50 protein-coding genes and 1 other RNA gene (1 of these 51 only partly in view) are annotated in these 56,981 nt (G+C 61.5%); 31 read left to right on the plus strand and 20 right to left on the minus strand.

Annotated elements, in window-relative coordinates:
• The first annotated feature begins 55 nt into the window (after window positions 1–55).
• Window positions 56–799 carry an SIMPL domain-containing protein gene (locus E9677_RS22850; RefSeq protein ID WP_136560367.1) on the plus strand — a complete coding sequence of 248 codons (744 nt, stop codon included), beginning with the start codon at window positions 56–58 and terminating at the stop codon, window positions 797–799.
• A gap of 74 nt (window positions 800–873) precedes the next feature.
• Here E9677_RS22850 and E9677_RS22855 read toward each other — a convergent pair whose 3' ends face one another.
• Entirely contained in the window at window positions 874–2,130 is a 1,257-nt protein-coding gene (locus tag E9677_RS22855) for an AGE family epimerase/isomerase (protein ID WP_136560368.1), read from the minus strand.
• 156 nt (window positions 2,131–2,286) lie between these two features.
• Here E9677_RS22855 and metH point away from each other — a divergent pair, with 156 nt between their 5' ends.
• Window positions 2,287–6,042, plus strand: coding sequence for a methionine synthase (gene metH, locus E9677_RS22860; protein ID WP_136560369.1), 3,756 nt, complete (start codon window positions 2,287–2,289; stop codon window positions 6,040–6,042).
• A gap of 213 nt (window positions 6,043–6,255) precedes the next feature.
• Here the strand turns inward: metH and E9677_RS22865 are convergent, their stop codons facing one another.
• The 8 genes from E9677_RS22865 to E9677_RS22900 form a co-directional block, all read right to left on the minus strand.
• A complete protein-coding gene (locus tag E9677_RS22865; RefSeq protein ID WP_136560370.1) occupies window positions 6,256–7,125 on the minus strand; it encodes a protein phosphatase 2C domain-containing protein in 870 nt (289 codons plus the stop codon).
• A 73-nt stretch (window positions 7,126–7,198) separates the two neighbouring features.
• A complete protein-coding gene (locus E9677_RS22870) occupies window positions 7,199–8,356 on the minus strand; it encodes an ABC transporter substrate-binding protein (protein ID WP_136560371.1) in 1,158 nt (385 codons plus the stop codon).
• Between the two features lie 100 nt (window positions 8,357–8,456).
• Entirely contained in the window at window positions 8,457–9,500 is a 1,044-nt protein-coding gene (locus tag E9677_RS22875; RefSeq protein ID WP_136560372.1) for a zinc-dependent alcohol dehydrogenase family protein, read from the minus strand.
• A 74-nt stretch (window positions 9,501–9,574) separates the two neighbouring features.
• Complete coding sequence (locus E9677_RS22880; protein WP_136560373.1) at window positions 9,575–10,627, minus strand: ABC transporter ATP-binding protein; 1,053 nt, start codon at window positions 10,625–10,627, stop codon at window positions 9,575–9,577.
• Between the two features lie 12 nt (window positions 10,628–10,639).
• Window positions 10,640–11,422 carry an ABC transporter permease gene (locus tag E9677_RS22885; RefSeq protein ID WP_136560374.1) on the minus strand — a complete coding sequence of 261 codons (783 nt, stop codon included), beginning with the start codon at window positions 11,420–11,422 and terminating at the stop codon, window positions 10,640–10,642.
• The gene (locus E9677_RS22890) at window positions 11,419–12,309 is read right to left on the minus strand and encodes an ABC transporter permease (RefSeq protein WP_168801318.1); all 891 of its coding nucleotides are present in this window, start codon (window positions 12,307–12,309) and stop codon (window positions 11,419–11,421) included. The genes E9677_RS22885 and E9677_RS22890 overlap by 4 nt, the downstream gene beginning before the upstream one ends.
• A 98-nt stretch (window positions 12,310–12,407) precedes the next feature.
• Window positions 12,408–13,484, minus strand: coding sequence for an ABC transporter substrate-binding protein (locus E9677_RS22895; protein ID WP_136560492.1), 1,077 nt, complete (start codon window positions 13,482–13,484; stop codon window positions 12,408–12,410).
• A 174-nt stretch (window positions 13,485–13,658) separates the two neighbouring features.
• Window positions 13,659–14,528, minus strand: coding sequence for a MurR/RpiR family transcriptional regulator (locus tag E9677_RS22900; protein ID WP_408014773.1), 870 nt, complete (start codon window positions 14,526–14,528; stop codon window positions 13,659–13,661).
• Window positions 14,529–14,711: 183 nt separating this feature from the next.
• On the opposite strand from E9677_RS22900, the gene E9677_RS22905 reads away from it, so the two are divergent.
• The 9 genes from E9677_RS22905 to E9677_RS22945 all read left to right on the plus strand — a co-directional run bounded on the left by E9677_RS22905 (window position 14,712) and on the right by E9677_RS22945 (window position 24,087).
• Window positions 14,712–15,482 (plus strand): N-formylglutamate amidohydrolase, encoded by a 771-nt coding sequence (locus E9677_RS22905; protein WP_136560377.1) that lies wholly within the window; start codon window positions 14,712–14,714, stop codon window positions 15,480–15,482.
• 105 nt (window positions 15,483–15,587) lie between these two features.
• Window positions 15,588–16,097, plus strand: a complete 510-nt coding sequence (locus tag E9677_RS22910; protein ID WP_136560378.1) for a TRAP transporter small permease subunit — start codon at window positions 15,588–15,590, stop codon at window positions 16,095–16,097.
• Entirely contained in the window at window positions 16,094–17,443 is a 1,350-nt protein-coding gene (locus E9677_RS22915; protein WP_136560379.1) for a TRAP transporter large permease, read from the plus strand. The genes E9677_RS22910 and E9677_RS22915 overlap by 4 nt, the downstream gene beginning before the upstream one ends.
• Before the next feature lie 105 nt (window positions 17,444–17,548).
• Window positions 17,549–18,589, plus strand: a complete 1,041-nt coding sequence (locus tag E9677_RS22920; protein WP_136560380.1) for a TRAP transporter substrate-binding protein — start codon at window positions 17,549–17,551, stop codon at window positions 18,587–18,589.
• An 86-nt stretch (window positions 18,590–18,675) separates the two neighbouring features.
• Window positions 18,676–20,043, plus strand: coding sequence for a glutamine synthetase family protein (locus E9677_RS22925; RefSeq protein WP_136560381.1), 1,368 nt, complete (start codon window positions 18,676–18,678; stop codon window positions 20,041–20,043).
• A gap of 104 nt (window positions 20,044–20,147) precedes the next feature.
• The gene (locus E9677_RS22930) at window positions 20,148–21,533 is read left to right on the plus strand and encodes an aldehyde dehydrogenase family protein (protein WP_136560382.1); all 1,386 of its coding nucleotides are present in this window, start codon (window positions 20,148–20,150) and stop codon (window positions 21,531–21,533) included.
• Complete coding sequence (locus tag E9677_RS22935) at window positions 21,530–22,675, plus strand: iron-containing alcohol dehydrogenase (protein ID WP_136560383.1); 1,146 nt, start codon at window positions 21,530–21,532, stop codon at window positions 22,673–22,675. The genes E9677_RS22930 and E9677_RS22935 overlap by 4 nt, the downstream gene beginning before the upstream one ends.
• Window positions 22,676–22,774: 99 nt before the next feature.
• Entirely contained in the window at window positions 22,775–23,167 is a 393-nt protein-coding gene (locus E9677_RS22940) for a hypothetical protein (RefSeq protein WP_136560384.1), read from the plus strand.
• A 200-nt stretch (window positions 23,168–23,367) separates the two neighbouring features.
• The gene (locus E9677_RS22945; protein WP_136560385.1) at window positions 23,368–24,087 is read left to right on the plus strand and encodes a ParA family protein; all 720 of its coding nucleotides are present in this window, start codon (window positions 23,368–23,370) and stop codon (window positions 24,085–24,087) included.
• Between the two features lie 109 nt (window positions 24,088–24,196).
• Here E9677_RS22945 and E9677_RS22950 read toward each other — a convergent pair whose 3' ends face one another.
• Complete coding sequence (locus E9677_RS22950; RefSeq protein ID WP_136560386.1) at window positions 24,197–25,552, minus strand: L,D-transpeptidase; 1,356 nt, start codon at window positions 25,550–25,552, stop codon at window positions 24,197–24,199.
• Between the two features lie 188 nt (window positions 25,553–25,740).
• Here E9677_RS22950 and E9677_RS22955 point away from each other — a divergent pair, with 188 nt between their 5' ends.
• The 4 genes from E9677_RS22955 to E9677_RS22970 all read left to right on the plus strand — a co-directional run bounded on the left by E9677_RS22955 (window position 25,741) and on the right by E9677_RS22970 (window position 27,863).
• Window positions 25,741–26,193, plus strand: coding sequence for a MarR family winged helix-turn-helix transcriptional regulator (locus E9677_RS22955; RefSeq protein WP_235883083.1), 453 nt, complete (start codon window positions 25,741–25,743; stop codon window positions 26,191–26,193).
• On the plus strand, window positions 26,190–27,017 hold the full coding sequence (locus E9677_RS22960) for a DUF4432 family protein (protein WP_136560387.1): 828 nt from the start codon (window positions 26,190–26,192) through the stop codon (window positions 27,015–27,017). Before E9677_RS22955 ends, E9677_RS22960 begins: the two co-directional genes overlap by 4 nt.
• A gap of 83 nt (window positions 27,018–27,100) precedes the next feature.
• A complete protein-coding gene (locus E9677_RS22965; protein ID WP_136560388.1) occupies window positions 27,101–27,439 on the plus strand; it encodes a TIGR01244 family sulfur transferase in 339 nt (112 codons plus the stop codon).
• Window positions 27,440–27,521: 82 nt separating this feature from the next.
• Window positions 27,522–27,863 carry a RidA family protein gene (locus E9677_RS22970; protein ID WP_136560389.1) on the plus strand — a complete coding sequence of 114 codons (342 nt, stop codon included), beginning with the start codon at window positions 27,522–27,524 and terminating at the stop codon, window positions 27,861–27,863.
• Window positions 27,864–27,939: 76 nt separating this feature from the next.
• Here the strand turns inward: E9677_RS22970 and E9677_RS22975 are convergent, their stop codons facing one another.
• The 3 genes from E9677_RS22975 to E9677_RS22985 all read right to left on the minus strand — a co-directional run bounded on the left by E9677_RS22975 (window position 27,940) and on the right by E9677_RS22985 (window position 31,874).
• Complete coding sequence (locus tag E9677_RS22975; protein ID WP_136560390.1) at window positions 27,940–29,592, minus strand: thiamine pyrophosphate-binding protein; 1,653 nt, start codon at window positions 29,590–29,592, stop codon at window positions 27,940–27,942.
• Window positions 29,589–30,788, minus strand: coding sequence for a CaiB/BaiF CoA transferase family protein (locus E9677_RS22980; protein ID WP_136560391.1), 1,200 nt, complete (start codon window positions 30,786–30,788; stop codon window positions 29,589–29,591). The genes E9677_RS22975 and E9677_RS22980 overlap by 4 nt, the downstream gene beginning before the upstream one ends.
• 159 nt (window positions 30,789–30,947) lie before the next feature.
• Complete coding sequence (locus E9677_RS22985) at window positions 30,948–31,874, minus strand: alpha/beta hydrolase (RefSeq protein WP_136560392.1); 927 nt, start codon at window positions 31,872–31,874, stop codon at window positions 30,948–30,950.
• Window positions 31,875–32,015: 141 nt separating this feature from the next.
• Between E9677_RS22985 and E9677_RS22990 the strand changes: the two genes are divergently transcribed.
• The 4 genes from E9677_RS22990 (at window position 32,016) to metF (ending at window position 37,655) form a co-directional block, all read left to right on the plus strand.
• Window positions 32,016–33,827: a hypothetical protein gene (locus tag E9677_RS22990; protein ID WP_136560393.1), complete on the plus strand. Its 1,812-nt coding sequence runs from the start codon at window positions 32,016–32,018 to the stop codon at window positions 33,825–33,827.
• Between the two features lie 113 nt (window positions 33,828–33,940).
• Window positions 33,941–35,590: an energy-dependent translational throttle protein EttA gene (ettA, locus tag E9677_RS22995; protein WP_136560394.1), complete on the plus strand. Its 1,650-nt coding sequence runs from the start codon at window positions 33,941–33,943 to the stop codon at window positions 35,588–35,590.
• Between the two features lie 148 nt (window positions 35,591–35,738).
• Window positions 35,739–36,746 carry an ArsR/SmtB family transcription factor gene (locus E9677_RS23000; protein WP_136560395.1) on the plus strand — a complete coding sequence of 336 codons (1,008 nt, stop codon included), beginning with the start codon at window positions 35,739–35,741 and terminating at the stop codon, window positions 36,744–36,746.
• Window positions 36,747–37,655 (plus strand): methylenetetrahydrofolate reductase [NAD(P)H], encoded by a 909-nt coding sequence (metF, locus tag E9677_RS23005; RefSeq protein WP_136560396.1) that lies wholly within the window; start codon window positions 36,747–36,749, stop codon window positions 37,653–37,655.
• 510 nt (window positions 37,656–38,165) lie between these two features.
• On the opposite strand, the gene E9677_RS23010 is transcribed toward metF, so the two are convergent.
• The 4 genes from E9677_RS23010 to E9677_RS23025 form a co-directional block, all read right to left on the minus strand.
• Window positions 38,166–39,353, minus strand: a complete 1,188-nt coding sequence (locus tag E9677_RS23010; RefSeq protein WP_136560397.1) for a lytic murein transglycosylase — start codon at window positions 39,351–39,353, stop codon at window positions 38,166–38,168.
• Window positions 39,354–39,457: 104 nt separating this feature from the next.
• Entirely contained in the window at window positions 39,458–40,237 is a 780-nt protein-coding gene (locus E9677_RS23015) for a glycoside hydrolase family 25 protein (RefSeq protein ID WP_136560398.1), read from the minus strand.
• A 137-nt stretch (window positions 40,238–40,374) separates the two neighbouring features.
• Window positions 40,375–41,043 carry a class I SAM-dependent methyltransferase gene (locus E9677_RS23020; protein WP_168801319.1) on the minus strand — a complete coding sequence of 223 codons (669 nt, stop codon included), beginning with the start codon at window positions 41,041–41,043 and terminating at the stop codon, window positions 40,375–40,377.
• Window positions 41,040–42,290 (minus strand): DUF3419 family protein, encoded by a 1,251-nt coding sequence (locus E9677_RS23025; RefSeq protein WP_136560399.1) that lies wholly within the window; start codon window positions 42,288–42,290, stop codon window positions 41,040–41,042. Before E9677_RS23025 ends, E9677_RS23020 begins: the two co-directional genes overlap by 4 nt.
• Before the next feature lie 139 nt (window positions 42,291–42,429).
• Between E9677_RS23025 and E9677_RS23030 the strand changes: the two genes are divergently transcribed.
• Window positions 42,430–43,980 (plus strand): putative bifunctional diguanylate cyclase/phosphodiesterase, encoded by a 1,551-nt coding sequence (locus tag E9677_RS23030; protein ID WP_136560400.1) that lies wholly within the window; start codon window positions 42,430–42,432, stop codon window positions 43,978–43,980.
• 118 nt (window positions 43,981–44,098) lie between these two features.
• Window positions 44,099–45,454: a serine hydrolase domain-containing protein gene (locus E9677_RS23035; protein WP_136560401.1), complete on the plus strand. Its 1,356-nt coding sequence runs from the start codon at window positions 44,099–44,101 to the stop codon at window positions 45,452–45,454.
• Window positions 45,455–45,469: 15 nt separating this feature from the next.
• Here the strand turns inward: E9677_RS23035 and E9677_RS23040 are convergent, their stop codons facing one another.
• From E9677_RS23040 to E9677_RS23050, 3 genes are all read right to left on the minus strand, one after another.
• On the minus strand, window positions 45,470–46,405 hold the full coding sequence (locus E9677_RS23040) for a lytic transglycosylase domain-containing protein (RefSeq protein ID WP_136560402.1): 936 nt from the start codon (window positions 46,403–46,405) through the stop codon (window positions 45,470–45,472).
• A 131-nt stretch (window positions 46,406–46,536) separates the two neighbouring features.
• Complete coding sequence (locus tag E9677_RS23045; protein ID WP_136560403.1) at window positions 46,537–47,172, minus strand: LysE family translocator; 636 nt, start codon at window positions 47,170–47,172, stop codon at window positions 46,537–46,539.
• A 46-nt stretch (window positions 47,173–47,218) separates the two neighbouring features.
• Complete coding sequence (locus E9677_RS23050) at window positions 47,219–48,433, minus strand: pyrophosphate--fructose-6-phosphate 1-phosphotransferase (protein ID WP_136560404.1); 1,215 nt, start codon at window positions 48,431–48,433, stop codon at window positions 47,219–47,221.
• Window positions 48,434–48,750: 317 nt separating this feature from the next.
• On the opposite strand from E9677_RS23050, the gene E9677_RS23055 reads away from it, so the two are divergent.
• The 10 genes from E9677_RS23055 to E9677_RS23100 all read left to right on the plus strand — a co-directional run.
• Window positions 48,751–49,488 carry a J domain-containing protein gene (locus E9677_RS23055; protein ID WP_136560495.1) on the plus strand — a complete coding sequence of 246 codons (738 nt, stop codon included), beginning with the start codon at window positions 48,751–48,753 and terminating at the stop codon, window positions 49,486–49,488.
• A complete protein-coding gene (locus E9677_RS23060) occupies window positions 49,485–50,246 on the plus strand; it encodes an N-acetylmuramoyl-L-alanine amidase (RefSeq protein WP_136560405.1) in 762 nt (253 codons plus the stop codon). Before E9677_RS23055 ends, E9677_RS23060 begins: the two co-directional genes overlap by 4 nt.
• A gap of 257 nt (window positions 50,247–50,503) precedes the next feature.
• Window positions 50,504–51,028 (plus strand): lytic transglycosylase domain-containing protein, encoded by a 525-nt coding sequence (locus E9677_RS23065; protein WP_136560406.1) that lies wholly within the window; start codon window positions 50,504–50,506, stop codon window positions 51,026–51,028.
• Between the two features lie 83 nt (window positions 51,029–51,111).
• Window positions 51,112–52,302, plus strand: coding sequence for an NAD(P)/FAD-dependent oxidoreductase (locus tag E9677_RS23070; protein ID WP_136560407.1), 1,191 nt, complete (start codon window positions 51,112–51,114; stop codon window positions 52,300–52,302).
• Between the two features lie 79 nt (window positions 52,303–52,381).
• An RNA gene (gene rnpB / locus E9677_RS23075) (RNase P RNA component class A) lies at window positions 52,382–52,780 on the plus strand.
• 384 nt (window positions 52,781–53,164) lie between these two features.
• Entirely contained in the window at window positions 53,165–53,602 is a 438-nt protein-coding gene (mraZ, locus tag E9677_RS23080) for a division/cell wall cluster transcriptional repressor MraZ (RefSeq protein ID WP_136560408.1), read from the plus strand.
• Between the two features lie 17 nt (window positions 53,603–53,619).
• On the plus strand, window positions 53,620–54,645 hold the full coding sequence (gene rsmH, locus E9677_RS23085; protein WP_136560409.1) for a 16S rRNA (cytosine(1402)-N(4))-methyltransferase RsmH: 1,026 nt from the start codon (window positions 53,620–53,622) through the stop codon (window positions 54,643–54,645).
• A gap of 26 nt (window positions 54,646–54,671) precedes the next feature.
• A complete protein-coding gene (gene ftsL, locus E9677_RS23090) occupies window positions 54,672–55,034 on the plus strand; it encodes a cell division protein FtsL (RefSeq protein ID WP_408014776.1) in 363 nt (120 codons plus the stop codon).
• Window positions 55,034–56,779 (plus strand): peptidoglycan D,D-transpeptidase FtsI family protein, encoded by a 1,746-nt coding sequence (locus E9677_RS23095; protein WP_136560411.1) that lies wholly within the window; start codon window positions 55,034–55,036, stop codon window positions 56,777–56,779. Before ftsL ends, E9677_RS23095 begins: the two co-directional genes overlap by 1 nt.
• A gap of 58 nt (window positions 56,780–56,837) precedes the next feature.
• Window positions 56,838–56,981: the start of a UDP-N-acetylmuramoyl-L-alanyl-D-glutamate--2,6-diaminopimelate ligase gene (locus E9677_RS23100; protein ID WP_136560412.1), read on the plus strand. It continues 1,311 nt past the right edge of the window; only the first 144 of its 1,455 coding nucleotides appear in the window; it begins with the start codon at window positions 56,838–56,840; the stop codon falls past the right edge of the window.

Raw genomic sequence — 56,981 nt, forward strand, 5'->3', positions numbered from 1 at the left:
TCGTGCCGGGTGAGACGAAAAGGTCCGCTGGCACCGAGGGACAAAGGAATATTACATGCTGAAATTCACACGCAGCCTCGTCATTGCAACGGCGCTGTCGGGCTCTGTTCTGTCGGCCGGCTTCGTTGCGCCGGTGCTCGCCGCCGAGACGGAGCGTCGCGAAGCGACGATCATGGTGTCGGGCGAGGGCGAGGCGACCATCGCGCCCGATATGGCGGTCATTTCGCTCGTCGTCGTGCGCGACGCCGAGACGGCGGGTGAGGCATTGTCTGCCAACAGCGCGGCGATGACCGAAGTGCTGGCGGATCTCAAGGGGCAGGGTATTGCGGACAAGGATCTGCAAACAACCGACTTCTCGATCCAGCCGAAATATCGGCAGGAGAACAAGCCTGACGGAACCTATGAGGCGCCTGTGATCGTCGGTTATACCGTCAGCAATGGTCTGACGGTTCGCGTGCGCGATCTGGCGCAGCTCGGGACGATCATCGATCGGTCGGTCAAGCTCGGCGTCAATCAGGGTGGCGGGATCAGCTTCACCAATGACGATCCGCAACAGACCGTCGAAGCAGCGCGCAAGCAGGCGGTCGAGAAGGCTGCCGCCAAGGCGAAGACACTGACGGAAGCGGCCGGTGTGAAGCTCGGCCGTGTCGTCGAGATTTCGGAGAATTTCGCCCAGCCCATGCCGCAGATGTATGCGGCGGCCCCGATGGCCAAGCGCATGGACGAATCGGTGCCGATCGCGTCTGGCGAGAACCGCTACACGGTGACCGTCAACATCACCTATGCGATCGAGCAGTAACCGCTCGACCGATCAATGGAACGAGAAAGGGCCGGTTTTCCGGCCCTTTCGCATGCCACGTTCCAAGTTGTCGATCAGATGTCGAGCGGATGCTCCGATATCATCTTCGTCAGGCTGCCTTCGGCTGGGAAGAGGGGGATGAGGCAGGCCTGGAGGGCGTGGTAGATATCGCCCTTGCCGGGGAAAAGACTGTGCGAGGGCTTTCCGTCCTCGGTCAGCTCCTCGTGCCAGCCGCCAAAATCCCGGTCGAGGCTGTTGCCCGCGATATAGTTCCAGATCTTGCGGTAGCTCTCTTCGTGGAAATCGCTTTCCTGGTGCTGGTTGAGGAAGTGGGCGGCGGCGGCTCCTTCGCAGAGCGGCCACCAGAGCTTGGATCGCTTGTCGGGCGCGTTTTCCCAGTCGAGCGTGTAGAAGAACCCCCCCTTGGCTTTGTCCCAGCCGAGCGCCATGGACTGGAAAAAGAGGCCGCGGGCGGCCTCCGGCATCCAGGCGTGTGTTTTACCACCGAGCACCCAGAGCTGCAGCAGCAGCCTTGCCCATTCGAGCCAGTGGCCGGGCGTGGTGCCCGCAGGACGGAACATTTCGTTCGGGTGATAGTAGCTGCGGTCGACGGTCCAGTTTTCATCGAAATGTTCGGCAACACGGAAGCCCTCTTCGCGGGCAAGCCGGTTGATGACGAGGTCGGCGATTCTTTCCGCCTTGTCGAGATAATGTCGCTCGCCGGTGGCCTCGAAAGCGGCCATCAGGCTTTCGGTCAGGTGCATGTTGGAGTTCTGGCCGCGATAGCCGGGGACCGGCTGCCAGTCGGCGGAGAATTCCTCGGCGATGGCGCCGTGCTCCTTCTCCCAGAATTTCTCCTCGATCACCTCGGTGATGTCGGTCAGCATGGCATCTGCCAGCGGATGGCCGGCGCATTTCGCCGAAGATGCCGCGAGCAGGACGAAGGCGTGACCGTAACCCTGCTTCGAGTCGTCGGCAGCGCCGGTGTCGTTGGCCTGCCAGAAATAGCCGCCATTGGTCTGATCGCGGTGGCGCTCCCAGAGGTATCGCATGCCGTGGTCGACGATATCGCTCGAGCCTGGACGACCGAGCAGGTGGCCGATGGCAAAACAATGGACCATGCGGGCGCTGGCATGGATGCCGCGGGCGGGATTGTCGGTCGCCAGCGGCTTGCCGTCGCGCGACAGGTCGTAGAAGCCGCCCTTCGGGTTGATGGCCGGGCCTTGGAAGAAATCGAACAGGCCGTCTGCCTGCGCCAGCAGCCATTTGCGATGATAGGGGCGGGCGCTCCAGGGGGGGGGTGGCAGCAGCTGTGATTGATTTTCCGACATTTCTTCCTCCCGAGAGCATCGTTGTAGCTTCTATAGCCGATCACCGACGCCGCTTCCACCGCCTGACCTTCGTCACGCACAAGCGGATCAAATGTTGACATAAAGATATCTTTATGTGATCTGCTCATGTCGCATACGCAATAGGAGAGTTCGCAGATGCTCGATCAACTGTTCGGCCGCGAGGGCGCAAACCGTGACGGCGCGGAGATCCTGAAGGCGCTGCAAGAAGCGGCGCGCGAACGCATCCTTATCCTCGACGGCGCCATGGGCACAGAGATCCAGGGGCTTGGGCTGACGGAGGACGACTTTCGCGGCGAACGTTTCCTCGGCTGCGCCTGCCACCAGCAGGGCAACAACGACCTGTTAATCCTGACCCAGCCAAACGCCATCGAGGACATCCACTTCCGCTATGCGATGGCGGGTGCCGACATCCTCGAAACCAACACCTTCTCCTCGACCCGGATTGCCCAGGCGGACTACGAAATGGAGGGGGCGGTCTATGACCTCAACCGGCATGGCGCGGAGCTCGTGCGGCGGGCGGCCTTTCGGGCCGAGCGCGAGGACGGCAAGCGGCGTTTCGTGGCCGGTGCCATCGGGCCGACCAACCGCACGGCGTCGATATCCCCTGACGTCAACAATCCCGGTTACCGCGCCGTCTCCTTCGACGATCTTCGTGCGGCTTACGGCGAGCAGATCGACGGGCTGATCGACGGTGGTGCCGATCTCATCCTGATCGAGACGATCTTCGATACGCTGAATGCCAAGGCGGCGATCTTTGCCTGCGAGGAGCGTTTTCTCGCGAAAGGCATCCGCCTGCCGGTGATGATCTCGGGCACGATTACCGATCTTTCGGGCCGCACGCTGTCAGGCCAGACGCCGACGGCGTTTTGGAATTCGGTTCGCCATGCGCGGCCTTTCGCCGTCGGCCTCAATTGTGCGCTCGGGGCAGACGCCATGCGGCCGCATCTGCAGGAGCTTTCCGGCGTCGCCGATACCTTCATCTCGGCCTATCCGAATGCTGGCTTGCCGAACGAATTCGGCCAGTATGACCAGAGCCCGGAAGAGATGGCGGATCTCGTCGCTGGTTTTGCCGAAGAGGGCATCGTCAACGTGGTCGGCGGCTGCTGCGGCTCGACGCCCGCCCATATCGCCGCCATTGCGGACGCCGTGAAGGGCAGGGTGCCGCGGGCGCCTGCCGAACACCGGCCCTTCATGTCGCTGTCGGGGCTCGAACCCTTCGAGCTGACCAAGGACATTCCCTTCGTCAATGTCGGCGAGCGGACCAATGTCACGGGCTCGGCCAAGTTCCGCAAGCTGATCACCGCTGGCGATTTTGCCGCTGCTTTGGTGGTTGCGCGCGACCAGGTGGAGAACGGCGCGCAGATCATCGACATCAACATGGACGAGGGGCTGATCGATTCGCAGCAGGCGATGGTCGAGTTTCTCAACCTGATTGCCGCCGAGCCTGACATCGCCCGCGTGCCTGTGATGATCGATAGCTCCAAGTTTCCGATCATCGAAGCCGGCCTCAAGTGTGTGCAGGGCAAGGCGGTGGTAAATTCCATCTCGCTTAAGGAGGGCGAGGAGAATTTCATCGCCCAGGGCAAGCTGATCCGCAACTACGGTGCTGCCGTCGTCGTCATGGCATTTGACGAGAAGGGGCAGGCGGATACCTACGACCGCAAGGTCGAGATCTGCCGGCGTGCCTACAAGATCCTCACCGAAGAGGCAGGTTTTGCGCCTGAAGACATCATCTTCGACCCTAACGTCTTTGCGGTCGCGACCGGCATCGAGGAGCACGACAATTACGGTGTCGACTTCATCGAGGCGACGCGCACGATCCGGCTGGAGATGCCACTGGTGCATATCTCGGGCGGGGTCTCGAACTTGTCCTTCTCCTTCCGCGGCAATGAGCCGGTGCGCGAGGCGATGCATGCGGTCTTCCTCTACCATGCCATCCAGGCGGGCATGGACATGGGCATCGTCAATGCCGGCCAGCTCGCGGTCTATGAGAGCATCGACAAGGATCTGCGCGAGGCCTGTGAGGACGTCGTGCTGAACCGTCGCAAGGACGGGACCGAGCGGTTGCTGGAGATTGCCGAGCGCTATCGCGGGACAGGTGAGGCCAAGGTCCGCACGCAGGACATGAGCTGGCGCGAATGGCCGGTAGAAAAGCGTCTGGAGCATGCGCTTGTCAATGGCATCACCGAATTCATCGAGACCGACACGGAAGAAGCAAGGCTGAGGGCGGATCGCCCACTGCATGTCATCGAGGGGCCGCTGATGGCGGGCATGAACGTCGTCGGCGATCTCTTCGGGGCGGGAAAAATGTTCCTGCCGCAGGTCGTGAAATCGGCGCGCGTGATGAAGCAGGCGGTGGCCGTGCTGCTTCCCTATATGGAAGAAGAGAAGCGGCTGAACGGCGGGACCGGCGAGCGCCAGGCGGCGGGCAAGGTGCTGATGGCGACCGTCAAGGGCGACGTGCACGACATCGGCAAGAATATCGTCGGCGTCGTTCTCGCCTGCAACAATTACGAGATCATCGATCTTGGCGTCATGGTGCCTGCGACCAAGATCCTCGAAGTGGCGAAAGCTGAGAATGTCGATGTGATTGGCCTTTCCGGGCTGATCACGCCGTCACTCGACGAGATGGTGCATGTGGCTGCCGAAATGCAGCGGCAGGGCTTTTCCGTGCCGCTCCTGATCGGAGGGGCGACGACGAGCCGGGTGCATACGGCGGTGAAGATCAATCCGCAGTACAAGGCCGGACAGGCTGTCTACGTTACCGATGCCAGCCGCGCCGTCGGCGTCGTTTCGGCCCTGCTATCCGAGGATGGCAACGAGACCTATGTCGAAGGCATCAGGGGCGAATACGCCAAGGTGGCGGAGGCCCATGCTCGGGCGGAAGCCGAAAAGCAGCGGCAGCCGTTGGCGTCTGCGCGAGAGAATGCCGTCAAGATCGACTGGAACTCGTACAGGCCGACGAAGCCGAGCTTTACCGGCACGAAGGTGTTCGAGACCTATGACCTCGCCGAACTCGCGCGCTATATCGATTGGACGCCGTTTTTCCAGACCTGGGAGCTGAAGGGGCGCTATCCGGCCATTCTTCAGGACGAGAAGCAGGGCGAGGCGGCACGGCAGCTGTTTGCCGATGCGCAGGCGATGCTGGCAAAGATCATTGCGGAAAGCTGGTTCCGGCCGCGCGCCGTCATCGGCTTCTGGCCTGCCAATGCCGTGGGCGATGATATCCGGTTGTTCAAGGATGACAACCGTGCCGAGGAACTGGCGACCTTCTTCACGCTGCGTCAGCAGATCGCCAAACGCGAGGGACGGGCGAATGTCGCGCTCAGCGATTTCGTAGCACCTTTGGAGACCGGCGTTCCGGATTATGTCGGCGGATTCGTGGTGACCGCCGGCATCGAGGAAGTGGCGATCGCCGAGCGCTTCGAGCGGGCGAATGACGATTATTCCTCGATCCTGGTCAAGGCACTCGCCGATCGCTTTGCCGAGGCCTTTGCCGAGCGCATGCATGAACAGGTACGCCGCGAATTCTGGGGCTATGCGCCGGACGAGGCCTTCACGCCCCAGGATCTGATCTCGGAGAGCTATGCAGGCATCCGGCCGGCGCCCGGTTACCCGGCGCAGCCGGATCATACGGAAAAGGTGACTCTGTTCTCGCTCCTGGATGCGACCGAGGCGACCGGCGTGACGCTGACGGAGAGCTATGCCATGTGGCCTGGTTCATCTGTGTCCGGCCTCTATATCGGCCATCCCGACAGCTATTATTTCGGCGTTGCCAAGGTCGAGCGTGACCAGGTCGAGGATTATGCCGCCCGTAAGGGCATGGAGGTACGTGAAGTCGAGCGCTGGCTGGGGCCGGTGCTGAACTATGTGCCGAAGGCTCAGGGGTAGTCGGCCGACTGCGCAGGCGCCCCTCATCCCCCTGCCGGGATCTTCTCCCCGTAAACGGGGAGAAGGGGGAGACGGCGGCCGCACCGGCCTTCTCCCCGCGTGCGGGGAGAAGGTGCCCGAAGGGCGGATGAGGGGCTGATAGATCGCGTGAACTTGCTCGCAATCCGATTCAAAATTTGGCGACAAGTTATTGAGGCAGATTCCTAAATGCCTTTACGCCTCCAGCCTCAGCAGGATTGCAGTCGTGTCGTCGCTCTGCTTGTAGCGCGGGTATTTCAACCCATCCGGATCGACCTCTCGCTCCATATGCCGAAGTTCCGTCACCAGGGACTTCAGCCCAGCCGTCGCCGCGCGCTGGATCAGTGTGGCGGGGTCGTAGAGCTTGTAGAGGGCAACCAGATCAGCCAAGCCATCTGAGCAGAGCAGGGCCTTCGCGCCGCTGCCATGGACAGGTACGTCGACCATAGCCAAGTGATCGGCCGCTTCCGGAACGACGCCGAATGTCCAAGTGGCCCCACCCTCTGTGTTCTGCAGCGCGCGACCACGGCGGAGGTCTTCGAGCGTTTGCGGATCGTCATTGGCGACGCCTGCCGCGCCGATGCCACCGACGCGGGCGATGTGCTGGGCCGCCCGATGCTGCTCCCATTCATAGGCGCCGGGGATGGGGATGACGAAATCGGATTGGCCGTCGTCATGCAGGATGTAAAGGCAGCTGTCGCCGAGGCCGAACCAGCGGAAGCCGGCTTCGGTTGCCTGCAGGGCGGTGAGACTGCAGAGCGGCCAGGCGTAGCGCGGCTGGTCGCCGGCCGTTGCGATGAAGGCGTCGCGGGCTTCCTCGGAGACATGTCGCAGCACCGTCGCCGGGTCGGCCTCGCGGTCGAGCCTCTGCTCGAAACGGATAGCCGCGAATTCGGCGATCCAGGCAGCGTCCGAACCATAGCCCTCCATGAATTGGCGGTCGCCGAGGCCCGTTGCGCCATCGATGACGAAAGCTGCGTCTCTGTTGTAGCCGAGACGGTCCTCGTTCGCCCGACCTTGCTTGCCGGGGTCAGAGATCGTGTCGATGATGGAGATCTGCGGCATGGGGGCCTCGTGCTGAAACGCTGTGCCGGAGGGCTCCGGCGCGTTCCGTGCCTAGCATGGCAGAAGGTTCGCGTCAGCCGCGGGCGGCGCGAAAGCGGTTCATGATCTCGGCGCGTTTGGGATCGGTCAGGGCCACGGCGAGGCCGAATTCGAGCGCCGTCAGTTTTGCCTCGTCGGGATAGGTGATCCGGTTCGCGAGGATCTCCTTCGGCAGAAGCGCGCGAACGCGGCTGTCGGTGGCCGTTCCCCCATGGACCAGATGTTCACGGGCGGCGATCTCCGGATGGAGAAGGTGGTTGATCAAAGCATGGGCCGCCGGTTTGTTTTCAGCGCTTGCAGGGATCGCGTAATAATCCGTCCAGATCTCTCCGCCATCGGTTGCGATGTCGAAGGCGATTTCCGGAACGTCGCGGTGCATCTGCGAGGCGTCATTGCTCCAGCACATGGTGAGCCAGGCTTCGCCAGTGCGCATGGCCGGCTGATAATCGCTGTCGATGGCCAGAAGATGGGGCCTGACCTGCATCAGGAGTTCCCCGGCCTTTTCGAGCTCTGTCGGATCGAGCGAATTGAAGCCGTATCCGAGGGCGACCAGCGCGCCACCGATCGCTGTCAGCTGGTAGTCGTGGAGGATGGTCTTGCCCGAGGCATCGCCCATCGCCCGATCGAAGAAATCACGCCAGCTTTCGACGGGAGCGAGGTGTTGGGTGTTGTAGGCAATGCCGGTTGTGCCGGCATTCTTCGGCACGCCATAGATCGCGCCCGCCCTGACGCCCGGTTTCAGAAAACGGTCGGCATGGGAATTGAGATCGAAATTCGGCAGGCGGCGGAGATCGAGAGGTTCCAGCATGTCGCGCTGGAAATAGGGCGCGATGGCATATTGGGTCGGCACGATGATGTCCCAGACGCGACCGCTTTCCAGAGCTCTCATCATGCCTTCGTTGGAGCCGATGATCGACACTTCGACTTCCACGCCGTAGTGCGCGGTGAAGTCCTCGAAGGTCTGCGGATCGTGATAGTTCGGCCATGTCGCAAGCGTGACCTTCTTCCCGAGCGGCGAACCTTCGGAAGTTGCAACGCTCGTGCGCCGGGTCCCGCCGATCATGAGGGCCGCAGCGCCGAGGCCCGTCACGGCCAGGAAATGCCGACGCGTCACCGAGCCGCGCTTCAGCCGCATGTATTCGGCCATGAAACCGTTGGCATCGATCTCCGGAGATGTTTTCTTGTCGGCCATAGCTGCCCTCGATCCGTTGCCGGTTTCGTGCAGCCGTATTTCAGCACAAACGAGTTAACGCTATTACACCCTAAGATGAATCCTGCATGCCTGCGGACGTTCAGATCATCCGGTCGATGATGGTGATGCCGTTTTCCCGGAAACTGTCCATGGTCGCCAGCGCAGGGGCTGCGTCCGTCAGCGTGATCCGCCGGCCGATCAGGCGGTCCGGCGAGAGCTTGCCGGAGAGGATCATGCGCAGCATGGCGTCATAGCGCCAGGACTGCATGCCATGGCTGCCATAGATCTCGAGTTCATGGGCGATGACACGTGCCATCGGGATCGCCGGTGTTGCATGATCGGCAAGCATCAGGCCGACCTGCACATGGCGGCCTCGGCGGCGCAGATTGAGGATCGAATTGCAGCAGGTTTGTGGATGGCCAAGGGCGTCGACGGAGACGTGGGCACCACCGCCCGTTACCTCCCGCACCGCTTCCGATACATCCGCGACCGAGCGACTGTCGATGGCAACTGTCGCGCCGAGTTCCCTGGCCAGGGCCAGTTTGTCTTCGGCGATGTCGATGGCGACGACATTGGCACCGAGGGCCGCGCCGATCATGATCGCAGACAGCCCGACGCCGCCGCAGCCATGGACCGCGAGCCATTCGCCGCCCTGCAGCCGGCCCTGGTCGACGACGGCGCGGAAGGAGGTGGCAAAGCGGCAGCCGAGGCTGGCAGCCGTCTCGTAGCTGATCTCGTCCGGCAAATGTACGAGGTTCTGGTCGGCATATTCGATCGCGACATATTCGGCGAAGGAACCCCAATGGGTGAAGCCCGGCTGGAACTGCTCCTCGCAGACCTGCTGATTGCCGGAGCGGCATTCCATGCAGTGACCACAGCCGGAGACGAAGGGCACCGTGACGCGGTCGCCGAGCTTGAAGCGACGCACGTCGCGTCCGACGGCTGAGATCGTGCCGGCCAGTTCATGGCCGGGCACATGTGGCAGCTTGATGTCGGGGTCGTGGCCCATCCAGCCATGCCAGTCGCTGCGGCAGAGGCCCGTCGCCTTGACGGAGACGACAACCCCGGAATTCGTAGGGGTCGGATCGGGCAGGGTCCGGATTTCCGGTGCTGCTCCGAACTGTTCGTAATACATTGCACGCATGGACTTCCTCCACAGACCCCAATGCCGCCCGGAGGGCGGCATTGGGACACTCTTTCCGTTCGTAGTGGTTTGCCTCAGTCGGCAAGCAGGATCAAGGCGGACGGATCGATCTTCATTCCGACGGTATCGCCGACGACCGGCGGCTTGATGCCGGGATCGTTGAAGGTGTCGAAGGAGAGCGTCTTGCCCTCGACGGCGATGCGGGTGCGGATGACGGAGCCCAGGAACTGGCTGGACGTGACCTGTCCCAGTACGGTCGCTTCGTCGGTGCCGGCCAGTGTGCCGGCTTCCGGACGCATGGCAAGCTGGATCGTCGCGCCATTGGTGGCGGGGATCGCCTCCTTGATGGCCAAAGTCTTTTCGCCGATCCGGACGATGCCGGCGCTCTGGTCGGTGACGACGGCGTCCAGTACGTTGAGCGTGCCGACGAAGGATGCAACGAAGCGGGTCGTGGGGCGGTTGTAGATCTCGAAGGGGGTGCCGATCTGGTCTGCCTTGCCGGCATTCATAACCACGATCCGGTCGGAGATCGACAGCGCCTCCTCCTGGTCATGGGTGACGAAGACGGTGGTAATGCCGAGCTTCTGCTGGATCTGCCGAATTTCTTCGCGCAGCGACACGCGGATCTTGGCGTCGAGCGCCGAGAGAGGTTCGTCGAGCAGCAGGACCTGCGGCTTGGGTGCCAATGCACGGGCGAGTGCGACGCGCTGCTGCTGGCCGCCCGAGAGCTGATAGGGGTAGCGCTCGGCGAGGTGATCGAGATGGATGAGCGCCAGCATTTCCTTGACGCGCTTCTCGATGTCGGCCTTGGGCTGGCCGGCGATCTTCAGGCCGAAGGCGACGTTGTCGAAGACGTTCATGTTGGGAAACAGCGCATAGGCCTGGAAGACCATGCCGATATTGCGCTGGTTCGGCTTGAGGTTTGTCTGGTCCTTGCCATCAACCACGATGGAGCCGGCCGACGGGGTCTCAAAACCGGCCACCATGCGCAGCACGGTGGTCTTGCCGCAGCCGGAGGGGCCGAGAAACGAGATGAACTCGCCCTTGTCGATCGCCATGTTGAAGTCGTGCACGACCTGGGTGGCGCCGAAGGATTTCTTGAGATGTGACAGTGTCAGAAAGGTCATAAAGAGAATTCCTCAGGCCTGGCGGGGGGCTGTTTTCTGGAGGCGGGAGACGAGCTGCATCAGGCCGAGGCATGCCCAGGTGATGCCGAAGGCGATCACGGCAAGGGCCGCCGGCTCATAGGCGCGGTTGGCGCCGAGCAGCTGCATGTAGGGACCGAAGGCCGGCTTGTTCAGAAGGGCGGCCATGGTGAATTCGCCCATGACGATGGCGAAGGTCACGAAGGCGCCCGACATGACGGCGACAGAGACGTTTGGCAGAATGATCCGACCGATGATTGTGGCCCAGCCGGCGCCGAGGCTCTGTGCGGCTTCCGTCAGCGTTGTCACGTCGATTGTTCTCAAGCCTGTGTCGACTGCGCGGTACATGTAGGGCAGTCCGAGTGTCGCGTAGCCGAACATCAGGAGCATGTTCGTCCCGGCCGATGAGCCCGTCAGCGGCAGCCAGCTCGAGGTGTTGTATAGGCGGATATAGCCGAACACGACGACAATGGCCGGGATGACGAGCGGCAGCAGGGTGATGAACTCGATGTAGGGGCGAAGACCCGGCATCTTGAGGCGCACCCAATAGGCCGTCGGCACGATCAGGAATACGCCGAAGATGATGGTCGTGAGCGCCATCGTGACGGAGTAGCTGAAGGTTTCCTGGAAACGCGGATCCGCCAGAACCTTGGCATAGGCGTCGAAGGAATACTCGCCGCGGCGCATTTTGAGCGAGAAGTTCGTCATGCCGATCAGCGGCAGGATGAAGTAGAGGAGACCGAATATCAGCGCGGCCCAAGCCCAGAAACGTTTCATTTCATCCACCTTTCGCTGCGGGCGCGCATCCAGATGTAGAGACCATTGGCAAGCCCGGTAACGACGATCATGCCGAAGGCGAGCGCGTAGCCCAGATGGGGATCGCCGAGCACGTCGCCGCGGATCTGGGCGAAGAGCAGGATCGGGACGATATTCAGCGAAGAGCCGGTCAGTGCGATCGCGGTTGCGACAGCGCCGAACGCATTTGCGAAGAGCAGGGCTATGGTGCCGAGAATCGACGGCAGCAGGATCGGGAAGGCGACGAGGCGCCAGTACTGCGTGTTGGTCGCGCCGAGGATCGAGGCTGCCTCACGCCATTCGCGCTTCAGTCCGTCGAGTGCCGGGGTGATGATCAACACCATCAGCGGGATCTGGAAGAAGAGATAGGTGATGGTCAGGCCCCAGAAGGACAGGAGGTTGAAACCGAGGAGACGCAGGTCGATGCCGATTTGCGTCTTCAGGAATACCGTCAGCATGCCGACCGGGCCGAGGGTGGCGAGAAAGGCGAAGGCGAGGGGAACGCCGGCAAAGTTGGACGCGACACCGGAAAAGGTGAGAAGCGGTCCGCGGATCCATTGCGGCAAGCCGCCGAGAACCACCGCTGCTGCGACGCCAAAGCCGATAAGGCAGCCGAGAATGGCGGAGGCCAGGCTGATCTTGATGGAGATCCAGTAGGCCGCCATGATGGATGGCGTGAAGAGCCCGGCGATATTGGCCAGCGTGAAGGAGCCATCCGGACGCTGAAAGGCGCCGATGACGATCTTCATCGTGGGCATGAACAGGAAGAGAACCACGAAGGCGGCAAAGGGCAGGACCCCAAGCCAGTGAAGCGGTAGTTTCATTCGTGGCCGCACCTGCAGGCCAGGGCTCACATTTTCGGTCGACATTCCGTCTGCCCCTCTGTCCGTGTCGGCACGGATCTTCTTAAAATGAAGGGGCCGCCCCGACCTTGTAAAAGACCGGGGCGGCTCCTCGAGATCAGGTCTTACTGAACGTTGGCGCCGACGACGCTGTCCCAGCCAGCCGTGACGGCGGCCTTGTTGGCGTCGACTTCTTCCAGCGTCGGGAAGTATGCCTTTTCATAGGATTCAGCCGGCGGCAGAGCGTCGAGCAGATCCTGAGGAACCTTGCCTGCCTTGACCATGGCGTTGAAGCGGGCCGGGTGGCAATAGCCCTTCAGCCAGCCGAGCTGACCTTCGTCGGAATAGAGGTATTCCATCCACAGCTTGGCAGCGTTCGGGTGCGGCGCGTAAGCTGAGATGCCCTGAACGTAGACGCCGGCGAGAACGCCCGATGTCGGAACCACGACTTCGACCGGCGGGTTACCGGCGAGTGTGTCCTTGGCGGCCAGCGCGTTGTAGTCCCACATGACGACGATCGGGGTTGCGCCCTGTGCCAGCGTACCGGACTTGCCGATAACCGGAACGAAGTTGCCCGCCTTGTTCAGTTCGCCGAAGTACTTGAGACCGGCGTCGCCGGCATCCTTGCCAGCGGCAGCGCCGCTTGCCATGCCCGCGGCGAGAACGCCGAGGATGGCCTGGTTGGAGGCGCGCGGGTCACCTGCGAGAGCGACCTGACCGGCATATTCCGGCTTCAGCAGGTCCGACCAGTCGGCCGGCGTGTTGGTCACGAGGTCCTTGTTCACCAGGAGCGACATGACGCCGTAATAGTCGCCGTACCAGTAGCCTTCGGCGTCCTTGACGTTGTCCGGGATCTCGTCCCAGGTCGAGACCTTGTAAGGCTGCAGCAGGCCTTCGGCCTTCATCTGCGGGCCGAAAGCGAGGCCGACGTCGACGACGTCAGGGGCCTGCGGACCCTTGTTGTCCTTGTTCGCCTTGATGGCTTCGACTTCGTCAGCCGAACCAGCGTCGGGGTTCAGTTCGTTGACGGTGATTTCCGGATACTTCTTCTTGAAGCCGTCAATCACGGCGCCGTAGCCGCACCAGTCGTGGGGCAGGGCGATGGTGGTCAGCATGCCTTCTTTCTTGGCAGCTTCGATCAGCTCGGCGCTCGGCTCGGCATAGGCGACGGCGGAGCTTGCCATGACGAGGGCGGTCGTCATCGACAGGATCTTGCGAAGATTGTTCACTGTAGTTCTCCTCTGAGGTTGGCAGCGATGCGGTTGACTTAGGTGCGCTGTGTTATCGTTATATGACGGTTGACGGGTTCAGCTGTCTTTGTCCTGCGCTGTTGGTTCCGTCTCCGGTATCGGGTCCTCCATGTCGACAGTTGCTCCTCAGCGGGGCTTTCTGAACAGGCGCGCCTGTTCAAACAGCCCTTCGAGGGTATTCATGCGTTCGCGGGTCTCGTCCCAGGACGAGCTTTGAACGGCTTCGATCAAGGCTTCCACGACGAACAGCGTCACGACGGAACTGTCCCATGCCGACGGTGCCTCGATATGAAGCTTGAAACAGTGACGGGCATGCTGTGCCACCGGCGACATCCACTGGTCCGTGAAGACGATGATCTGCACGCCGTTTGCACGCGCGACCTCGGCCAGAGTGGTAAGATCGGCCTCGTAGCGCCTGATGTCGAAGATCACGAGAACGTCGCCATCCTGCATGTTCAGGACGTGCTGGGGCCAGGAACTGGCATTCGATGACATCAGGGTCGTCCGTGGGCGGATGACCTGCATATGGGTGAAGAAGTACTCGGCCAGCGCGCCGGTGATGCGTCCGCCGACGAAATAGACACTGCGATGGCGATCACCGAGCAGACGGGCGGCTTCATCGAAGGTCGCCGTGCGGAGTTCCCCCAAAGAGGTTCGCAGATTGGCCATGACCGCTTCGGCAAAGCGGTTGAGAATATGGCGGTTTGGCGCATTGGCGGCCCAGCGGTCGTGCTTGGCGATCGGGTTGGAGATCGTCGCCTCGAGCTCCTGGTGGAGATGTGCCTGGAATTCCGGATAGCCCTTGTAGCCCAGCTTCTGAACCATGCGAGCGACGGTCGGCGTCGAGACCCGGGCGTTTTCGGCAACGGTTGTGATGCTGCCCAGTCCTGAGACAGGGTAGTTCTGAAGCAGGCTCTCGGCCAGCTGTCGTTCGGCACGCGTCAGCCCATCGAAATGGGCATGGATCACGTCCGACACCGTGGTCGACGCATTCATCAAGGACCGATGGACTCCCCTCAAGCCGGTCTAGCGCCAGCTTTTTCAGGATTAAGCCTCGCTGTCACAATTGAGTCAACTGGCCTTTGAAGAGAATTTTTCAGAAGCGGATTGACAGACGCTTGGCTGTGAAGAATTCTCTTCGGAAAGAAAAGGGCCAAGAGGCTCGGGGGAATTTGCAGCATGCTGTTGAGGTCGGGGATCCTGACATCGTCGGACGGTGACGCGGTGGCATTGGAGAATGCGACGGCGGGCAGCGGGATCGTACTTGTCTGCGAGCACGCATCACGCTTGCTGCCTGCCTCTGCAGGTGACCTTGGACTGTCGCCTGAGGCCTTGTCGAGCCACATCGCCTGGGATCCGGGCGCTCTTGCCATTGCCCGCAGCCTTTCAGAGAAGCTCGATGGGGTGCTCCTGCATCAGCGCTTCTCGCGGTTGATCTATGATTGCAATCGTCCGCCAGAGTCGCCAGCAGCGATGCCGGAAAAGAGCGAGGTCTACGAGATCCCCGGCAATCGCGAGCTGAGCCCTGCCGAGCGCTATGCCCGAACGGCGGCGCTCTACATTCCCTTTCACGACCGTGTCTCGGATGAGATCTCGCGTCTTCAAGGTGAGGGGCAGAGGCCGGTCATCGTGACCATTCATACGTTCACGCCGGTCTATTTCGGCAATCCACGGGAGGTCGAGATCGGTATCCTCCACGATGCCGACAGCCGCCTGGCCGATGCCATGCTGGATGCCGCCGCAGACAGTCCTTTCCGTGTCGAGCGAAATTCCCCTTACGGCCCTGAGGACGGCGTCACGCACACGCTTCGCCTGCACGCACTTCCGCAGGGTTTCGCCAATGTCATGATCGAGGTTCGCAACGACCTCGTTCGCGATGATGCTGAGGTGGAGGTCGTCTCCTCCCATCTCGCGGACTTGATTTCAGAAGCGCTCAAAAGGGTCGCATAAATATTTTCAGCCGCTGGGCAAACCAACATAAAAGAGGGAACGGATGCCGGCATACGAGATCATGAGACGAGGACCGCGGATGTGGTCCGGGGCGGCGGTGGCCTGATGCCGCAAGCCCTGCAGACCTATGTGCGCGTCGTCGACGCCTTTAATCGCCGCGTCGGCCGGATCGTGATGTATGGCGTCTTCATCATGATGGGCATCCTGCTCTATTCGTCCATCTCCAAGACCATGTTCCTGCCCGCGAGCTGGACGCTCGAAATGGCGCAATTCGTCATGGCGGGATACTACCTGCTGGGTGGCGCCTATTCGCTACAGCTCGACAGCCATGTGCGCATGGACCTGCTCTACGGTCGCTGGTCGCCGAAGACCAAGGCGATGATCGACGTGATCACAATCATGATGCTGTTCGTGTATCTGTTCTTCCTGCTCTGGGGTGGGGTGTCGAGCACGACCTATGCGCTGGAATACGGTGAAACCAGCTACTCCTCCTGGTCGCCCTACATGGCTCCGGTCAAGATCGTCATGGTGATCGGCATCCTGCTTACCTTCTTGCAGGCGACCTCGATCTTCATCAAGGACCTTGCCATTGCCATGGGGAGGCCGCTTGCATGACTGAGTTCCTCAGCTACGAAATGATCGCGCTCCTGATGTTCTCGTCGATGATGATGTCGATGCTGACCGGACAGCGCGTGTTTGCGACCATCGGTTTCGTCGGCGTCGTGGCTGCTGCCGTGCTCTGGGGTAATGGCGGCTTCGAAATGGGCTTCTCGGCCGGCATGAAGCTGATGAAGTGGTATCCGCTGCTGACGCTGCCCCTGTTTATCTACATGGGCTACATGCTGTCGGAATCCGGCATCGCGGAAGATCTCTACAAGGCTTTCCATGTCTGGTTCGGCGGCATGCCGGGCGGTCTGGCCGTCGGCACGATCGGCTTGATGGTGGTGATCTCGGCGATGAACGGTCTCTCCGTTGCCGGCATGGCGATCGGTGCCTCGATCGCGCTTCCGGAGCTTCTGCGCCGCGGCTACGACAAGATCATGGTGTCGGGCGTCATCCAGGCCGGCAGCTCGCTCGGCATTCTGGTCCCACCGAGCGTGGTGCTCGTGCTCTACGGCATGATAGCGCGACAGCCGGTCAGCCAGCTCTGGCTCGCAGGCGTGTTTCCAGGGCTTCTGCTCGCGGCGTTGTTCTGCATCTACATCATCATCCGCTGCCGTATCAATCCGGCGCTGGGTCCAGCCCTTCCGAAGGAAGAGCGTGACATGCCGATGGTCGAAAAGCTGAAGCTGCTGCAGGCGGGAATCCTGCCCTTCCTTATCTTCTTCCTGATGATGGGGCTGTTCCTGATGGGCATCACCAGCCTCGTCGAGAGCTCTGCCGTCGGGGCGCTCAGCGCGCTTTTTGCTGCCTGGTACAAGGGGCGTCTGACCAAGGCCGTGTGGAACCGGGTGCTGGAACAGACGCTCGGCATCTCCTGCATGTTCATGTGGATCATCCTTGCGGCTCTCTGCTTCGGTGCCGTCTTCGATGGGCTGGGTGCCGTCAGGGCAATCGAGACCCTGCTGGTCAACGACATCGGTCTGACCCCCTGGCAGATCCTGATCATGATGCAGCTGTCGTTCCTGGTGATGGGCGCCTTCCTTGACGATACGGCCATGCTTGTGATCGTCGCACCGCTCTACATCCCGCTCGTGGGAAAGCTCGATCTCGGGGTCGACAATGCCTTGATCTGGTACGGCGTCCTCTACACCATGACCTGCCAGATCGCCTACATGACCCCACCCTTCGGCTATAACCTGTTCCTGATGCGGGCCATGGCGCCGCCCGAGATCAGGCTGATCGACATCTATCGATCCGTGGTTCCGTTCGTCTTTATCATGATGCTCGGCATGGTGATCATCATGATCTTCCCGCAGATCGCGACATGGCTGCCGAGCCAGATCTACGTGAGAGGTTAGCGTTCGAATGACAAGAGGCCCGGCAAACGGGCCCGGCACCAGGACTACCCGCCGGACCTCAGGTCCTGCGGGCTTCAAGAGAACCAGAGAACAGAGGGAAACAACATGACCAACAGCAGACGTTCATTCCTGAAGACGGCCGCCATGGCGACACCCGCCGTTCTGGCAGCACCTTATGTCAAAGCCCAGAATGCCAAGATCACCTGGCGCCTGCAGACCTATGCGGGTGCTGCTCTTGCCGAGTTCGTCATTCGCCCAGCGGTCGACGCCTTCAACAAGGCCGCCAATGGCGAGATGGAAATCCAGCTCTTCACGGCCGACCAGCTGGTTCCGACCGGCGAACTCTTCCGCGCCATGCAGGCAGGCACCATCGACGCCGTCCAGTCGGACGACGACTCGATGAACTCGCCTGTTGATATCAAGGTGTTCGGTGGCTACTTCCCGTTCGCCTCGCGCTACAGCCTCGACGTGCCGACGCTGTTTTACGAATATGGTCTCGCCGAGATCTGGGACGAAGCCTATACGGAAGTCGGCGTGAAGTGGCTGTCGGCCGGCGCCTGGGACCCGTGCAACTTCGCGACCAACAAGCCGATCACCAAGCTCGACGATCTGAAGGGTCTGCGCGTCTTCACCTTCCCGACGGCGGGCCAGTTCCTGTCGCAGTTCGGTGTCGTACCGGTCACCATCCCGTTCGAAGACGTGCCGGTTGCCATGCAGACGGGTGAAATCGACGCGATCGCCTGGTCGGGGATCACGGAAGTCTTCACCTCCGGCTGGGTTGATGTCACCAAGTACTTCCTGACCAACAACGTCTCCGGCGGCTGGGCTGGCTCCTTCTTTGCCAATGCCGACCGCTGGAATGAGGTCCCGCCGCACCTGCAGACGCTGTGGCAGATGTGCATGGATTCGTCCCACTATAAGCGCCTGCACTGGTACTGGGGCGGCGAAGCCCGTTTGCGTGCCGAAGGCGGTCGTCTCGAGCTCACCAGCATCCCGGATGCCGAATGGAAGACCGTCGAAGATGCGGCGCATGTCTTCTGGGAAGAGGTCGCCAAGCAGACGCCACGTACCGGCAAGGTCGTCGAGATCCTGAAGAAGTACAATGCCGACATGGAAAAGGCCGGCAAGCCCTACCGTTACGGCTGATCACACGACACGGCGATCCGGCTCAAGCCGGGTCGCCTTCATATAACAAGACGGCATGAGCCAATCGCTGCCCTGGGAACACCGAGATGAGCACGTACACATTCGAAGAGTTGAAAAAAGACGTCGCAGAAGGGCGCATCGACACGGTTCTGGCGTGTCAGGTGGACATGCAGGGCCGTTTGATGGGCAAGCGCTTCCAGGCCGAGTTCTTCGTTGAAAGCGCCTGGAAGGAAACCCATAGCTGCAACTATCTGCTTGCCACCGACATGGAGATGGAAACCGTCTCCGGCTACAAGGCGACCAGCTGGGAGAAAGGCTACGGCGACTATACGATGAAGCCGGATCTTTCGACGCTGCGTCGGATCCCCTGGCTCGAAGGCACGGCGCTGGTTCTCTGCGACATGCTCGACCACGCCACCCATGCCGAAGTGCCGCATTCGCCGCGCGCCATCCTGAAGAAGCAGGTCGCCCGGCTTGAGGCCATGGGCATGAAGGCCTTTATGGCGACCGAACTCGAATTCTTCCTCTTTGACCAGACCTATGACGAGGCGCGGCTTTCCGGCTATCGCGACCTGAAAATGGTTTCTGGCTATAACGAGGACTACCACATCTTCCAGACGACCAAGGAAGAGGACGTGATGCGGGCGATCCGCAAGGGGCTGCAGGGCGCCGGCATCCCGGTCGAAAATTCCAAGGGTGAGGCTTCTGCCGGCCAGGAAGAAATCAATGTCCGCTATGCCGACGTGCTCACGATGGCCGACCGGCATGTGATCATCAAGAACGGCTGCAAGGAGATTGCCTGGTCGAAGGGCAAGGCCATCACCTTCCTCGCCAAGTGGCACTACAATGCCGCAGGCTCTTCGTCGCATATCCACCAGTCGCTGTGGTCCGCCGATGGCAAGACGCCGCTGTTCTTTGACAAGGATGGCGAATATGGCATGTCGGAGCTGATGCGGCACTATATGGCCGGGCTCCTCGCCCATGCCAGCGATTTCACCTATTTCCTGGCGCCCTACATCAACTCCTACAAGCGCTTCGTTGCCGGCACCTTCGCGCCGACCAAGGCAATCTGGTCGAAGGACAACCGCACCGCCGGCTACCGCTTGTGCGGCGAGGCGAGCAAGGGCATCCGCGTGGAATGCCGCGTCGGTGGCTCCGATCTCAATCCCTATCTTGCCATGGCAGCCCTGCTGGCCGCCGGCATTGACGGGATCGAGAAGAAGATGGCGCTGGAGCCAGAATTCTCAGGTGATGCCTATGGTGCAAAAGAGGCTCGCGAAATCCCGAGGACGCTGCGGGCGGCTGCGGAAACGCTTCGCGGGTCGCAGATGCTGCGCGCCGCTTTTGGCGATGACGTCGTCGATCACTATGTGCGTGCCGCCGAGTGGGAGCAGGAAGAATACGACCGCCGGATCACCGACTGGGAGGTCGCGCGCGGGTTCGAGCGGGCGTGACCAAAGGCGGCCTTGAGCCCGCCACGATCCCCGGCGTATGGGTGGAAACAAGGACAGCCGCTGCGGCCGCTGTCATCTCGTTCTAGAACAACAGGAAGATGATCATGACGATGATCCAATGCATTTCGCCGATCGATGGATCGGTTTACGCCGAACGCCCTGCCATGTCGCTGGAAGCGGCGACCGAGGCCGTCGGTCGTGCCCGTAAGGCGCAGAAGGCCTGGGCGCGCCGGCCGCTCGAAGAGCGTGTGCAGCTCGTGCTGAAGGGCGTTGCCCGGCTGAACGAGATGTCGGATGAGGTTGTGCCGGAACTGGCGCATATGATGGGTCGGCCGATCCGCTATGGCGGCGAATACAAGGGCTTCAACGAGCGGTCCAATTATGTCGCGGCCATCGCCGCTGATGCGCTTGCGCCGCTGGTCGTGGAAGCCAGCAACAATTTCGAGCGCCGCATCGAGCGTGAGCCGCATGGTGTCGTCTTCGTCATCGCGCCGTGGAACTATCCCTACATGACCGCGATCAACACGATCGCCCCGGCGCTGATGGCCGGCAACACCGTCGTCATCAAGCATGCGACCCAGACACTGCTGGTCGGCGAGCGCATGGTGCGCGCCTTTGTCGAGGCCGGCGTGCCGGATGATGTCTTCGTCAACCTCTTCCTCGATCACCAGACGACATCTGCGCTGATCGCTGCTGGGAACTTTAACTTCATCAACTTCACCGGTTCGGTCGAAGGTGGGCGTTCGATCGAGCGGGCCGCTGCCGGCACGTTTGCCGGTCTCGGTCTTGAGCTGGGCGGCAAGGACCCGGGTTACGTCATGGAGGACGCCGACCTGGAGGCCGCCGTCGATACGCTGATGGATGGCGCGACCTATAATTCCGGCCAATGCTGCTGCGGCATCGAGCGCATCTATGTGCATGAAAACCTCTACGACGCCTTCGTCGAGAAGTCCGTCGCGTGGGTGTCGAATTACAAGCTCGGCAATCCGCTCGATCCGGAAACGACACTCGGGCCGATGGCCAACAAGCGTTTCGCCAAGGTGGTGCGCGAGCAGATCGCCGATGCCGTGTCGAAGGGTGCCAAAGCGCTGGTCGATCCCAAGCTCTTCCCGGCTGACGATGGCGGCGCCTATATCATGCCGCAGGTGCTCACAAACGTCGATCACTCCATGGCCTTCATGAAGGATGAGACCTTTGGTCCGGCCGTCGGCATCATGAAGGTGAAGAGCGATGAAGAGGCGCTCGGGCTGATGAACGACAGCCCCTACGGCCTCACCGCCTCGCTCTGGACGCAGGATCCTGAGCGCGCCGCGCGTATTGGCCGTGACATCGAGACCGGCACGGTCTTCATGAACCGCGCCGACTATCTCGACCCCGCACTCTGCTGGACCGGCGTCAAGGAAACCGGCAAGGGCGGGTCGCTTTCCGTGCTCGGTTTCCAAAATCTCACCCGTCCGAAATCCTACCACCTGAAGAAAGTCACGAAATGAATATCGTCGCCAACTGGAGCTATCCCACCGCCATCAAGATGGGACGTGGCCGGATCAAGGAACTGGCGGACGCCTGCAAATCGCTCGGCATGAAAAAGCCGCTGTTGATCACCGACCGGGGCCTCGCGCCCATGGCGATCACGCAGACGGCGCTCGAGGTGCTGGAAGAGGCCGGTCTCGGCCGTGCGCTCTTCGCCGATGTCGATCCGAACCCGAACGAGAAGAACCTGGAAGCCGGCATCAAGGCTTACAAGGATGGCGGTCACGACGGCGTCGTCGCCTTCGGCGGCGGCTCGGGTCTCGATCTCGGCAAGTGCGTGGCGTTCATGGCCGGCCAGACCCGGCCGGTCTGGGACTTCGAGGATATCGGCGACTGGTGGACGCGGGCGAATTCCGATGCGATCGCGCCGATCGTCGCCGTGCCGACCACGGCGGGTACCGGTTCGGAGGTCGGCCGCGCCTCTGTTATCACCAACTCCGAAACCCATGTGAAGAAGATCATCTTCCATCCGAAATTCCTGCCCGGCGTCGTCATCTGCGATCCGGAACTGACCGTCGGCATGCCGAAGATGATTACGGCCGGCACCGGCATGGACGCCTTCGCCCATTGCCTGGAAGCCTATTCCTCGCCCTTCTATCATCCGATGAGCCAAGGCATTGCGCTCGAAGGCATGCGGCTGGTCAAGGAATTCCTGCCGCGCGCCTACAAGGACGGCACCGACATTGAGGCCCGCACGAACATGATGTCGGCTGCCGCCATGGGCGCAACCGCCTTCCAGAAGGGGCTGGGCGCCATTCATGCGCTGTCGCACCCGATCGGTGCCGTTTACAACACGCATCACGGCATGACGAATGCGGTGGTGATGCCGCCGGTGCTGAAGTTCAACCGCCATGTGATCGAAGACCGTATCGAGCGGGCGGCGGCCTATCTCGGCATCGCCGACGGTTTCGACGGCTTCTATGATTATGTTCTGGCACTGCGGGCTGAACTCAATGTCCCGGCCAACCTGACGGCCATGGGCATCGCAAACGACCGGATCGACGAACTCTCCGCCATGGCGATCGAAGATCCGAGCGCCGGCGGCAATCCGGTGAAGATGACGCTCGAGAACACCAAGCAGCTCTTCGCCGACTGCTTTTGAGTGAAGCGCGCTACCATTCGGGACCCTGCCATGACCAGGCGGGGTCCCGCTTCGTTGCGCGCTGTTTTCAGTCCTTCGTTTTGGATCAGGAGCATCTTGATGTTTCGTCGATCCTTGTCCGTCGCCTTGGCCGGCTTCGTCGGAAGTGTCCTCGTACTCTTAGCCGACCCGGCGGCGGCGGAGAGCTTTTCGAGCCTCGTGAAGAAAGGCTATGCCGTCGGCAAGATGAGCCAGGGTAAATCCGGCGCCCTGGGCTGGGTACTCTCAGGGAGGGACGGCAAGCAATTCTGCAGGGCGAAAGTGAGCCTTGCCGTCGTCGATAAGAAGACGCTGGTCAGCATTCTCGCAAGCGGTCGCATGGTGAAGATCGACCGTGCCACCTTTGAGGCTGGTATCGGCGGTCCAGATCCGTCCATCCCCTTGTTGGCCGACTTAAAGGCGGGCCGAGTCGAACCACGACATGTCGGGTCCTGCACGCAGCAACGCGGCTGACCCAGGCATTATCTCGCGCATTCCTATCTGCGAATATGCTAGGTTTTTCCGTCTCTTCTCCCCAATATGGGGGAGGTGTGGCGGTTGCGCGTTTCCAATTTGTTAACCATGTTTGGGCCATGGTGACTGCATGTGGCGCCGATGACGCAGGTTGCCCTAGAGCGATGAGCCGCTCGGATCAGACCTCCCAAGGATCAAGCATGCCAGTCATTTCTTTTGCCAATGCCAAGGGCGGTGCCGGCAAGACCACCGCAGCCCTTCTTCTTGCTACCGAACTGGCCCATCAGGGATATCGCGTCGCCATCCTTGATGCCGATCCGCAGCGCTGGATTACCCAGTGGTACGAGATTTCGGGCCCGCAGCGGAATATCGAGGTCGTTTCCGAAGTGTCTATCGCTTCCGTCCAGGGGCATATTCGCGAACTTTCCCGCACAAACGACTATATCGTTATGGATCTCGCCGGGGCGCGTGATGCCATGGTGACGACGGCCATTGGCCTGTCGGACCACGTGATGATCCCGGTTCAGGGCTGTGCCATGGATGCCAAAGGTGGGGCGCAGATCCTCGACCTGATCAGGTTGATGGAAGAGGCCGGCAATATGGTCATCCCGCATTCGGTCGTCCTCACCCGTGTCACCTCCATGGTGACGACGCGCGCACTCCTGACCATCAAGGGCCTGCTCGCCGCGCGCGGCGTCAACGTCATCAACACGCCGATTGCCGAGCGCAGCGCCTATCGCGAAATCTTCGACTGTGGCGGCACGCTGTATTCGATGAATGCGGCGAAGATCAGCAATCTCGACAAGGCCCAGGATAATGCGAAGTCCTTCGCCTCGGAAGTGATGCGCCTGCTGCCGGTAAAGGTCATCCGCTCCAGCGAGCCGCGCCGCCTCTTCCGGCTGGTGCGTTCAGCCGCCTGAGCAGTCTCTCTCGCAGCCTTCAAACAAAGAGACCGCCGGTGCTGCCGGCGGTCTCTTTGTTTTCACATGCTGAGTAGATCGCGGCGCGGACGCGCCTTCGTACTAAGCCTCACTCGACAAATTCCACCGTCACGCCGGCCTTGACCATCTTGGCAAGTTCAGTCGCGTCCCAGTTGGTCAGGCGAATGCAGCCATGGCTCTGGGTTCGACCGATCTTCGACGGTTCCGGGGTGCCGTGAATGCCGTAGGTGGGCTTCGAGAGGGCGAGCCAGACGGTGCCGACCGGGCCGTTGGGACCCGGCGGGATCTGCAGGACCTTCGTGTTGTTGCCCTGCTGGAAGTTGACCTTCGGATTGTAGGTATAGCCCGGATCGAGCGCGATGCGCTCGATGGTGACAGTGCCAGACGGCGACGGCGTGTCGGCAGAGCCGATGCTGGCCGGGTAGGCGGCGACGAGGCTGCCGTCCTCGCCATAGGCGAAGACCTGTTTCAGTCCCTTGTTGGCGACGATCCGGGCGACATTGCCCTTCTTGACCGGACCCGGCTCGACCACCTTGATGATCGTCCCGGGGATCGAGAAATCGACGCCGGGATTGAGTTCGCGCAAATAGGCCTCGTCCATGTGGAAACGCTCGGCCAGCATTTCGACTGTCGAGGTGTAGGACAAGGCCGGCAGCTGTGCCTTGTGGGCGTAGTCGTCAGGGATCGAGGCGACGAAGGGTCCAGCAGCATCGCCTGCCGTAATCGTGTAGCTCTTGATCGCGAGGCCACCGGAGAGGCGCAGGCGCTCCAGGATGTCATCGGCGTTGTTCGGGTCGAGTGTTTCGCCCGTCATCTCTTCCCAAGCGACGATCGCCTTGTTGACGTTTTGACCCATCTTGCCATCGATGACGCCCGGTGAGATGCCTTCACGGTCGAGGAAAACCTGTAGGGCAGTGATCTCCAAGCGCGAGAGGTTGCTCTTCACCGGGATCTCCGGTGTCACGATGCGGGCAGGGGCGTTGTCTGCCGGCAGTGGCAGATCAGGGCCGCCATAGGGCATGTCCTGCGGCATCTGGTCGAGTGGGATCTGGTCACCCGGCATCGCATCGGGGATCGAGGCGGTCGTCACGTCGTCGTCCCAGCCGCGCGGTGCTTGCTGAGGATCCTGATAGGGTTCGTACACGCCCGGCAATCCACGATTGCCATCGCGGTTCTGCGGCGGGTAGTAGCTCTCGGCCGGAATTTCGGTCGCAACGAGGTTCCCCATCCGATCGATGAGAACGGTGCGGCCCATGCGGTCACGACTGATCACGACTTCGCCAACTTCCGGCACATAGTCGAGAATCTCACCTTCCGGCGAGATCAGCAACGTGTGCGAATTGCGATCGTCATAGACGGATTGCGCCCATGCGGGGCTCGCCAATGCAAGCGGTGCGGCGGTCAAAACCGCCAGTATAAGGCCAGAATTTCTGAAATCGAACACGATGCGGTTTCCTCGTCTGAATCGGCGACAAACGCGAGAAATTTGACACTAATGTGGAAAAGGTGAATTCATAATGAAAATTGGGTTAACTCGCTGTGGGGGCGGACGAGAAGAACCGGCGTCGATGCCAGGTTGCATCACCGGTTCGAGGGGGAAGAATGCAAGAACGACTGAGGATGGAGGCGTTCATGCCGTTCAGGCTGCTGCGTGTGGCCGAGAGCGTCGATAGTGGCTTCACGCAGTTCTGTGGACCGGAAGACGAGTTGTCGTGGTCGGAGTGGCAAGTTCTCTGGTCGCTCGGGGAGCGCAGTCCCACAACGGCAAAGGCGATCTCCGGACATGCCGGCCTTTCCAAGACCAAGATCAGCCGGGCCGTGAAGGTTCTGGAAGACAAGGGTTATCTGGTGCGCCGGAAGGACCGGTCGGATCGTCGATTCGAGCTGTTGTCGCTCACATCGAATGGCCAGCAGCGGTTCGAACGACTGGCCAGAGAGGCGGGGGCCTTTCAGCGTTGGCTTGAGCGCAGCGTGAACATCGCCTATCTGTCCTCGCTCGACAGTGGACTCGTCGGGCTCGAGGATCTCATCTCCATCGGTCACCTCCGAGCCCCGCAGCGGCAGGCCGAGGAACCTCTTGCATGATCATGTTTTCCGGTCCCAAGGGACCGCGTCTATCTCTCGACGAAGGTTCGGTGTTCGATATCGGGTCTTGTGTGGTTGATGGCATCGATCTCGCTCCCGGGCGGGCCATCCCCGATGACGGCGATCCGCGCATCGACCATTCACTCGAAGGTTTCCTTTTCACCTGCGGGCCGGACCATATTCGCCACCGCGAGCCGATTGCCGGGACTGACGCTTTTTACCCGTTGCATGGTTCCTTCTCCGCCAATCCGGCCCATTCGATCGACTTGACGGTCGAAGGAGATGATCTCGTGGCACGGGCGGTCGTCGATGTGGATCTCTCTGCAGGGGGCAGGGCGCAGCTGCGACGGCAGTGGCGCCTCAAGGGTGAGAGCGGCGAGGTGCAGCTCGCCGACACGGTGGTCAATGTCGGCGATACTGCCTTTCCGACCTTCCTCATGTATCACATGAACCTCGGGGCGAAGCACTTCGATGCCGATACGCGCCTGGAAGGCGCCATGCTCGAAAGTGGCGGGCTTGCCTGGGCCTTCGGCGAAGGTGATGGCGACATTTTCTGCGTTCCGGCCGGGCATGGTGGCTGGGCGGAGTTGAGGCTTGGCCCGATGGCGGCGATTGGCGGAAAGCAGCTCAAAGTGCGTTTCCGGACGGATACGCTGCCGCATCTGCAGGTCTGGCGAAACCAGAAGGCGCCGGCCCACGTGCTCGGGATCGAACCTGTTTCGCATCGCTGGGTCGGTCGTGCCGAGCTGGAGGCCGGCGGCGAATTCGACATTTTGCAGCCGGGCGAAAGCCGCGACTATGGGCTCGCGTTTTCCTTCGTCTGAATGTGAACGGCGAGGCCGCCGCGATTGACGCTCACGGATGCCCGTCGTAGATGTTTGGCCCACGGAAATGACGAGGAGCCCCGATGAACATCCGCCAGATCAACGAGGAATATTCGGTCAGCGGCCAGATCACGGTCGACGAGGTCGACGAGATCAAGGCACTCGGCTTCAAGTCGATCGTCTGCCATCGCCCCGATGGCGAGGAATTCGGCCAACCAGAATTCGCAGCCGTCGCCAAGCGGGCGGAAGAACTCGGCCTCAAGATCAAGCACGTGCCGGTCGGCCCCATGGGCGTGACCCCGGACGCCGTTGCCGACATGGTCGATGCGCTGGAAGAGTTCGAGCGGCCGATTTTCGGCTATTGCCGCTCGGGTGCGCGCTCGACTGCCACCTACGAACACGCCCAACGTCAGCGCGGCTGACCACCCATTTCATTCCCCAATGGCCGGACCTTCGCGTCCGGCCCGTCTGTTTTCTAAACCAGCCTCAAGCAGGAGTATTCCCATGAGCATCAAGCGTATCGAGCCCGGCAAGCGCATGAGCGGCGCCGTCGTCCACGGCAACACCGTCTACCTGGCCGGCCAGGTCGGCGAAGGTTCGACCGTTGCTGAGCAGTCGAAGTCTGCGCTCGCCGAAGTCGACCGCCTGCTGGCCGCTGCCGGTTCGGACAAGTCGAAGATCCTGCAGACGATAATCTATCTCTCCGACATGTCGACCTTCGCCGAAATGAACGCCGTCTGGGAAGGCTGGATCGATCCGGCCAACCCGCCAGCCCGCGCCACCAGCGGCGCGCCGCTCGCGACGCCTGACTATCTCGTCGAGTTCATCGTCACGGCTGCCATCTGAATTTTCAGGGCAACGTCTAGAATGCGAAAAGGCCGGGATCGCTCCCGGCCTTTTCTCGTTTCTGTTCAAGGGGCTGTCACGCGTTGTTGCGAATTTGAGTCAAGGTGCGCGTCGGCGTTATGGCTTCCGGGTCGAGCTTGATCTCGATGATCGCAGGCTTGCCACTCGCGCGTGCCCGCAGGAAGGCGGGGGCGAAATCTTCCGTCTTCTCCACCGTTTCACCATGACCGCCATAGGCGTTGGCCAGAGCTGCGAAATCGGGGTTCGTCAGATCGGTGGCGCTGACGCGGCCCGGATATTCGCGCTCCTGATGCATGCGGATGGTGCCATAGATGCCGTTATTGATCACGAGCGTGATGATCGGCAGGTTGTGGCGGATTGCAGTCGCGAATTCCTGGCCGTGCATCATGAAGCAGCCGTCACCGGCAAAGCAGACGACCTCACGCTGCGGGAACAACTGTTTGGCGGCGACTGCTGCTGGCAGGCCATAGCCCATCGAGCCGGAGGTCGGGGCGGCCTGGGTGTTGAAGGTCTGGAAGCGGTGGAAGCGGTGCAGCCAGGTGGCATAGTTGCCGGCACCGTTGGTGAAGATCGCATCCTTCGGCGTATTGGCTTCGATCCATTCCATGATCTCGCCCATCTGGACCGGGCCGGGGCTCGACTTTGGCGGGGTCGACCAGGCGAGGTATGCGGTGTGCATGGCCTCTGTGCGCTCGGCCCATACAGGGGCGGCGGGTGCCTCCAGAGAGGCGAGTGCTGCGACGAATTCCTCAGGTGCTGCACAGATCGCGAGGTCGGCGCGGTAGACGCGGCCAAGCTCGGACGGGTCGGGATGGATATGGACGAGCTTTTGCGCCGGGTAGGGGATGTCCATCAGCGTGTAGGAGGAGGACGGCATTTCGGAGAAGCGGCCGCCGAGCAGGATCAACAGATCCGCTTCCTTCACTTCCTTTGCCAGCGCCGGATTGATGCCGATGCCGACATCGCCAGCGTAAGACGGATGCAGGTGGTCGAAGAGCATCTGGCGGCGGAACGAGCAGCCGACCGGCAGCTTGAATTTTTCGGCGAAGGCCTGAATGCCGGCGACCGAGGTCTCGCTCCAGCGGGTGCCGCCGAGAACGACCATCGGGCGCTTGGCGGTCGTCAGCAGTTCGCCGAGGGCGGCGATCTGGCTTGGGCCGGGATGGGCCTCTACGGGCGTATAGGGTTTCGCTACCGGAGCATCGACTTCGTCGAGCAGCATGTCCTCGGGCAGGGTCAGCACGACGGGGCCGGGGCGGCCTGACGTTGCGACCGCAAAGGCGCGGGTGACGAATTCCGGGATGCGGCGGGCGTCGTCGATCTCGCCGACCCATTTGGCGAATTCGGTGAAGGCGCGGCGGTATTCGACTTCCTGGAAGGCCTCGCGCTCCTTCATGTCGCGACCGATCTGGCCGATGAAGAGGATCATCGGAATCGAATCCTGCTTGGCGACATGCAGGCCGGCAGAGGCGTTAGTGGCTCCGGGACCACGCGTTACCATGCAGATGCCGGGCTTGCCGGTGAGGCGGCCCCAGGCATCGGCCATCATCGCGGCGCCGCCTTCCTGGCGGCAGACCAGCGTCTCGATGCCGCTGTCCTTGAGTGCGTCGAGCACAGCCAGATAGCTTTCGCCGGGAACGCAGGAGACGCGTTCGACGCCGTTGGCCTTCAAGGCTTCGACGATCAGGGCTCCGCCGGTTCTCTTCATTGGGTCTTCCTTTCCAGCTCGGCCAGTTCGGCCAGAATTTCGTCTGCGTGCTCGCCGATGCGCGGGCTCGGGCGCTCGTAGCGCAGGGGTGTTTCGGATAGCACGATCGGCGTGCGCACGCTTGGGATGACCGTGCCCTTGTCGTCGGTGAGGTCGATCTTCATGCTACGTGCCTCGACTTGAGGATCGGCGAACATTTCCTCGATCGAGTTGATCGGTCCGGCCGGCACGGCATTGGCCTCACAGGCGGACAGCAGATCGCGTTTCGACCACTTTGCCGTTTCTGCCGTGACGATGCGGCGGACCTCGACTTTGTTGGCGACACGGGCCTTGTTGGTGGCGAAGCGTTCGTCTTCGGCAACGGTCGGAATACCGAGGATGGTGCAGAGACGCCTGAACTGGCCGTCATTGCCGACCGCGAGGATCAGGTGGCCATCGGCGGTAGGTACGACCTCGTAAGGGCTGATGTTGGGATGGGCGTTGCCGAGACGGGTCGGAGGCTTGCCTGAGATCAGGTAGTTCATGTTCTGGTTGGCAAGCACCGCCGACATCACGTCGAGCAGCGCCATGTCGATGAACTGGCCCTGGCCTGATTTCATGACGTGGATCAGCGCGGCCTGAATGGCGGTCACGGCATAGATGCCGGTGAAGATGTCGGCGATGGCGACACCAGCCTTCATCGGCTCGCCGCCCGTCTCGCCGGTGATCGACATGAAGCCGGACATGCCCTGGACGATGTAGTCGTAGCCGGCGAAATCGGCATAGGGGCCGTTCTGGCCGAAACCGGTGATCGAGCAGTAGACCAGCTTCGGGTTGATCGCCTTCAGGCTCTCGTAGTCGAGGCCGTATTTCTCAAGGCCGCCGCGCTTGAAGTTCTCGATGACGACATCGGCCGATACGCAGAGACGGCGGACGGTTTCCTGGCCCTCGGCCGTCTTCAGGTCGACGGCGATCGAGCGTTTGTTGCGGTTGGTCGAATGGTAATAGGCGGCCGAGAGGTTCTCACCATCGGCCCCCTCGACGAAGGGTGGACCCCAGGCGCGGGTGTCGTCGCCGCCTTCGGGATTTTCCACCTTGATTACGTCGGCGCCCAGATCGCCCAGCATCTGGCCTGCCCAGGGACCGGCGAGAACCCGGGCAAGCTCGATCACGCGGATGCCGGCGAGCGGGGGCGGGGCAGAGGGTTTGGCGGTCATGCGCGATCCTGTGACCTGTCGTCAGGCCCGCGATTATTGCCCTTGCGGACCGCTTGCCATGACAAGAACTACTGTCGAGCGAGCTATAGCGCCCACTTTCACCGGCTGCACCTGATATTCTCTCATGGCATCATTCCGTTTCGGCAAGAGATCCACGTGTCAGGCGCCGAGATTGCCGAGCCATGTCAGGAAATCTCCGACGGCCTTTTCGCGGCCGATCTCGTTCAGCGTCTCATGGCGCATGCCCTCATAGACGATCGTCTCGACATCGGTCATGCCGGCATCCAGCATGTGCTGACCGAGCCAGTGGATCCCGCGGCCCATGTTGGTCGCGGGATCCTCGGCGCCACCGACGAGATAGACCGGCAGCCTCTGCGGTAGGCGGGCGAGGCGTTCCGAATCAACTCCGGCAAAGGTGAGGCGGAAAATGTCGCGCCACATCGAAACGCTGGCATCGAAGCCGCAGAGTGGATCGGCGATATAGGCGTCCACTTCTTTCGGATCATGTGACAGCCAGTCGAAGGCGGTGCGATGGCCGGGAATGGCGCGGCCCCAGGCGGCGAAGGTCGCCTTCGGCAGAATCAGGGATGGGACGTCGGATCCCTTGAGCATCTGTTCAATGGAGAGCACGCCCTGGGCGAAGCGGCCTGCGAGGCCGGGATTGAAGTTGGAGTTCCAGATCGACAGTGCCGCAAAGGACTGCGGATGTTCGGTCGCGACATTTAACGCAATCAGGCCGCCCATGGAGTGCCCGAAAAGGATAACCGGCAGCCCGGGATGGGTGCTGGTCGCGAGGTCTCGCATTGCGACGACATCGGCGATGACCTTGGAATACCCGTCCTTGCGCGCAAATAGGCCAAGGGCTGCATCGGCCGCGGTGGTCTCGCCATGGCCGCGATGATCATGGGCGTAGACGTGATAGCCGTGCACGGCCAGCGCTTCTGCAAATGCCCGGTAGCGGCGGGAATGTTCGGCAAGACCATGACAGACGATCACGATGCCGCGTGGGGCTGCCTCAGCTGGATGGTGGTGATAGGCGAGGCGGGCGCCAGTCGGCGATTGGTGAAAATGCAGATCCAGAAACATTCGGTTCTCCCAGAGGCGCGATACAAACGGATTCACGGCCGGTGCGCAATGGCCTGAATATCCTGTTTTTATGCGGTCAAAATAACCCTGCGTTAAATGATGCTCATCAAAGTGCACTCATTGCGAGTGCGCGTTTGACGAGTGTTTGATTTGGGAAATATTGGAAAGATAGAGCGGCAAGCTGGCAAGCCGAGGGCGGAGCCTTTCAGTCATCTGCTTTTTTATGCCGCTATCGCATTGCTTGTCGCAGGCATGGTCATTTTTCTAGACCTTTCCGACGGACATCTGCTCATGCTCGACGTCGATGATCGGCTGCGTGCCTTGCAGATCCGTCTGCTCGCTTCCGGGCAGGTGGGCTGGTTCGATCTATCCATTCCTGCAGTCCGACTGCCGGAGGTCTATGTCTCGCCTTGGTCGAGGCTCGTCGATCTTCCCTATGTCAGTATCAGCGGGATGCTTGCGCCTTTCGTGGGAGATTCTCTGGCATTGCGCATCGCGTTCTCAGTCTGGCCGTTGGCCATGTTGGTGGCGTTCGCGATGCTCGTCGCAGTTTTTGTGCAGCGGTCGATGAGGGAGACTGGTTGGAAGCCGCTGCGCACCGCCCTCGTGGTGTGCCTGGTGGCGCTGGTGATGGCCCCGGCGTTTCGTGATTTTTCCCCCGGTCGGATCGACCATCACAATTGGCAACTGATCGCCATGGTTTGCCTCATGACCGGCCTACAGCGATATGACCGGATGGGTGGGCTTATCATCGGGCTGAGTTCCGCCGTGTCCCTGCTGGTCGGTCTTGAATGCCTGCCATTCGTCGTCGTCGCATATGGCGCGCTCGTGCTTTCCTGGCTCGCGAAGATGCCTCGGGCAGAGGTGGTCATGGGTTCTGCCGGCGGGAGCATCGCTGCCGCATCCGTCTTGCTCGGTATCATCTTTGTTGGGCCAGTCGGTCTGGCGACCGCCGCCTGTGACAGCTTCTCGGCGCCCTTTGCGCTCGCCGCATTCGGCTTTGGCCTTGCTCTCATGGCTCTCGGCTGGTGGGGCGCTGTGCATTCCGTGTTTCGACGTATGCTGCTTCTTGCCATTGCTGCCGTGGCTGTTTTGACCGTGGTCGTCCCGCTCTATCCGGAGTGTCTCCGCGGCCCGTATGCCATGATCGAGCCAGTGGTGAGGGCCAGCTGGCTTGACCGCATTCCTCAGGAGCACGGGCTCGTGTTTCAGGTGTTGAACGGATCGACCAGCCTTCTGCCGCTTTTCTTAGTCCTTTCCCTCATCGCCGTCTGGGCTTTGGCGGCCACATGGAAACGAAGACATGAGGAACGTGGACAGGTTCTGGCTTTTGCCATCGGCGTGGTCGCGCTCGTCGCGGCAGTGGTACAGTTGCGCTATGCGCGTTTCTCTATCTCGCTGATGCCGCTCTTCTTGCCGGTTGTTCTCGTCGCGCTCCTGAGCGGACGTCTTAGACCTGCATGGCCGATCCTATCCGCATCGTCGGCATTGATAGTCGTCGGGATCGTTTTTGCTGCGGTCGGCCTCAACAGAAACCCCGCGCGTTTCGAATTGATCGACACCATGGCAGACCCTTGCGAGCATGCGGATTTCTCGGCTTTGGAGACACTCGCGCCGGGGCGTGTGCTTGCACCTCATGGCCTGGGTTTGCCTCTGCTGGAGGCCGGGAAAGGCCAGCTTGAAGTGGCGGCCATTCCGTTTCATCGCGCCGCGCCGGGTCTCTCAACCGTCTTCGCAGCGTTCCTGTCCGGCGACCCTGCTGTGCGCCGCCTGGCTGTGCAGAATTTCGACTACGTCGCGATCTGCGCCTTACCGGCCGGTCACGCGCTCCCGGGCGGAGAAATGTATGCGGCGCTCATCAATGGGAATGGCTGGCCGGGCCTGGTGGAGTGGTCACCGGACTCGCTATCGCCGCTGCGGATCTTCCGCATCGATCAGGCACACTTTCGGTAGCTTGCCCAGATTTCCGTGCCGAAATTGCGCCGAATGCCGTGTCCCTGCATTGCTCCATCGCCGCAATTCGCCTACATAGCGGCAAATTCCCATTCCCGCCGGAGCAAGACCCCATGGCACGCCAGTTCATCTATCACATGTCGGGACTGAACAAGTCTTACGGCGCCAAGAAGATCCTCGAGAACGTCAACCTGTCCTTCTACCCGGACGCCAAGATCGGTATTCTCGGCCCGAACGGCGCCGGCAAGTCGACCGTGCTGCGCATCATCGCCGGCCAGGACAAGGAATTCACCGGTGAAGCCTGGCTCGCCGAGGGCGCCACCGTCGGTTACCTAGAGCAGGAACCGCACCTCGACGAGACCAAGACCGCCTTCGAAAACGTCATGGAAGGCGTGGCCGACAAGCAGGCCGTGCTCGACCGTTACAACGAACTGATGATGAACTATTCCGACGAGACGGCGGAAGAGGGCGCCAAGCTCCAGGACGTCATCGACAGCCAGAACCTCTGGGATCTGGAACAGCAGGTCGAGATGGCGATGGAAGCCCTGCGCTGCCCGCCGAAGGATGCCGATGTCTCGCTTCTGTCCGGTGGTGAGCGTCGCCGCATCGCGCTGTGCCGTCTGCTGCTCTCGCAGCCCGACCTGCTGCTTCTCGACGAACCGACCAACCACCTTGACGCCGAGACGATCGCCTGGCTGGAAAAGCACCTGCGTGACTATCCCGGCGCTGTGATGATGATCACCCACGATCGCTACTTCCTCGACAACGTGACCGGCTGGATCCTCGAGCTCGACCGTGGCCGCGGCATTCCCTATGAAGGCAACTATTCTGCCTATCTCTTGGCCAAGGCCAAGCGCATGCAGCAGGAAAATCGTGAAGAAGCCGGCCGCCAGAAGGCCCTGTCGCGCGAACAGGAATGGATCGCCTCCAGCCCCAAGGCCCGTCAGGCCAAGTCGAAGGCCCGTATCAAGGCATATGAACAGCTGGTGGATGCAGCCGAAGGCATCCGGCCCGGCGATGCGCAGATCATCATCCCGGTTTCGGAACGTCTCGGCCAGGTGGTCATTGAGCTTGATGGAATCAACAAGGGCTTTGAAGGCCGCACCCTGATCAACGATCTCTCGATCAAGCTGCCGCCGGGCGGCATCGTCGGCATTATCGGCCCGAACGGCGCCGGCAAATCGACCCTGTTCAAGATGATCACCGGCCAGGAAAAGCCAGATGCGGGTTCGATCCGCGTCGGCGAAACCGTGCAGCTTGGTTATGTCGACCAGAGCCGCGATGCGCTGGATGGCTCAAAGACCGTGTGGGAGGAAATCTCGGGCGGGGCTGAAATCATCAAGCTCGGCAAGTTCGACATGAACAGCAGAGCCTATTGCGGCGCCTTCAACTTCAAGGGCGGCGACCAGCAGCAGAAGGTCGGCAATCTCTCGGGTGGTCAGCGTAACCGCGTGCATCTCGCCAAGATGCTGAAGGCCGGCGGCAATGTGCTGCTGCTCGACGAACCGACCAACGACCTCGACACGGAAACACTCGGTGCGCTGGAAACGGCGCTCGAAAACTTTGCCGGCTGCGCCATCATCATCTCCCACGATCGCATGTTCCTCGACCGCCTGGCTACGCATATCCTCGCCTTCGAAGGCGACGGCCATGTCGAATGGTTCGAAGGCAACTTCGAAGACTACGAACAGGACAAGATCCGCCGTCTGGGCGCCGATGCGCTGAACCCGGGCAGCCAGTCATACAAGCGCCTGACGCGCTGACGTATTAAAGAGTGAGACAGTGAGGGGCCGGGCCGAAAGGTGCCGGCCCTTTTTGCTGCAACCAATCCGCCCGCCAATCAAGTTTTGACTTGCATCGATCGTAGATGAGACATAAAGATATCTTTATGTCGTTATTGCGGTGGTGCAAATGAAGCTTGGCGTCGATACACTTGTGGAACTGCTGAAGGCAGCAGGCGAGCCGACGCGGCTTCGCCTGCTGATGCTTCTGTCGTCCGGCGATCTCACGGTCACCGATCTTACCGAAATTCTCGGTCAGTCACAGCCCCGGATCTCCCGGCACCTGAAGCTGCTCGCCGAAGCGGATCTGATCGACCGCTATCAGGAGGGCGCCTGGGCCTATTTCCGCCTGAAGCAGGACGGTGCCGGCGCCACGCTGATCCGTATTCTTCTCGATGCTGCAGAAGATAGCGATCCCGTGTTGCAACGGGACCGCGACCGACTGACAGGCGTCAAGCGGGCAAGAGCGGAGAAGGCGCAAGCCTATTTCAGCCGCAACGCTTCCGAATGGGACGAGTTGCGCCGCCTGCATGTGAACGACGCCGATGTCGAGGCCGCACTGTTGCAGATCGTCGGGACGGAACCGGTCGAAGCCATGCTCGATCTCGGCACGGGGACCGGCCGTATCCTGCAACTGCTGGCGCCGCGCTACCGTCGTGCGATCGGCATCGATGCCAGCCGGGACATGCTGGCCGTCGCGCGTTCCAACCTCGACAAGGAAGGCATCCTGTCGGCGAGCGTCCGCCACGGAGACATCCTGAACCTGCCGCTCGATGCCGGGGACTACGATCTCGTCACCATCCACCAGGTGCTACACTTCCTCGAAGAGCCTGAACTGGCGCTTGCCGAAGCTGCGCGCATGCTCAAGGTCGGCGGTCGCCTGGCGATCATCGATCTCGCGGCCCATGCGCACGAATATCTGCGCGACGAACACGCTCATGTGCGTCTGGGCTTCTCACATCCCGTCATGGCCGAATGGCTTGCCCGGCAGGGCCTGTCCGTCGAAGACGTGATTGACCTGCCACCGGAAAGTGATGCCGGACGCGGGCTGACCGTGACCATCTGGCTCGCCCGGCGCATGGCCGCTAACGCAGAAACACCCCAGGACCACCCTCTTGCCTTGACCGGGAGCAGATAGATGACGAAGACCGAGCGGCCGATCGCCAACACCTCTGACCTCAGGATCTCCTTCGAGTTCTTTCCGCCGAAGTCTCCGGAGATGGACGAACAGCTCTGGCAGACGGTGGAAGCCCTTCAAGCCTACCAGCCGGATTTCGTTTCGGTAACCTACGGTGCAGGTGGCACGACCCGGGAACCGACACTTGCAACCGTGAAGCGTCTCATCACCGAGACGCCACTCTCCACCGCCTCGCATCTGACCTGCGTCGGGGCGACGCGTGAGGAAGTGCGCGCCGTCGTGGAGGAATTCCAGGCGGCCGGTGTTCGCCATTTCGTTGCGCTGCGTGGCGACCCGCAGGGTGGCGTCGGCACGCGCTATGCCCCGCATCCGGGCGGTTACGTCAATGCCGCCGATCTCGTGTCCGGTCTTCGCGACATGGGCGACTTCGAGATATCCGTCTCGGCCTATCCGGAGCGCCATCCCGAGAGCGAAAACGATGTGGTCGATCTCGACATGCTGAAACAGAAGGTCGATGCCGGGGCGACGCGGGCGCTGACCCAGTTCTTCTTCGACAACGACATCTTCGAGCGCTATCTCGAACGTGTCCGCGCCGCCGGGATTACCATTCCGATCGTGCCCGGCATCATGCCGATCCAGAACCTGACCCAGCTCAAGCGCTTTGCGGCAATGTGTGGTGCCAGCATTCCGGCATTCGTCGACGCGCGCTTTGAAGGTTCGGAAGGAGATCCGCGGGCCCGGGCTGCGATTGCTGCCGAGATTGCGGCCGAGCAGATCGCGGACCTTTCGCGAAGTGGCTTGCAGGACTTTCACATCTATACGATGAACAGGGCTCCACTGACGATCGCGACCCTCGAGCGCCTCGGAGTTTCCACACAGACAGGAAATGTATCGGGCGCCGCGGCCTGAGCGGTTCTGCCATTGCAAGGAAAGAGGCGCATGACGGTCCCTGTCATGCGCCTCTTGCTGTTTTTGGAATTATGAATGCTGGAGAGGCCTGGTTCGGCCAAGCCATGGGTTTTGGTTCATTCGACCTGCGTCAGATGAACAGCATCGTGGCTACGAAAACAAACGCTGCACCTACGATAAGGACGTTGATAGAATTGGTCAGTCCCATGTGTGCCTCCTTGCGTTGACCGTTAGATATTATGTCTGATTTGTGTCTATGCAAGGGCTAATCGGTGTTGCGCTGCGGCAAGGGGCAGTGGACAACTTGGCGAATTCCGGTGGTATGGCTTTTATTTCAATGGCTTGGAAAATCTCTCGACCTGTTAATGAAGTTTAATATCCGTGAGGTCCGAGGCGGTTCAGGGGGCGTTTCTGCGGAGTGCCTTCCGCTGGTCTGCCTGCTGAGCGGACAAAGAAAATGGCCGGGGCGGCAGTGCCGCCCCGGCCATTTGTGTTCTGATGCTGCCGATGTCAGAGGGCGTTGAGGAGTGCCGCTGTCGGCCAGCCATCGGCTGGAAGGCCGACTCGCTGCTGCTCCTTTTGCACTGCGACCCGGGTGCCTGCCCCGAGAATGCCGTCGATCTTGCCGACATCGTGGCCAAGTCCCTGCAACTTCGTCTGCAGCGCCATCATCTGGTCGGTGTCGAGGCCCGGTTCCGGATTGCCCTTCTGATAGGCGGGCGCACCGCCGAACTGCGTGGCGAAATAGGCCGCCGAAGTCGTGTAGATGAAGGACTGGTTCCATTCGAGATAAATGTTGAAGTTCGGATAGGTGATGAAGGCCGGCCCCTTGCGGCCCTGCGGCAAGATCAGCGAAGCGGGCAGGGCAGAGAATGCGGTGTCGCCGTCGCGTGGTTGGACGCCGAGCGCGAACCACTCACCGGCCGTCATCGTGCCGCCAAGGCCAGACTTCTCGAAGGGCAGGTTATCCGGGATGCTGACTTCCTGGATCCAGGGTTCTCCGCGCTTGAAGCCGAGATGCTGAATGAAGCGCGCGGCAGTGAGAAGTGCGTCCGGGCTGCTCTGCTTGACGTTTACATGGTTGTCGCCGTCCCCATCCACGCCAAAGGCGATGATGTCTTCGGGGAGCATCTGCACCTGGCCAATTTCGCCAGCCCAGGCTCCGGTGTTGGTCGCAGGGTCGAGGTCGCCATGTTCGACCATCTTGATGAGCGCCAGAAGTTGCGGCCGGAAGAGCTCGGGACGGCGGCAATCATGGGCGAGCGTGACCAAGGCATTGCGGGTGTTGAAGTCGCCCTGAACGGCGCCGAAGTCTGTCTCCTTGGCCCAGAAGGCTGTGATGACGCCGGCCGGGACGCCATATTCCTGTTCGGCGCGTGCGAAGACCTCGGCATATTGCCTGATTTTCTGCAGGCCCATGTCGAGGCGCGCTTTGCTGCCGGTGCGGCTGGAGAATTCGAGGAAAGTCTGGCGGAAGACGCCTTGTGACCGGTCGCGTGAGAGAACCTTCTGGTCGATTGCAGCACCGGCCAGCGCCTTGTCGACGATTTCAGGCGGCGTGCCAGAGGCGATCGACTCGGCCTTCACGCCGTCGAGGAAGGTGGCGAAGTCACCACCGCATTGTTGCTGCGCCTGCACGAGGCCGGTAGTGGCAAGGAGGAGGGCGAGGGGGAGCGCATGACGCAGGGCTTTGTTCATCAGTCGGTCCTTCTAGGATTGGGCACGGGCGGCCTTTCGGCCTTGCAAATTCATGCCGGCCGGAAACAGCAGGTTTGTCAGATGCCTCTAGGCTGCGTTTGCGATCATTTCGAGACGGTTGCGACCCATTTCTGCCAGTTCTTATGGGTGCCGGCAAAGACGTTGATGTCGGTCCCGCCACGAATGCCCGGAATGACGCCGGTCGAGGTGTATTGCCAGAAGGCCCAGCGGCGGTCGGGATAGATCTCGCTCGGGTGCTGGGCGACGGCCCGGACCCAGAAGTGATGATCCTTGAAGGCACCTTCGAGGTTTTCCCGGTGGAAGTCTACCGAGGTATAGATGATCGGTCGCTTGCCGTAATGCGCTTCGATGCGTTGCATGAAGCGCTGCATCTCGCGTCGCACGGTGGCGGCATCGGGCCGCAATCGGCAGGTCGGCGAACTCGGGTTCCACTCGACATCTAGCACGGGCGGCAGATGGTTTGCTTCGCGCGGCACATTGCGGATGAACCAGTCCGCCTGTTCGTCTGCCGTCGAGCAGAAATAGTAGAAGTGATAGGGCGCATGCGGAATGCCGGCGGCACGGGCGCCCTGCCAGTACTCGTGAAAGCGCGGATCCAGCATGTCTCCACCTTCCGTCGCCTTGATGAAGACAAAAGAGACGCCGGATTTCTTGACCTGCCGCCAATCGACGTCGCCGTTCCACTTGGACACGTCGATGCCGTGCACCTCATGGCGGTGCGGCGTCTTGCCATCGAAATGCTGGGGATCGGTGTCGTGGAAGCGCGGGGAGACGGAGGCCGTCTCCATCAGATCGTAAGAGCCGGATGTGCAGGACGTGACCGCCAGGCAAAGGGGAAGAAGGAGGGTCGAAAGCCACCGCATGCAGGGTCCGTCGGCTGAGGATTGAAATTACGTGCCCCAGGCGGTGCGACGAGACGCGACACGCGCGAGCCGACACCACCCTGCCACCATCATGGTTAAAATCGGGTTAGACGCAATGGCACATCACGGCATCGGGATCAGCGGGTCAGGACGGCATGCCAGGCATAGCCGCGCCAGAGCGGTTCGAAGACGAGCTTCAGGCCCTTGGATGCCGCGCGCTGTTCCAGGACTTCCTGCATGTTCGGGCGTGGCGTGACGTGAAAGCGGGTGAGCCAGGCTTGGAGCGCCGTCCGGGTCCAGATGGGTAGACGCTCCTGCTGGCCGAAATCGACGATGTGCAGGGAGCCAACTGCGGCAAGGGCCTCGATCGCTTGATCGATGGCGGCCTGCCAGTCGGGGATCATCGACAGGGCATAGGAGATCATGACTCTATCGAAGCCGTCGCGCCCGAAGTCTGCGGCGGAGAAGGCCGTGGCGTCGGCGACCTGTAATCTCGGCGGATGGGCGTCGCCTGCGAACTTCGCCCTGGCCGTCACCAGCATCTCTGCCGAGATGTCGAGGCCGAAGAGCTCAGCCGTCGGGAAATGGCGACTGACGAGCGCGAGATTGCGGCCCGTACCACAGCCGATTTCAAGCAGAGACGCCCCGGGCGGCATGTTCAGGCCTGATATCATGTGGTCGCGGCCGAGCAGGTAATATTTGCGGGTCAAGTCGTAGATATGCCGCTGGTAGCGGTACATCCGGTCCATGCTTTCCGCGTGGTCCCGCGATTCGGCCGGGTTGAGGGCTGCCGGGCCTTCGCTCATTCGCCGCGCTTCTCGTAGATGTGGAAGCCGCCATAAATCGCCGAGCGATCTTGCCGATTGAGCGCCTGCGAGCGTTCAGCCTGATAGTTCCACTGGCCAAGGAGGGCCGGTGCGAGCTTGTCGGTCAGGATGCTCTCTTCGGCGGCGGTGCGGAAGATCACGCGGGCGCCATCTGCGGCCGTGCGGGTGATCTCCGTCCAGAGCGCGTTCAGCTGCTGCTCGGTCATCCAGTCCTGAGCGTCGAGCAGGACATAGCGATCGACGCTGCCTGCCGGCTTTTTCCCCAGCAATTCGGTAAAGTTCGCATGATGAACCGTCACGCGGTCAACCGACTGGCGGATCGCCGGATAGTGCCGTTCGTGCAGATAGGTCGGAAGAATGCCTTCATCCGGCTTCGGATAGCGGCGCATGAAGGCCTGCCAGGCGAAATAGTTGTCGCGGAGCAGGAAGTGGCAGCAGAGCTTTTCAAGGCGATGGCGCAGGACGGGCGCGATCGTGCCGTCGTCTGCGAGCGAGGCGAGCTCGTCATATTGCTGGGGCGGGATGCCGAGGCCGAAGAGCGAGCTCTTGCGGCGTGTCAGCCAGCGGATCAGCGGTTTATCGAAGAGCGGTGCGATGCGGCTGTCGAAGAACATGCGCTGTTCGCGCAGCGAGCGGGTCTCTGCCAGCTCTTCCAGACGGACGCCATGGCTGCGGGCGATCAGGTGGCCGATCGTGATGAAGCGGCCGAGCAGGCCGGTGCGGTAGATATTGCGGTTGAAGACGGAGATGCGCCGACGTCCGCTCACGCCTCTCGTCTCCCAATAACGTCGCGTGGCCACGTCGAGATTGGGTGCGATATGGCTGTCGTACATGCGGGCGTTGGTTGCGACAGACTGTTCGCCGAGCAGGCGGCGGACCGAGGCATGATTCGGCAGGTGGCGGAAGGCGGCGAGCTTGAGGCGGTTGAGTGCCACGTGGTTCGGGTTGAGATCGACCACGTCGATCGATGCCGGACGACGGCTCAGATAGGCAAGCATGTTGCAACCACCGGAGCCGATCGTGACGATGCGGGCACCTTCGGCCAGATCCATGGCCTGCATGTCGACGTCGGGATCCTCCCAGATCTGGGCGTAGACGAGGCCAGAGAAGAGAAGGCCGAAGAGACGCTCCGAGAGGCCTGCCGCTGACAGCGGTGCATGCTGCAGCAGCGCGTCCTTCAGCTTCTCATTTCCACGAAATCCGGCATCGGGTGCAAGGTCTGTCATGTCGGTCCGCCGCCTCTTTGGGTTTCACGGCGTGTAGCTTTCGCGTGCTACAGTTTGATGACGTGCGCGGTCGGCGGCGGTAACCGAATTTCAATGCATTTCATACAAATTATCCTCAGTTATTTTAGGGGTGTTTAACATGATGTTAAGTGAAATCCCGTTCGGCAGGCGGCTGCGTTACGGCCTTGCCGGGCTTTTGGGCGGGTCCGTGGCGCCTGGGGTCATTGCTTTGCCCGCCATTTCCGAGGGCGGATTGGCGGCGCTTTCCACAGCTTTGCTCGCCGACTGGCCGGTTCTCACGGCATTGAGCCTGCCTCTGGTCGGCGCTGCACTTGGTTGGCGAATCGCCGCATGGGAGGCACTTCTGCATGAACGCATCCGTCGGCTCGAAGGGGGCGCGTCGGAGCTTGCTGCAGCATCGCACATTGATCGACTGACCGGGCTCGGCACGCGACAGGCGCTGACCGCTTTGGGTCGTCCGTCTCGCGGCGCGCTGCTGCTGATTGATCTCGACCGCTTCAAATATGTGAATGACACGCTCGGGCATGCGGCAGGTGATGCGTTGCTGGTCGCCGTCGCAGATCGTCTGCGCCTGGCAGCCGGGGACGATGCCCAGCTCTTCAGAAACGGCGCCGACGAGTTTGCCGTCGTGTTGCCAAAGGTGACGCAACGGCCTGTCGCGGAGTTCGTCTGTCTGGAGATCGAACACGCGCTGGCCCAGCCGTTCGATCTTGCCCATGGGCGAGTGCTGGCGGGCGTCAGCATCGGTGCGACGCTGATGATGCCACAGGACAAGGATGTCTCATCTGCTCTTCAGCGTGCCGACCTCGCGCTTTATCGCGCCAAGGAGGTCTTCGGGCCGAGCCACGCCTTCCATGACGAGCAGTTGGCGCGCGAGGTCATGGAGGGGCTGGAACTCGAACGCGATCTGTCGCGTGGTTTCGTCGAAGGCGAATTCTATCTCGAATATCAGCCGATCGTTGCGGTCGAGAATGGTGATGTTCGGTCGCTCGAGGCGCTGTTGCGCTGGCACCATCCACGGCGCGGGCTGATCGCCCCCGACATCTTCATTCCGCTCGCAGAAAAGACCGGCATCATCCAGGTCCTCGGCAAATGGGTCGTGCAGCAGGCCTGTGCCGCTGCCGTCACCTGGCCGGCCCCGACAGGGGTCAGCGTCAATGTCTCCGGTGATCAGTTCAAGGATCCTCAATTCGTCACGCATATCCTCGATTGCCTGGCCGAGACCGGGCTTGCGCCCGAGCGCCTGACGATCGAGGTGACGGAAGCCGTGTTTTCGATCGATATCGATCTCGTGTGCAGATGTCTTGCCGAACTCCGGTCGGGTGGTGTCCGTATCGCGCTCGACGATTTCGGGACCGGATTCTCCTCCATCAACAATCTGAGGCTCTTTCCGCTCGACGAACTCAAGATCGACCGCTCCTTCGCCCGCCTGATGCTGGAGACGAGCCAGGGCGCCAAGCTGGTCGACCTGATGCACAAACTGTCGGAGACCTTCCAGATCCGCACGACGATCGAGGGGATCGAGACGAAGAACCAGCTCGACTTCGTCAAGTTGCTCGGGATCGGCGAGGCGCAAGGGTTTCTTTTCTCCAGACCCTTTGCTGCAGCTGACGCTCTGGGTTACCTGCAGGCGCGGCTGGCCAAGCCCGCCGTCCCAGTCAGTTCTTGAGACGGCACGGGAAAACATCCCGGGCCTCTCATCCGCATCTTTCGTCTGTCATCCTTTCCTGCTTCCATGATGGCCTGCTTCCATGATGGAAAGTGAGGACGTGCGGATGCATAGAGCGATGAAATGGGGTCTCCGGCTGGCCGTAGCGCTGGTGGGCATCGTGAGTATAGCGGCCGGCGTGCTCATCGCCTTTCCGCCAGACCTGCTGCGGGTCGGAACCGGGTACGCTGCCAAAATCATCTGCTCCAACGTTTTCATTGCCGGTCGCGATGCCGATGAGGTGCTGCGTGACGACGTCCAGGCACCTGGGCATCCGCTTCTGCGGTTGGTGCAAGCGGATGTGGATCTGGAAGGCGGTCTGGTGCGAACATCCCTGCTTGGGATCGTCGCGCCATCCCGCGCTGTGCATCGGACGGGCCTTGGCTGCGCGACTGTGGCGGATGCGGATATCGAGACGGCCCGTCGCCTGACCGCGCCCGTCGCGGAGGCCATGCCGGCCGACGAATCCCTGCCATGGCCGGAAGGCGAGGGAGCCGCAGAAGTAGATCCTCGACTTTCGGCAATTCTGTCCGATCCCGAGCTGCTCGGCCCATCGGCCCGCGGGGTTGTCGTCGTCAAGGACGGTCGGCTCGTCGGCGAGGCCTATGGCGCGGGCTTTAACGAACGGACGCCATTGCTTGGCTGGTCGATGACCAAGACAGTCACTGCGGCTCTGGTTGGGTTGATGCGCGAAGAGGGGCGTCTCGACATCGACGACCGTGGACTGTTTCCCGAATGGTCGGGCGATGCCCGCCGCGAGATTTCACTTGCCGATCTGCTCGCCATGGAAAGCGGCCTGCGCTTCAATGAGAGTTATGGCGACGTGACCGACGTCACGCGCATGCTTTATCTCGAGCCGGATATGGGTGCCTATGCCGCTTCGCTCCCCTCGGAGGCGGCACCGGGGATGCGCTTCAACTATTCGTCCGGTGAAACCGTGCTCATCTCGCGCTACTGGATGTCACGCTTCTCGAACCCGACAGATGCCCTGGCATTTCCGCGACGGGCGCTTTTCGATGCCATCGGGATGCGCAGCGCCGTACTGGAACCCGATCAGGCGGGCATATTTGCCGGCAGTTCCTACCTCTACGCCACTGCGCGGGATTGGGCGCGATTCGCCATGCTGATCGCCGAGAACGGGCGTTGGGCAGACCGCCAGGTGCTCAATCCTGCCATCGTTGCGCGGATCGCGGAGCCGAGTGATGCCTCCGGTGAAGCTTATACCAAGGGGCAAGCATGGCAGAACGGTCCTGGCGGCACGGACCGCGACTATGGTCTGCCGGACGAAACCATCTGGATGTCGGGACATGACGGCCAGTCCGCCGCGATCATACCGCCGGAACGGCTGGTTGTCATGAGGCTTGGCCTGACACCGAGGTGGTTGGACTACAGGCCTCAGAGGCTGGTCGAGGCGGTGCGCAATGCACTGCGCTGACGCCAGCCGTTGCCGTTATTGCATCAGGTGGAGTAGGCCCTTGCGCTTGGCATCGTAGTAGTAGCCTCGTGAGTAGAGGCGTACGGCTTGGTCGTGGTCGTTGTCGCCAACGACCCAGGCGCCCTTGAGGTATTTGACCGCGTATTTGATGTTTGTTTCGGCATCGAACAGACCGTCTGCCGGTCCGTCATAGCCCATGGCCTTGGCTGTGTTGTACCGGATCTGCATCAGGCCGTAATTGCCCTTGCTGTAGGCGGCCGGGTTGTAACGGCTTTCGCGGTGAACGACCCGGTGCACGAGATCGACCGGGATTTCGTAAACCTTCGAATATTTTTCGATCAGCGCGTTGAGGCGCGTCGGTCCTACAGTCTCCGACTTGCGTCCGAGGTCGAGCGAGGACGCTGCGCCGGGCGGGGTGGTGTCGAAGGGGTCGCCGAAGCTGGTCATCGCGGTTGCGCGAAGCGGGGCAGCATAGGCCAGAACCACAGGCTGTTGCTCTGTGGCGGGCGTCGCGGCCGCGGATGCCGAGGTCGTCTGAGGCGCCACGCCGGGTGGGGTGAGCGTCGCTTCGGTGGAAGCGGCGGCCGCTACCATCTGCTCGGCGCCCGTCGTCGGCTGTGCCGTCACCATGGCCAACGCATCGGTGGCAGCCGTCTGCGGCGCGGTGGGCGAGAGCGCAGAGGCTTTCAGGGCGGGGATAGGGGCGGCTGTCTCGGTTCCGGGAATGATCGGTGCCGGGCCGGGATTGGCCGCCGCAAGTTCGGTTTGCGTCATCGCCGTGGCGGCTTCAGCTGCGGTGGCGGCAAGCATTTCCGGTGACTTCGGATTGGCAACCGGTGCGGCGGCCAGGTCAGCCTTCACACTCTCGTCGATCGCGGTGCATCCGCCCAGCCCAGCCAGGATTGAAGCAGCTATGCAAAGGGCAATGCCGCGGTCTGTTCTGAGGTTCATGCCAATATCCATTACGAGATGCGCGCGACGTCACCGGCAAATCAGCCGGCGGTTCGTTTCCAATTCTTAATCTATGCGCGACATTGCGGCAAGCTTACGACCGGGCAGGCGCTCCGGACGGGATCAGATCCTCAAGCTGCGATCTTCCGATAGCCGGCAGTGACTGCCTTGGCGGCGATGAGAACAGTGCCGCCGGAGCGGTTCACCATTCGCCGAACCGCATGTTTTCTGATGGTTTTCCGGAGCCGTTCGGCGAACAGAGCATAGGGCAGGCATGTCAGGGCCGAGAGAAGGAGGAATATGCCTCCCAAAGTCACCGCTTGGGGCAGGAACGGGCTCGCCGGCGTCAGAAATTGCGGCAGAAGTGCGGCAACCAGCAGGCTGCCGCGCGGGTCGCGGGTTTCGCTTTGGAAACAATGCACGATGACTCGCAGCGGCTTTTCTTCCGGCAGATTGTCGTTGTCGGCGATCGGTTCGCTGCCGGCCGGCGCGCGCGAGAGGCCCAGACTGAACAGCAGCAGGCAGGCCAGGCCTGCCCATTGCAGGACCGTGAAAGCGGTCGGCGAAACGGAGAGCACCGTCCAGGACAGCGCAAGTGTCGCAACCACGACAATCATGGAGCCCAGGACCACACCGGGCACGGTGGCGAAGGCGCTCTTTCGGCCGTGTGCCAGCGCATAGGACAGGACCTTGCGCTTCGACCGGCCAGGCACGACCAGAAAGGTCGTCGCGACTACTGCGAACAGGATCCAGGTAAGTTGGGGCATCGCACTCACTCCTCGATCAAGAGGAAGCCAGCTTTCTGCGGCGAGGTCAATGGATCGGACGGTACTTCTGGCCGAGATAGTCCATCACTTCTTTGAACCAGGGCGTACCGAGATTGAACGGCTTGCCCCCCTTGATGCGCGGGAACTCGATGGTACGCAGGCGACCGCCCTGATCTTCGTCGTGTCCGGTAACGCCGGAGATCTTGTTGAGGCCGCTTTCGACCGCAAGATCGACCATGCTCTGGATAAGGCGCAGGTCGTCATAATTGGCCGGGGCAGAGCGGGCGTAGTAGCCTGATTTCTGGACCATCGAGCGGTCGGCATCGAGCAGCTTGGCAAAATGCTTCTGGAACCAACTGCCGACATTGATCGTGTCGAGTTTCACATGTCCGAAGGCGTCGCGCTTGACCTCTTCGCCGGCGGCCTCGCGTTCGGCGACGATCTCGTCCATGCAGGCGCCTTCCGAGACGAAGAGGGTGACGAAGCCCGTGCGGTCCATAATGTCCTTCAGACGAGCCGCCTCGGCATGCATGTCGAAATGCGTCTCCGGCAGATAGAGGCCGTCGATGTTCTTCAGCTCCTGGTTCATCATGAAGCCTTCGATGTATTCGTTGTGCTTGGTGCGCTGCATGTAGGCGCGGGCGGTTGCCGCCGTCAGCCAGCCGCAGTGACGGCCCATGACTTCATGAATGACCAGCGTGCGCGGGGAGGCGCTCTGCTCGTTCGAGACATGGTCGAAGAAACGTGCGCCGACGTCGGCGGCGGTCCAGGCGCCGAGCGTCTGTCTAATCGGATAGACATCATTGTCGACCGTCTTCGGCAGTCCGACGACCGTCAGGTCGTAGCCGTTCGCGCCGAGATAGGCGGCAAGGTCGGCGGCGGTGGTGTTTGTGTCGTCCCCGCCGATCGTGTGCAGGATGGAAACGCCGTCAGCGGCGAGGCGTTCGGCAGCAACGCGCAGTGGGTTCTCACCCTCCTTGACGAGGCCGCGCTTCACACAGTCGGCAACATTTGTGAGCTTCACACGGCTGTTGCCGATCGGCGAGCCGCCATAGCGATGCAGGAGATAGGCCTTCTCGCGCATCTCCTTGGTGATCTCGATCTTGTAGTCCATCAGCAGTCCGCGGAAGCCGGATGTGTACGCGACAAGCTCGACTTCTGGCGCGATGTCCGTGTAGCGCTCGATCAATCCGCCCACGGCAGACGAGAGACAGGGTGCGAGGCCCCCGGCGGTCAACATCGCGACTTTCTGCTTGGCCATCATTCCTCCTCGGGCATGGTGATCGCCCGTCCGCCGTGTGGTTCAGGTGGCAAATGGATGCGACAGGCAAGACGCGCTGTAAAGCCAAAAAATCAAGGAAAACGGGCGTTTCGCACGATTCGGCGTGTCGCGTTCGAATATAATCGTTTCAATTGCTGTGCTGCCGGCGGACGCCCTCTGTGGATAAAACCTCGAGCTTCGGAAGGGGATCCAAATGGGGCGTCTTTAGCGAAATGGATTCAAGATGAAGAAACTTTAATCCTCGGCGAAGGCCGCGCCTTCTTGCTTTTTCTGGTCTTTTTTGGTCAAGGTTCGTGATGATTTTCGATTTCGCCTGCGAACAAATATCGTCATTCTGGGACCGCTTGCTCGGCGCGATCGGTGATGCGGCCGGCAATGTGATCGGCAGTATCGTCGAGGCCGTCCGCACGGCGTTCGAAGGGGATCCCGAAACGCGGCGTCGCGTTTCATTCTCCGTCGCCATCATCGCGCTCTCCGCCAAGATGGCCAAGGCGGACGGGGTCGTCTCCAATGCCGAAGTCGAGGCCTTCCGCAAGATCTTCGAATTTCCGCCGGAAGAAGCGCGCAACGTCGCGCGGCTCTACAATCTCGCCCGCCAGGACGTGGCCGGCTTCGAGACCTATGCGAAGAACCTCGCCGGCATGTGCCGGACCTGTGACGACTTCTGCCCGGTGCTCGAAGACATCATCGATGCACTGTTTCACATCGCCAAGGCCGATGGTCTCGTGCACGAGAAGGAGCTTGCCTTCCTCGCCCGCATTGCGGAGATCTTCGGTCTGTCCGACGAGCGGTTCGCCTCGATCACCGAGCGCCACATCCATCAGGATGGCGACCCATATGGCGTTCTCGGCGTGAAGCCGTCCGACGATTTCGCGACGATCCGCAAGCGCTACCGCGCGCTCGCCGCTGAACATCATCCGGACCGGCTCCAGGCCCGGGGCGTCCCGACGGAGTTTCATGCCGTCGCCAACCATCGCATGGCCAAGTTCAACGAGGCCTATTCCGCCATCGAGAAAGCGCGCCGGGCGGCATGAGTTTCTTCCCGGCCGACTTCGGGCGCGCGGAGGTCTGTCCGTCGCCCAATCACGGCAAACGTGTCGGCGTTGATCGTCCTGACATTCTCCTTCTGCATTATACGGGCATGCCCTCGGCAGAGGGTGCGCAGGCCTGGCTTTGCACGCCGGAAAGCCAGGTCTCCAGTCATTATCTCGTCCATGAGGATGGTCGTGTGGTCCAGATGGTGCCGGAAGCCCGTCGCGCCTGGCATGCCGGCAAGAGCGTCTGGAGCGGTGAGACGGACGTTAATTCCCGCTCGATCGGCATTGAGATCGCGAATGCCGGGCACCCGGCTGGGCTTCCCGATTTTCCCGAAAAGCAAATCGAATCCGTTATCGAATTGTGTCGCGAATGCGTCAATCGGCACGGGATAGCCCCTGAACGGGTGCTCGCTCACTCCGATGTGGCCCCCATTCGTAAGCTTGATCCGGGTGAAAATTTCCCCTGGAAGACGCTCCATCAAGGTGGTGTCGGCCATTGGGTGGAGGCGGCTCCGATCGGTGGTGGTCGCTTCTTCCAGCGCGGCGACAAGGGCCAGCCTGTAGAGGCCTTGCAGTCGATGCTGTCGCTCTATGGTTACGGTATTGAGATCTCTGGTGAATTCTGCGCCCAGACGGAAGGCGTGGTCGCCGCCTTTCAGCGCCATTTTCGGCAAGCCAAGGTTGATGGTGTCGCCGACAGTTCGACTATCGAGACACTGCATCGCTTGCTGACGAGCCTGCCGCGTTTCACCTGATTCAGCCTCTCCGGCACCTGCCAAAGGGTCATCGTTGTCAACGATCCCAGCGCCGTTTTGTTGCACCGCCACACGAATTCCTTATTGGGCCGCTCTAAGGGACGGGCTGAACGGCGCCAGCGGTTCTCATCAGGACCCGGCGCGAACATCAATTCGAGAGAACCGATACAGGCAGCCCGAGCAGGGCTCGCGACGCAGAACTGCGTCCGCTTTGACGCGCGCTGATGTCGGTTCCCGACTGGAGACAGAACCTTCTCATGACACGACGACTTTTCGCTGCCGCGGCATGCATTGCACTTCTTTTGACTCACACCCAGTCCGCACTTGCCGACAGCCAGGAGCAACGCTTCAAAAAGCCCCTGAAAACGATCGCTCGCGACGCCGGCTATCCGGCCGTTCCGGCTTTCTCCAAGAGCCCCTACAGCGCCATCATCACGAAATATGCCAAGAGCTACGGTGTGCCAGTCGATCTCGCCCATGCGGTCGTTCGTGTCGAGAGCAACTTCAATCCCAAGGCGCGCGGCAGTGCCGGCGAGGTGGGGCTTATGCAGATCAAACCGGCCACCGCGCGGTCCATGGGCTATCGCGGCAAGACCAAGGGGCTCTACGATCCCGACACCAATATCCGCTACGGCATGAAGTATCTCTCGATGGCCCACGAGCTCGGTGGCGGGGAAACCTGCGGGACCATTCTTCGCTACAATGCAGGCCATGGCGCCAAGCGCATGAACCCGATCTCGAAGCGTTATTGCGGCAAGGTCATCGCCCTGATCGGCAACTGAGAAACGCCATCGCCGGGTTGCAAAGCGTCTGGACAGCAGGCCTCGTCATGCTATCACCGCACGCAACGTAAGGATGGTGACGCATGGTTCAGCGGTTCAAGTCGATTGTCGTTGGTCGGGGGATGATGGGGGCTGCGGCGGCCCGGTATCTCGCTCTTTCGGGGGATGGGGTTGCCGTCATCGGCCCGGACGAGCCGAAGGACTGGGCGAACCACCACGGCGTCTTCTCCAGCCACTACGACGAAGCCCGGATCACCCGGACGATCGATTCGGACCCCATCTGGGCCCGGATGGCGAATCGCTCGATCGCGCGTTACGGGCAGATCGCTGCCGATAGCGGCGTCGAGTTCTACTCCGAGGTCGGCTGCCTGATCGTCGGGCCGAAGCGTGGCGGGCGCGACCCTTATGTCGGCCAGGTGGAGGCCGCCGCGAGACAGCTCGGTGTCTCGGTGGAGATGGTGTCGGACACTGCGCTCAAGTCGCGCTTCCGCTATTTCGATTTCGGGTCCGATTGCGAGGGTGTCTACGAGCAGGCCAATGCCGGCTACGTCAATCCGCGAAGGCTTGTCGAGGCGCAGAGCATTCTTGCGGAAAAGGCTGGCGCCACAGTGATCCGCCGAACGGCCGTGTCGGTTCGGGAGGAGGGTGGTCTTGCCATCGTCACCACGGATGACGGCGCCGTGTACACCGCTGAGCGTGTGCTGATCGCGGCCGGGGGCTTCTCGATCAACGAAAATCTCTTGCCGAGGCCGATAGACCTCAAGGTCTTTGGGCGGACGGTCGCTTTCTTCCAGATCGCGGACGAGGATCTGCCTGCTTATGCCGGCATGCCGTCACTCATCCATCAGCCCGAAGATCCCGTCGACCACATCTATCTTCTGCCGCCGGTGCGCTATCCCGACGGCAAGACCTATCTGAAGATCGGCGGCGATCCGGATGATCTCCAGCTCGAAGTGGAACCGGAAATTCGCGCCTGGTTCCGCCGGGGTGGGCGACTGACCACGCGCGATCACCTGCACCGGATCATTCGCGGCCTCGTTCCGTCGCTTGCCGACGCGCCGCTCTCGATGGCGGCCTGCGTCACATCGTTCACACCGGAAAACTATCCGGCGATCGGTTTTGCCAGCGAGCATATCGCCGTGCTCACGGGCGGCTGCGGCGCGGCTGCGAAGAGCTCCGACGAGATCGGGCGCCTTGGGGCGGAACTCATCCAACAAGGCCGAATCATCGACGAGGCCTATGGCGACGTGTTCCGACCGGTCTTCAGAGACTGATTCACCAAAAGCGGCCAAGTGGCCCTCCAAGCTCGCTTTTCGGTGGCAATCGGGCAAAGGGTCAGCTATGGACCGCTTGCCAGTTGGCCGGGCAGCCGCGCTTTACCAATGCCGAAAGGCGGTAGGGTGAGGAAAGTCCGGGCTCCACGGAAACACGGTGCCGGATAACGTCCGGCGAGGGCGACCTCAGGGAAAGTGCCACAGAAAGCAAACCGCCTCGCTTGCGAGGTCAGGGTGAAAGGGTGGGGTAAGAGCCCACCGCGTCGCTGGCAACAGGGACGGCACGGCAAACCCCACCGGGAGCAAGACCGAATAGGGATGACACGGGCGGTGCGAAAGCATCGCTACAGCCTGTTTCCGGGCCAGTCATCCGGGTGGGTTGCGAGAGGCAGCGTGCAAACGCTGTCCCAGATGAATGGCTGTCACGTCCCGGGAAACCAGGGCCTTACAGAACCCGGCTTACAGGCCAACTGGCAAAATTCACTCATTTTCAGCTTTCGTGCGAAGCGCCTGAAAACACAGGCGGATCGCGCGGGGCTGCTGCTTGCGTGGGGCAAACTGACCGCAGACCTAAAAGGCTCCGGAAAACAGCGGTTTCTAACCATTCGTTAAGCTTAACCGCCTATCAATGATTGAATCGTGGAACCGGCTCATCCCGACCGTTCCCATTGACGCCCATATTGTCCCATGGTATCCCAATTGCACGCCGTTGCGGGGTTCGTTTCGTCCCCAAAGTCTCGTGAATCAAGTGCTTCCTCTCGTCTTTCGGGCGGGCGCGTCGCGGGTGTGGCGGCTGGTGTATCTATGTGTATTCGGGGGTCGTTGATCGGCCCTTCGTTCAAGGGGAGGTCGGTTGTCAGTGATGAGCCGCTTCCTGTCCAATGCGACAAACAGGATCGATGCGAAGGGGCGGGCTTCCGTGCCTGCGGCATTTCGTGCGGTGCTGGTGCAGCGCGGAATTCAGGAGCTTTATTGTCTCCAGGATTTCGTCTATCCGGCAGTCAACATCGGTGGTCCGGATCTGCTCGAGCGGTACGAGCGGAAGATGGCGGCCGAGGATCCCTTCGCGTTGGAGGCAAACGAGATGTCGCTATTGCTTCATGGTGGCGGCGTCTTCGCACGACTCGATGCCGAAGGGCGGTTGGCGATCACGGATTTCATCCGGGATTTCACGGGGATTTCCTCGGAAGTCTGTTTCGTCGGTCGTTCGGATCATTTTCAGGTGTGGCAACCGCAGGCGTTTCACGAGGCGCAGGCGAGGGCCAGAGAGGTGGTCAGGCAGCGGGGCCTGCGCACCTAGAAAGACGGGGAAACGGAATGGCGGCGACACTTGGCGAAGGTTATCCTGAAGCCGATGGCGGACCGGTTCGCCACATTCCGGTTCTTCTTTCGGAAGTCCTGAAGGCGCTCGAACCCGAGGCCGGCAAGGTGATCCTTGATGGCACGTTTGGTGCCGGCGGTTATACATCCGCCATTCTCGCAGCAGGCGCTCAAGTCATCGCGCTCGATCGCGATCCCAATGCCATCGCCGGTGGCAAGTCGCTCGTTGATTCCAGCGAAGGCAGGCTCACCCTTCATCACACGGAATTTTCCCAGCTCGCCGACTTCGCTCCCGAGGGCGGTCTCGATGGTGTTGTTCTCGACATCGGCGTGTCCTCGATGCAGATCGACGAGGCCGAGCGCGGTTTCTCGTTCCAGCGCAACGGACCGCTCGACATGCGCATGGCGGTCTCCGGCGTTTCTGCTGCCGATGTCGTCAACCGCGCCAAGGTTTCCGATCTCATCCGCATCTTCGGCTTTCTCGGCGAAGAGAAGCATTCGGGTCGGATCGCCCGCGCCATCGAGAAGCGCCGCTTGAACGAACCCTTCCAGACGACGCGCGATCTGGCCAATCTCATCGAGACCGTCAATCCGCGCAAGGCCAAGGACAAGATCCATCCCGCGACCCGCGTCTTCCAGGCGCTCCGCATCTATGTGAACGACGAGCTCGGAGAGCTCGCCCAAGCGCTGTTCGCCGCCGAACAGTCGCTTAAGCCCGGCGGTCGCCTTGTCGTCGTCACCTTCCACTCGCTGGAGGATCGCATCGTCAAGAAATTCTTCTCCGAACGGTCCGGCAAGGCGTCAGGTTCGCGCCATCTTCCCATGGTCGAAGCGCGTGCGGCAACCTTCGATCCGGTCGGCAAGGGCATGGTCGCAGCCACCGAGGAAGAGGCGGAGATCAATCCCCGCGCCCGTTCCGCGAAGCTGCGCGCCGGCATCCGCAGCTCGGCGCCCGCCGAGCGCGCCGACATGTCTATCTTCGACCTGCCCGACCTCGCCACTCTCGTAAAGATCGGAGGCTGACCGTGCTGAGACCCTTCGATTTCCTGATGATCGGCGCCATGCTGGCGGCCGCCACGGTGACCTACCAGATCAAGCACGACACGGACAACAAGGCAGCCGAAGTGCGGCGTCTGGAAGCAGAGATCAAGCTCGAGAAAGACACGATCGAACTGCTCAGGGCCGATGAGGCCTTGCTCGCTCAACCGAGCCGGCTGGAGCGACTGGTAACGACCTATGCAGCCGAATTGCAGCTCGTTCCGACCGAGCCGACCCAGCTCGCCCGGCCGATGGAGCTCCCCATGCTCAAGGACCAGCTTCCCATTCCGGAGGGCGAAGAAGGCACGGAGAGTGTCAGCGCGCCCTCCGACCCCATCAAGGATCTCATCACGACAGGATCGGTGGACCGCTGATGACATTTCTTTCGCGAATCATGCTGTTGAAGAGCCAGGCGCATTTCTCCACGGATGTGCAGCGTGGCGGTGCGGTCGTGAACAGTGCGACCTTCAAGGGAACCGGCAAGCGTAAGACGGAAATGGCCAAGACACGGGTCGGGCTGATGTTCGCCACGTTCTGTGTCGCCTATGCCGTCATCGGCGGACGTCTGGTGCAATATGGGTATGCGCAGCCAGAAACCGTTTCCAGCATCCTGCCCGCCGATCGCCTGATGGCATCACGCCCAGATATTCTCGACCGCAATGGCGAGATTCTGGCGACCGATATTCGCACCGTCTCGCTCTTTGCCGAGCCGCACAAGATTGTAGATACGGACGAAGCCGTGGAGCGTCTGTCGACGGTTCTCAAGGATCTCGACGTCAGGGACACTTATCGCAAGCTGTCGTCCAACTCGCGCTTCCAGTGGCTGCGACGCCAACTCACACCTAAGCAGCAGAGCCAGATCCTGGCGCTCGGCATTCCCGGCATCGGCTTCCGTCCCGAGAAGCGCCGCTTTTACCCGGGCGGGGCGACCGCGTCGCATATTGTCGGTTACGTCAACATCGACAATCGCGGCATGGCCGGGATGGAGCGCTATATCGACAATCAGGGCATGGCCGATCTGCGTGCTCTCGGCATGACCAGCGACGCACCGCTGGAACCGGTGCGGCTGTCGGTGGATATACGTGTCCAGAACATCTTGCGTGATGCGCTGGTAAGTGCCGTGGCAAAATACGAAGCGATCGCTGCCGGGGCCGTGGTTCTCGACGTTCACACCGGTGAAGTGGTCGCCATGTCGTCGATCCCCGATTTCGACCCGAATCGGCCTCAGGAAGGGGCCGAAGAAGGCTGGATGAACCGGATGACGAACGGCACTTTCGAGATGGGGTCCACCTTCAAAACGTTCACCACGGCCATGGCACTCGATTCGGGTAAAGTGACCATGCGGGACAGTTTCGACGCACGTTACCCGATCCGAATCGGCCGATTCACGATCAAGGATTTCCACGGAAAGCACCGAGTGCTGACGGTCCCTGAGATCTTCCAGTACTCGTCCAACATCGGAACGGCCCGCATGGCAGAAGCCGTCGGAACCGCCGGCCACCAGGAATTCCTGACGCGGATGGGTCTCCTGACCCGAATGGAAACCGAACTGCCGGAGGTGAAGGCGCCGTCGCAGCCGCGCGAATGGAAGCAGATCAATTCGATCACCATCTCCTTCGGTCACGGCGTCTCGACGACGCCGCTGCAGACTGCGGTTGGCGCCGCAGCGCTGGTCAATGGCGGAAAGCTCCTGCCGCCCACCTTCCTGACCCGCGACCGCGAGCAGGCCGACCAGATGGCTCAGGTGGTGGTGAAAAAGCAGACCAGCGACGATATCCGGCAACTGTTCTGGATGAACGGCAAGGCGGGTTCCGGCAAGTATGCGCTCGTCGACGGCTTCAATGTCGGGGGCAAGACCGGCACGGCCGAGAAGGTCATCAATGGCCGTTACTCCGACGACCAGAATTTCAATTCCTATGTCGGCGCCTTCCCGATGGATGATCCTAAATATCTGGTGCTGAGCTTCATCGACGCGCCGAAGACGGGCGAGGGTGGTGGTCGGACCGCCGGTCTGACGGCTGCCCCCATCGTCGGCGAGATCATCCGCAGAAGCGCCGCAATTCTTGGTGTAGAACCCACATTCGGGGAAGACGGCTCAGCATTGCTCGTCTCTTATTGATCAGATCGACTACAGGCGGGGCGATTCGCGGAACTTGCCCCGGAAGGATGGACTGCAAATGCTTTTGGGCGCACTGGCTGGCGAGGATTTTGGGGATCAGGTGGCAGCCGGTGGCGCTGCATCCGTCGATGTTCGGGGACTTTCCGCCGATAGCCGCAAGGTCGCGCCGGGCACGGTTTTCTTCGCGCTCTCGGGAAGCAAG

This window comes from Peteryoungia rhizophila (assembly GCF_004912145.1).
In the GTDB taxonomy this organism is placed as follows: Bacteria; Pseudomonadota; Alphaproteobacteria; order Rhizobiales; family Rhizobiaceae; genus Allorhizobium; species Allorhizobium rhizophilum.

Excerpts from the sequence above, each read along its gene's own strand:
- E9677_RS22980 (WP_136560391.1), bottom strand. The coding sequence starts at position 30,788 with ATGACCGCCAAACCCTCTGCCCCGCCCCCGCTCGCCGGCATCCGCGTG.
- E9677_RS22885 (WP_136560374.1), bottom strand. The coding sequence starts at position 11,422 with ATGAAACGTTTCTGGGCTTGGGCCGCGCTGATATTCGGTCTCCTCTAC.
- E9677_RS22855 (WP_136560368.1), bottom strand. The coding sequence starts at position 2,130 with ATGTCGGAAAATCAATCACAGCTGCTGCCACCCCCCCCCTGGAGCGCC.
- E9677_RS23095 (WP_136560411.1), top strand. The coding sequence starts at position 55,034 with ATGACATTTCTTTCGCGAATCATGCTGTTGAAGAGCCAGGCGCATTTC.
- E9677_RS23025 (WP_136560399.1), bottom strand. The coding sequence starts at position 42,290 with ATGACAGACCTTGCACCCGATGCCGGATTTCGTGGAAATGAGAAGCTG.
- E9677_RS22880 (WP_136560373.1), bottom strand. The coding sequence starts at position 10,627 with ATGACCTTTCTGACACTGTCACATCTCAAGAAATCCTTCGGCGCCACC.
- ettA (WP_136560394.1), top strand. The coding sequence starts at position 33,941 with ATGGCACGCCAGTTCATCTATCACATGTCGGGACTGAACAAGTCTTAC.
- ftsL (WP_408014776.1), top strand. The coding sequence starts at position 54,672 with ATGATCGGCGCCATGCTGGCGGCCGCCACGGTGACCTACCAGATCAAG.
- E9677_RS23060 (WP_136560405.1), top strand. The coding sequence starts at position 49,485 with ATGAGTTTCTTCCCGGCCGACTTCGGGCGCGCGGAGGTCTGTCCGTCG.
- E9677_RS22955 (WP_235883083.1), top strand. The coding sequence starts at position 25,741 with ATGCCGTTCAGGCTGCTGCGTGTGGCCGAGAGCGTCGATAGTGGCTTC.
- E9677_RS23000 (WP_136560395.1), top strand. The coding sequence starts at position 35,739 with ATGAAGCTTGGCGTCGATACACTTGTGGAACTGCTGAAGGCAGCAGGC.
- E9677_RS22985 (WP_136560392.1), bottom strand. The coding sequence starts at position 31,874 with ATGTTTCTGGATCTGCATTTTCACCAATCGCCGACTGGCGCCCGCCTC.
- E9677_RS22915 (WP_136560379.1), top strand. The coding sequence starts at position 16,094 with ATGACTGAGTTCCTCAGCTACGAAATGATCGCGCTCCTGATGTTCTCG.
- E9677_RS22905 (WP_136560377.1), top strand. The coding sequence starts at position 14,712 with ATGCTGTTGAGGTCGGGGATCCTGACATCGTCGGACGGTGACGCGGTG.
- E9677_RS23030 (WP_136560400.1), top strand. The coding sequence starts at position 42,430 with ATGATGTTAAGTGAAATCCCGTTCGGCAGGCGGCTGCGTTACGGCCTT.
- E9677_RS22975 (WP_136560390.1), bottom strand. The coding sequence starts at position 29,592 with ATGAAGAGAACCGGCGGAGCCCTGATCGTCGAAGCCTTGAAGGCCAAC.
- E9677_RS22890 (WP_168801318.1), bottom strand. The coding sequence starts at position 12,309 with ATGTCGACCGAAAATGTGAGCCCTGGCCTGCAGGTGCGGCCACGAATG.
- E9677_RS23050 (WP_136560404.1), bottom strand. The coding sequence starts at position 48,433 with ATGGCCAAGCAGAAAGTCGCGATGTTGACCGCCGGGGGCCTCGCACCC.
- E9677_RS23055 (WP_136560495.1), top strand. The coding sequence starts at position 48,751 with ATGATTTTCGATTTCGCCTGCGAACAAATATCGTCATTCTGGGACCGC.
- E9677_RS22965 (WP_136560388.1), top strand. The coding sequence starts at position 27,101 with ATGAACATCCGCCAGATCAACGAGGAATATTCGGTCAGCGGCCAGATC.
- mraZ (WP_136560408.1), top strand. The coding sequence starts at position 53,165 with ATGAGCCGCTTCCTGTCCAATGCGACAAACAGGATCGATGCGAAGGGG.
- E9677_RS22875 (WP_136560372.1), bottom strand. The coding sequence starts at position 9,500 with ATGCGTGCAATGTATTACGAACAGTTCGGAGCAGCACCGGAAATCCGG.
- E9677_RS22925 (WP_136560381.1), top strand. The coding sequence starts at position 18,676 with ATGAGCACGTACACATTCGAAGAGTTGAAAAAAGACGTCGCAGAAGGG.
- E9677_RS22850 (WP_136560367.1), top strand. The coding sequence starts at position 56 with ATGCTGAAATTCACACGCAGCCTCGTCATTGCAACGGCGCTGTCGGGC.
- E9677_RS22930 (WP_136560382.1), top strand. The coding sequence starts at position 20,148 with ATGACGATGATCCAATGCATTTCGCCGATCGATGGATCGGTTTACGCC.
- E9677_RS22970 (WP_136560389.1), top strand. The coding sequence starts at position 27,522 with ATGAGCATCAAGCGTATCGAGCCCGGCAAGCGCATGAGCGGCGCCGTC.
- E9677_RS22910 (WP_136560378.1), top strand. The coding sequence starts at position 15,588 with ATGCCGCAAGCCCTGCAGACCTATGTGCGCGTCGTCGACGCCTTTAAT.
- metF (WP_136560396.1), top strand. The coding sequence starts at position 36,747 with ATGACGAAGACCGAGCGGCCGATCGCCAACACCTCTGACCTCAGGATC.
- E9677_RS23035 (WP_136560401.1), top strand. The coding sequence starts at position 44,099 with ATGAAATGGGGTCTCCGGCTGGCCGTAGCGCTGGTGGGCATCGTGAGT.
- E9677_RS22960 (WP_136560387.1), top strand. The coding sequence starts at position 26,190 with ATGATCATGTTTTCCGGTCCCAAGGGACCGCGTCTATCTCTCGACGAA.
- E9677_RS22865 (WP_136560370.1), bottom strand. The coding sequence starts at position 7,125 with ATGCCGCAGATCTCCATCATCGACACGATCTCTGACCCCGGCAAGCAA.
- E9677_RS22920 (WP_136560380.1), top strand. The coding sequence starts at position 17,549 with ATGACCAACAGCAGACGTTCATTCCTGAAGACGGCCGCCATGGCGACA.
- E9677_RS23015 (WP_136560398.1), bottom strand. The coding sequence starts at position 40,237 with ATGCGGTGGCTTTCGACCCTCCTTCTTCCCCTTTGCCTGGCGGTCACG.
- E9677_RS23020 (WP_168801319.1), bottom strand. The coding sequence starts at position 41,043 with ATGAGCGAAGGCCCGGCAGCCCTCAACCCGGCCGAATCGCGGGACCAC.
- E9677_RS23045 (WP_136560403.1), bottom strand. The coding sequence starts at position 47,172 with ATGCCCCAACTTACCTGGATCCTGTTCGCAGTAGTCGCGACGACCTTT.
- E9677_RS23010 (WP_136560397.1), bottom strand. The coding sequence starts at position 39,353 with ATGAACAAAGCCCTGCGTCATGCGCTCCCCCTCGCCCTCCTCCTTGCC.
- E9677_RS23065 (WP_136560406.1), top strand. The coding sequence starts at position 50,504 with ATGACACGACGACTTTTCGCTGCCGCGGCATGCATTGCACTTCTTTTG.
- rsmH (WP_136560409.1), top strand. The coding sequence starts at position 53,620 with ATGGCGGCGACACTTGGCGAAGGTTATCCTGAAGCCGATGGCGGACCG.
- E9677_RS23040 (WP_136560402.1), bottom strand. The coding sequence starts at position 46,405 with ATGAACCTCAGAACAGACCGCGGCATTGCCCTTTGCATAGCTGCTTCA.
- E9677_RS22895 (WP_136560492.1), bottom strand. The coding sequence starts at position 13,484 with ATGACGACCGCCCTCGTCATGGCAAGCTCCGCCGTCGCCTATGCCGAG.
- metH (WP_136560369.1), top strand. The coding sequence starts at position 2,287 with ATGCTCGATCAACTGTTCGGCCGCGAGGGCGCAAACCGTGACGGCGCG.
- E9677_RS23070 (WP_136560407.1), top strand. The coding sequence starts at position 51,112 with ATGGTTCAGCGGTTCAAGTCGATTGTCGTTGGTCGGGGGATGATGGGG.
- E9677_RS22900 (WP_408014773.1), bottom strand. The coding sequence starts at position 14,528 with ATGAATGCGTCGACCACGGTGTCGGACGTGATCCATGCCCATTTCGAT.
- E9677_RS22935 (WP_136560383.1), top strand. The coding sequence starts at position 21,530 with ATGAATATCGTCGCCAACTGGAGCTATCCCACCGCCATCAAGATGGGA.
- E9677_RS22870 (WP_136560371.1), bottom strand. The coding sequence starts at position 8,356 with ATGGCCGACAAGAAAACATCTCCGGAGATCGATGCCAACGGTTTCATG.
- E9677_RS22940 (WP_136560384.1), top strand. The coding sequence starts at position 22,775 with ATGTTTCGTCGATCCTTGTCCGTCGCCTTGGCCGGCTTCGTCGGAAGT.
- E9677_RS22945 (WP_136560385.1), top strand. The coding sequence starts at position 23,368 with ATGCCAGTCATTTCTTTTGCCAATGCCAAGGGCGGTGCCGGCAAGACC.